This is a genomic window from Streptomyces sp. CRN 30 (genome assembly GCF_034105845.1).
Window position 1 is genome coordinate 1 of record NZ_JAVRHI010000557.1, and the last position, 53,230, is coordinate 53,230.

A 53,230-nucleotide genomic window follows, 5' to 3' on the forward strand; every position below is an offset into this window, starting at 1 on the left:
GAGGGCATCGGCGGGGCCGGTGCGGGTGCGGCGGGCGGATAGCCGTAGCCGCCGGGGCCGCCGGCGCCGGCTCCGGGCGGGCCGGCCGGGGCGGAGGTGGGCGCCTGCTGGCTGCTGGAGGAGGCGAGCGTACGGCTGCGCACCCGGTACAGACCGGTGTCGAGGTCGTCCGCCTTCTCCAGGTGCACCTTGATGGGGCCCATGAAGGTGTAGCGCTGCTGCTTGGCGTAGTCGCGCACCATGCCGGCGAGCTCGTCGCCGAGCTGGCCGGAGTAAGGGCTGAGGCGCTCGTAGTCCGGCGTGCTCAGCTCCACGATGAAGTCGTTGGGCACGACGGTCCGGTCGCGGTTCCAGATGGTCGCGTTGTTGTCGCACTCCCGCTGGAGCGCTCCGGCGATCTCCACCGGCTGCACCTCGGACTTGAACACCTTGGCGAAGGTGCCGTTGACCAGACCTTCGAGACGCTGCTCGAAACGCTTCAGGACTCCCATGGGGCACCTCCTCCGTCGTTGTCGTCCTGCGTACCGCGTACGTACTGCTTACTGATCGTATCCACGCGCCGGGAAATCGGCTGGTTCCCCCTGTCGGCCCGGTCGACGGGTGTCGACGCCCACTGAAGTCCCCTCCCGAATTCCCGTCGGAGCCCGTGTTCGAACTCCTCGGTGCCTCGTCCCGCAGCCGTTCTGCGGTAGGTCCCGCGGTGCTTCTGCCAAGGATCGTAGAGGTGACGCGAGACCAGTGTCCCGCACCCGGCTGTGGACCCTGCCCTCCGCAGGGGAGATGGCCGGGACCGGTACGAGGTTGATACGTGAACCAGCAGGTGCCGGTACATGGCGGGGGAGCCGCGCGAGGGGCGTGCCGGAGCGAGCGGGAGGTCGGGCGGTTGCGGGAGGGGTGGTGAGCGGGGAGCGCGCGGGCGGTGGTGGGTGGCGTGTGGGGGCTGAGCTGCCGGGACGGGAGCCCCGGGCGGGCGGGGGGAAACAAGGGATGTGAATCCACCCGCTCCAGCGTGCTAATCTTCTGCATGTCAGAAGGCGCCGCGCCGAAAGGGGCGGGAGCCGGAAGACACACCCAATGCGCGGGTGGCGGAATAGGCAGACGCGCTGGATTCAGGTTCCAGTGCCCGCAAGGGCGTGGGGGTTCAACTCCCCCCTCGCGCACAGCGGGAAGGGTCTCCACCAGGACGAAAGTCCGGTGGGGGCCCTTTCTCGTTGCCCGGGTGCGGTCAGGGGGCGGATCGGTGTCGCAGGTCGGGGCCGATGGTGAGGTATCTCACGGTCGGGGCCCGAGGGGCGGGTGTGTCAACCGGTGCTCGTTCAACGTGTGTTCATCCTCAGCGCTCGCTCGTGTTCGTGTTCGTGCCCGTGTCCAGAGCGCGTTCCATGAGCAGCGTGTCGATCCACCGGCCGTGTTTGTGGCCGACGGCCGTGAGGCGGCCGGCCTCGGTGAAACCGAGACGGCGGTGCAGGGCGACCGAGCCGCCGTCCCCGGTGTCGGCGATCACCGCGATCATCCGGCGGATCCCGGTCGCGGCGGACTCCCTCAGCAACGCGTCCAGCAGGGCCGTGCCCAGCCCGCGGCCGGTGTGCCCCGGCGCGAGGTAGACGGTGTCCTCGGCCGTGTGCCGGTAGGCGGGCTTGGGACGCCAGGGAGCGGCGTACGCGTAGCCGGCAACCGGAGGACCGGCGAGATCGGCGAGATCGGCGACGAGGAAGGGGAGGCCGCGGTCGTTCCGGTCCTTCAGCAGCCGCAGCCAGTCGTCCGTGCTCCGCGGTGTCTCGTCGAACGTGACCAGCGTCTTGGTGGCGTAGTGGGCGTAGATGTCGGCGACGGCCTCGATGTCACCGGGAGCCGCCGGGCGGACGAGCACGGGGCGCACCTCTCTCTGCAGCAACCGGCTGATGCGGACGACATCGCCGGGAGCATGCTGTCCTCGGTCGAACGTCGTCGCAAGACGCCCGCAACCGTCGTGCGGGGCGCGGCCCACGCTGCCCCGAGGTGCACCCGCTCCCACCGGATCGCACGAGTTTGCCGTCGTGGAGTCCGGTCGGCCCCGGTTGACCGCCGGTGGACGGCCCGTGCGGCTCGGCCGTTGTCCACAGGGTCTGACGCGTCCCGTCGAGCGGCTGTACGGTCGTCACGCATCGGTGTGCATGCGCGGGGGGAGGCGGTCGCGGTGACCGGGACCGGTACGGCGGAGGCGGTGGCGCAGGGGCCGGAGGGGCCGGGCGGGGCGCGGGTGCCCTGGATACGCGGTTTCGCGCGCCGGCCCTCGCGGGACTCGCCCAAGGCGGAGGGGAAGGCGCTGCGCGAGCGGGTGCGGCGCGCGGCCCACGCCGAACTGGTGCTCGACGCCGGGCGCCCGGACGTGGTGGCCGCCGTGGCGGAGTCCAACCGGGGCCGGATCCCCGAGCTGACGCCGATACGGGTCGGCAGGATGGCCAGGACACCGTTCTCGTTCCTCCGGGGTGCGGCCGGGCTCATGGCGTACGACCTCGCCCGGACGCCCATGACGGGCATCGGCGCCCAGATATGCGGTGACGCGCACGCGGGGAACTTCGGGCTGTACGGGGACGCGCGCGGCGGGCTCGTCATCGATCTGAACGACTTCGACGAGACCGTCCACGGGCCCTGGGAGTGGGACCTCAAGCGGCTCGCCACCTCGCTCGTGCTGGCCGGGCGCGAGGCGGGGGCGAACGAGGGCCGGTGCCTGGAGGCGGCGCTGGACGCGGTGGGCGCGTACCGCCGCACGGTGCGGCTGCTCGCCAGGATGCCGGCGCTCGACGCGTGGAACGCCATCGCGGACGAGGAGCTGGTCTCCTACACCGACGCCCGTGACCTGCTCGGCACGCTGGAGCGGGTGCAGGAGAAGGCGCGGGCGAACACCAGCGGGCGGTTCGCGGCGAAGTCGACGGAGGTGCTGGAGGACGGCACCCGCCGTTTCGTGCAGGCGCCGCCGGTGCTGCACCGGGTGCCCGGCGCGGAGGCCGCCGCGGTGGCCGCCTCCCTGGAGGGGTACCTGGACACCCTGCCGGAGGACCGGCTGCCGCTGCTCGCCCGGTACGCGGTGCAGGACGTCGCGTTCCGCATCGTCGGCACGGGCAGCGTGGGCGCGCGCTCGTACGTGGTCCTGCTCCAGGACCACCGGGGGGAGCCGCTCGTCCTCCAGGTCAAGGAGGCGCGCCCCTCGGCGTTGGTCCCGCACCTGGTGGAGGCCGGTTTCGAGGCGCCGGAGGTGGCGCACGAGGGGCGGCGGGTGGTCCTCGGCCAGAAGCGCATGCAGGTCGTCAGCGACAACCTGCTCGGCTGGACCACGGCCGACGGGCGTCCCTTCCAGGTGCGCCAGTTCCGCAACCGCAAGGGCAGCGTCGACCCGGCCGCGCTGGCCGCCGACCAGATCGACGACTACGCCCGGATGACCGGCGCCCTCCTGGCCCGTGCCCATACGCACAGCGCCGATCCCCGCCTCCTGGCCGGCTACTGCGGCAAGAACGAGGAACTGGACGAGGCCGTGGCGGCGTTCGCCGTCGCCTACGCGGACCGTACGGAGGCGGATCACACCGCTCTCGTGACCGCGGTCAAGGAGGGGCGGGTGGCGGCGGAGTCGGGAGTGTGAGGCGGCGGCCGGGCCGGCCGGGCGTGGCCTACGCTGGTCGGGTGACGAGCCCGGAAGCCGATCAGTCCCCGCCCCAGCCCGTGGTCGATGCCGACGCCGGTGCCGAAGCCCATGACGAGGGCCGGCGGCCCGAGATGCGGCTGGAGCGGGCCGTGCGGGCGGCCGAACAGGCGTTGATCGAGTTCGAGATCGCGGTGGAGACCTTCCGCGTCGAGGTGGAGAACTTCTCGCGGCTGCACCACCAGAAGCTCGGGCCGATGTACGCACGGCTCGACGAGCTGGACGCGCGGATCGCCGAGGCGAAGGCCGCGCGCACCGGGGCCCCGGAGGACGTCCGCGCGGCTCAGGAGGCCCGGGCACGGGTCATGCCCATGCCGGGCGTGGAGGAGCTGTTCCACGGCTGGATGGACTCGGACGGCCTGTTCCCCGAGGCCGCTGCCATGCTCACCGAACAGCCCGTACGGCCCCCGGAGCGGGTGCGGCCGAGCGAGGAGGCCCGCAGGCTCTACCGGGAGCTCGTCCGCAGGGCCCACCCGGACCTGGCGCAGGACGAGGGCGAGCGCAGGCGGCGTGACGAGTTCATCGCCCGGGTCAACGCCGCCTACGGCCGGGGGGACGAGGCGCTGCTGCGGGAGCTGTCCGCGGAGTGGGACGCCGGTCCCGTGCCCGCGGAGCGCACGCCCAGCCCCAGTGAGGAGCTGTACGCCCGCCTCGAGTGGCTCGCCCGGCGCAAGGAGCTGCTCGCCCTGGTCGCCCGTGAGCTGGAGGAGGGAGCGATCGGCGCGATGCTCCGCCTGGCGCCGGACGACCCCGACCGTCTCCTCGACGAGATCGCCGAGCAGCTGCTCGCCCAGGTGGCCGAGCGGGAGGCGGAGCTGACGCGGATCCTGGCGCAGGAGTAGCCGCGCCGCGGGCCATGGGCTGTGCGCCGCGGACTTCCGGCGGTCGGGTAGCGTCGTCCGCATGCATTTCGGAGCTGGTGTGCCCACGGTCCAGGTCGCGGACCTGAAGGACGGCGACTTCCTGCTGGACGTCCGCGAGGACGACGAGTGGCGGGCGGGTCACGCCGAGGGGGCGCTGCACATCCCCATCAGCGAGTTCGTGGCGCGGTACGGCGAGCTCACCGAGGCGGCGCCGGCGGACGGCCGGGTCGCTGTGATCTGCCGCAGCGGTGGACGGTCGGCGCAGGTCACGATGTACCTGGCGCAGCAGGGTGTCGACGCCGTGAACGTCGACGGTGGCATGCAGGCCTGGGCGGCCGGCGGGCGCCCGGTCCTGGACGACCAGGGGCAGCCGGGCTTCGTCCTCTGACGCGGCGTACGGCCGGCTCCGGGTCTTTCGGCCCTCACCGGTCGAAGTCCAGCTCCACCTGCTCCGTGACCGGATGCGACTGGCAGGCCAGCACGTAGCCGGCCGCGGTCTCCTCGGGTTCCAGCGCGAAGTTCCGGTCCATACGGACGTCGCCCGAGACCAGGAAGGCCCGGCAGGTTCCGCACACCCCGCCCTTGCAGGCGTAGGGCGCGTCGGAGCGGTTGCGCAGCACCGTGTCCAGGAGGGACTCGTGCTCGCGCACGGGCCAGGTGCCGCCGCGGCCGTCGAGACGTGCGGTGACCGTGCTGTGCACCGGGGCGGCCGTGGTCGCGGACGCCGTGACGGCCGGTGCGGTGGCCTCCACGTGGAAGATCTCCTGATGGATACGGGTCCGGGGGATGGCGAGGCCGCGCAGCGCCCGCTCCGCTTCCCGCACCAGTCCGAACGGCCCGCACAGGAACCACCCCGCGACCCGCTGGACGGGCAGCAGCGCCGGCAGCAGCCCGGCCAGCCGCTCCCGGTCGAGCCGCCCGGACGGCGGGCCGGCCTGCTGTTCCTCCCGGGAGAGCACCGTGACCAGCTGGAACCGGTCCGGGAAGCGGTCCTTGAGGTCGGCGACGTCCTCCAGGAACATCGTCGACGCCGCCGTCCGGTCGCTGCGGACCAGACAGAACCGGGCCTCCGGCGCCCGCTCCAGCAGGGTCGTCGCGATCGACAGCACGGGCGTGATGCCGCTCCCGCCCACCACCGCGGCGTACAGCCCGGGCGCGGGCTCCAGGGTGAAACGCCCGGCGGGGGTCATCACCTGCAGCTCGTCGCCGACGGCGATCTCCTTCAGCGCGTACGTGGAGAACTCGCCGCCCTCGACCAGCCGCACGCCGACCCGTAGCGTGCGGGGGCCGTCGGTGCCGGGCGCCGGCGCAGGGGAGCAGATCGAGTACGTACGGCGGATCTCGGTGCCGTCGACGGTGCGGCGCAGGGCCAGGTGCTGGCCGGGCAGGTGCCGGTACTCCTCGCGCAGTGCGGGCGGTACCGCGAGGGTGAGCGCCACGGAGTCGTCCGTCAGCCGGTCGACCGCGGCCACCGGGAGCGTGTGGAAGCGGGCCATCACACCTCCTTGAAGTGGTCGAACGGTTCGCGGCAGGCCAGGCACCGGCGCAGCGCCTTGCACGCGGTGGACGAGAAACGGCTGAGCAGCTCGGTGTCGGCCGACCCGCAGTGCGGGCAGCGCACCGGGTCCGGATGCGTGTCCGCGGCCCCGTACGCGCCCGCGTGCCGGGCCTGGGGCGGTGCGCCGGCGCGGGTGGGGCCGATGGTCAGCGGGACGGGCCCCGGGGCCCGGCTCGTACGGGGTGGCGCTATGCCGAACTCGTGGAGCTTTCGCCGCCCTTCGGGTGTGATGTCGTCCGTCGACCAGGGCGGTGCGAAGACGGTGCGGACGGCCACCTCCCGCATCCCGTACGCGTGCAGCGCCCGCTGGATGTCGGTGGACATGGCCTCGACGGCGGGGCACCCCGTGTACGTCGGCGTCAGCTCCACCTCCACCGAGTCCGCCGAGCGGACGTGGACCGCGCGGACGACTCCCAGCTCGTGCAGGGTGAGGACGGGCAGCTCGGGATCGGGCACGGATCCGGCCAGCCGGAGCAGCTCCGCCTCCAGCGGGGTCGAGGTGGTCACCATGACGCTCCCGGGTGGCTGCGGTGCAGGTGCTGCATCTCGGCGAGCATCCGGCCGAAGGGCTCGGTGTGCAGGCCCTGGCGCCCGGCACCCGCCGTCCAGGCCCCCGACCGGGGTCCTTCGGGGACCGTGAGGGTGGCTCGTCGGAGTACCTCCCCGACGGAATCCTCCCAGGCGGCCCGCAGCCCTTCCCGGTCCACCCCGTCCAGGCCGTCCACCGGCTGGAACATCTCCCCGGTGAAGCGCCACAGCGCCGTGCACGCCCGCTGCATCCGCCGGTGGCTGTCGTCCGTGCCGTCGCCGAGGCGCAGCGTCCACTGCTCGGCGTGGTCCTGGTGGTAAGCGACCTCCTTCACGGCCTTGGCCGCCAGTCCGGCGAACGCGGTGCCCCCGGCGGCCAGTTGCCCGTACAGCAGCCGCTGGTAGGTGGAGAAGTAGAGCTGGCGGGCGATGGTGTGGGCGAAGTCGCCGTTCGGCTGCTCGACGAGCTGGAGGTTGCGGAAGGCGCGCTCCTCGCGCAGGTACGCCAGTTCGTCCTCCTCGCCGGCCATCGACAGCAGCGCCCGCGCCTGGCCCAGCAGGTCCAGGGCGATGTTGGCGAGGGCGACCTCCTCCTCCAGGACGGGGGCGTGACCCGCCCACTCGCCCAGACGGTGGGAGAGCACCAGGGCGTCGTCGCCGAGGGCGAGCGCGGCGGGCGCAGCGGTGGTGGCCGTCACAGGTGCCGCACCCCCTCCGGGATCTCGTAGAACGTGGGGTGCCGGTACGGCTTGTCGGCGGCCGGTTCGAAGAACGGGTCCTTCTCGTCGGGCGAGGACGCCGTGATGGCGGCGGACGGCACGACCCAGAGGGAGACGCCCTCGCCGCGGCGGGTGTAGAGGTCGCGCGCGTTGCGCAGGGCCAGCGCGGCGTCCGGGGCGTGCAGGCTGCCGGCGTGGGTGTGCGCGAGGCCGCGCCGCGCACGTACGAAGACCTCCCACAGGGGCCAGTCGGTGTCCGTCATGCCTGCCTCACTCCTGCCTCACCGGTGTGCTTGGCCGCGTACGCCGCGGCCGCCTCCCGTACCCAGGCGCCCTCCTCGTGGGCGCGCCTGCGCTGGTCGATCCGCTGGTCGTTGCACGGGCCGTTGCCCTTCAGGACCTGCCGGAACTCCGTCCAGTCGATCGGGCCGAAGTCGTGGTGGCCACGCTCCTCGTTCCACCTCAGCTCCGGATCGGGGAGCGTGAGGCCGAGTGACTCGGCCTGGGGGACGCAGATGTCCACGAAGCGCTGGCGCAGTTCGTCGTTCGAGTGGCGTTTTATCTTCCAGGCCATCGACTGAGCGGAGTGCTGTGACTCGTCGTCGGGCGGGCCGAACATCATCAGGGACGGCCACCACCAGCGGTCCACCGCGTCCTGCGCCATGGCGTGCTGCTCGGGGGTGCCCCGGCTCAGGGCGAGCAGCAGCTCGTACCCCTGGCGCTGGTGGAAGGACTCCTCCTTGCAGATGCGGACCATCGCGCGTGCGTACGGGCCGTACGAGCAGCGGCACAGCGGGACCTGGTTGGTGATCGCGGCGCCGTCCACCAGCCAGCCGATCGCGCCGACGTCCGCCCAGGTCAGCGTGGGGTAGTTGAAGATCGAGGAGTACTTCTGGCGGCCGCTGTGCAGCTTGTCGAGGAGCTCGTCGCGGCTGGTGCCGAGGGTTTCGGCCGCGCTGTACAGGTACAGGCCGTGGCCCGCCTCGTCCTGGACCTTCGCCATGAGGATCGCCTTGCGGCGCAGGGAGGGTGCTCGCGTGATCCAGTTGGCCTCCGGCTGCATGCCGATGATCTCGGAGTGCGCGTGCTGGGCGATCTGGCGGACGAGCGTGGAGCGGTAGGCGTCGGGCATCCAGTCGCGGGGCTCGATGCGCTCGTCGGCCGCGACGGCGGCGTCGAAGGCGGCCTCGTACGCGGTCGTGGGCGAGGCCGTGTCCGCTGTCGCGAGCGCGGACCCGTCCGTCCGGTCGTCCGGATGCGTCCGGGCCGTCCGGTGCGCTGCTGTCGCCATCGGTCCACCTCGACCTCTCATTCGCTCCCGACCGATCGTTCGGTTCGCTCAGGATCCATGGTGGGTCGAGTCGCCGTAAGGTGTCAACCGCTGTGGACAACTCATGTCCAGCCGTGTGAGCGGTGTGTTGATAGGACCGCTGTGCCCGCAGCGGCTGCGCCGGGCGGGCGGGTCTGAGTACCGTGCCGGTGCGAACACGGTGGCGCGGTGCCCGGCGGCCGGCAGGAACGGTGCCGGGCGAGGTTCGGTCGCCACACAGCCGAGCGGGCCGGACAGTGGGGATCGGGGCGGAATGAACGCGCACGACGAGGGCTCGGACGCCTCGCACGGACGGGGCGCCCCGCGCGGGCCCGATGCCTCGCACGGTCCGGACGCGCCGGGCGGTTCCCCCTCCACGAGGTCCGGCGACGGCCCGGAACCGGACGTCCCCGGCATACGCCCGCCCGCTCCCCGCTCCCCGGACGACCGGTCCCCGACGCCGGCCGGCCCACCGGCCGGCCCGCGGCGGGCGGTCGATCCGCCGGTCGCGGACGCCGGGAGACCCGCCGGCGTCGCCGCGCTCTCCCTGCCCTCCCAGATCCTCGTCGTGCTCGCGCTGGCGGTCGTCGCAGTGGTCGCCTGTGTGCACATCGGGATGGTGTTCCTGCACGTCGCGCCCGAGAACACGGTGACCAAGCAGCACGGCCGGACGATCGACGCATGGGTCTACCCGGAGTTCGAACAGAACTGGAAACTGTTCGCGCCGAACCCGCTGCAGCAGAACGTCGCGGTGCAGGTGCGTGCCGAGGTGGACACCGCGGGGGGCGGCGTCCGGACGACCGGCTGGTACGACCTCTCCGCGCTGGACGGCGAGGCCATCGACGGCAACCCGCTGCCGAGCCACACCCAGCAGAACGAGCTGCGCCGGGCCTTCGACTTCTACCTGGCCTCGCACGACGACGAAGGCCGTCCCTCGGGCCGGCGCGGCGAGCTGTCCGAGCGGTACCTGCGTCGCGTCGTCGTCATGCGCCTGGAGCGGGAGGACGCCGCGGGACGGGGCGGGACCCTCGAACGCGTCCAGGTCCGTTCCCGTACCACCAGTGTGCAGCCGCCTCAGTGGAGCGAGGAGCAGGTGTCCGACAAGCCCGTCGTACGTGAGCTGCCCTGGTGGCCGGTGACCGAGCAGGACCGGACGGGAGCGGGCAGGTGAGGGGCCGGTTCGCCGCGGCGGCCGGCCGGGGCGTCGCCCGGGTCACGGACCGCGCGCTCGGGCCGTACCAGACGGCCGTCGTCCGCATCGGCTTCGCCGGTACCTGGCTGCTGTTCCTGCTGCGCGAGATCCCGCACCGGCACGAGATGTACGGGCCCGACGGTCCCTGGAGCTGGGACCTCGCCCAGCAGCTCATCGCGGGCAACGAGGCCTTCAGCGTCCTGATGTGGTCCGACAGCCGCATCTGGTTCGAGGCCGTCTACGCACTGGCCGTCCTGTCCAGCGCCCTGTTGCTGCTGGGCTGGCGCACCCGCACCATGAGCGTGCTGTTCATGGTCGGCGTGCTCTCGCTGCAGAACCGCAGCGTCTTCATGGGGGACGGCGGCGACAACGTCATCCACCTCATGGCGATCTACCTGGTGCTCACGCGCTGCGGCCTGGTCTGGTCCCTGGACGCACGCCGGTCGGGGCGTGACAGTGCCGCACGCGCGCGTGGGGAGCGGGTCGCGCCGGACAGGGCGGGGCCCGTCCTGTGGGGCGTGCTCGGCGTCTCCCTGCTCCTCGTCTCGCTCCTCGGCCGGCTGAGCGCCGGCTGGCTGGTCGTCTTCTGGGGCCTGTGGGCCGTGCAGGGGCTGTGGTGGTTCGCCGGGCACCGTGCGCGCGGGGCCGAGCCACGCGCGGTGCTCGACCTGGTCGCCAATGCCGTCCACAACGCGGCCCTGCTCGTGATCATGGCGGAGACGTGCCTGATCTACGCCACGGCCGGCTGGTACAAGGTCCAGGGGTCGCGCTGGCAGGACGGCACCGCGGTGCACTACCCCCTGCACCTGGACTACTTCTCGCCCTGGCCGGCCCTGTCGGACCTGCTGACGTCGAACGGCACGCTGGTGATGCTGGTGACGTACGGGACGGTCGTCGCGCAGGTCGCGTTCCCGTTCACGCTCTTCAACCGGCGCGTCAAGAACGTGCTCCTGACCGTCATGATCACCGAGCACGCCGCCATCGCCGTCGTCCTGGGCCTGCCGTTCTTCTCGCTCGCGATGATCGCCGCCGACGCGGTGTTCCTGCCGACGTCCTTCCTCAGGAGGCTGGGCGCGGGGGTGGCACGCGCGCGGGGGAGGCTCTTCGGGCGCCTTGCCCGTAAGGACACCGGGGACACCGGGGTCACCGGGGACACCGGGGACATGCAGGCAGGCGGAGGTGCCGGGGACGGTGAGGGCGCCGCGGACGGCGGGCTCCCCCTGCCGGGCGCGCGCCGGCCGAGCGCCCACGGGGCGGCCGGGCACGCGCCCGTAGGCTGCGCACATGAACGATCCGGTACGTGACTGGCGGCGGCTCGCCGAGACAGCCGTCCTGCTCGACGGCTTCCACGCCCTCAAGCACGCGGTGCGCTTCGGGGCCGAGGTGCCGCTGGCCGTCGCGACTGACCGGCGGGCGGCGCTCGGCCTCGCCGACGAGCTGGGCCCGGACGTGCGGGACACGCTCGACGGGCTGCTGACGGAGGTTCCGGAGACCGTGTACGCGGCACTGGTGCCGCGCCCGCACCCCACCGCCGTGGCCGCCCTGGCGATCCGGCCCTCGCGGGAGGCGGGCCTGCGGGCCCTGGCCCGCACGCCGCGCACCGCGCCCGTGGTCGTCCTCGACAACCCGCGCAACCTCGGCAACGCCGGAGCCGTGATCCGCCTCGCGGCCGGCTTCGGGGCGACCGGTGTGGTCACCACCGGCACGCTCGACCCCTGGCACCCCACGGTCGTCCGCGGCGGGGCGGGCCTGCACTTCGCGACCACCGTGGAGCGGCTGGGCCCGGACGAACTGCCACCGGGACCGGTGTTCGCCCTCGACCCGGAGGGCGACGACATCCGCGGGGTGAAGCTCCCGGACGACGCCGTGCTCGCCTTCGGCTCCGAACGCAGCGGGCTCTCCGCGGAGGTCCGGGACCGCACCGACCACCTGGTGTCCCTGCCGATGCGCCCCCAGGTCTCCAGCTACAACCTCGCGACCAGTGTGGCCATGACGCTGTTCCACTGGAGCGCCGGCGGGGGCGCACCGGTCGCCCCCTAGCCCGGCCTGCGCACCTCCACCACGCGGAAGCGGTTCGCCACGAACGCCGCGTCGCACAGCGCGGCGTTGGCCGCGGGGTTGCCGCCCGAGCCGTGGAAGTCGGAGAACGCGGCCGTCTGGTTGACGTAGACCCCGCCCGTGAGGTTGAGGGAGAGCTGGGCGGCCTCTTCCAGGCAGACCTCCTCGACGTCCCGCTCGACGTCCTGCGAGGTCGTGTACGCGGCGACCGTCATCGCGCCCTTCTCGCGGACCGTCCGGCGCAGCAGGTCCACCGCGTCGGCCGCCGAGTCCACCGCGACCGCGAAGGAGACCGGTCCGAAGCACTCGCTCATGAAGGCCGCCTCGTCGTCCGGCTTGGCGTCGTCGAGCTTCACGATCAGCGGGGTGCGGACGACGGCGTCCGGGAACTCCGGGTGGGTGATCGCGCGCGAGGCGAGGGCCACCTCGCCGAGCCCCGCGGCGGCCTCCAGGCGGGCCTTCACGTCCGGGTTGACGATCGCGCCGAGCAGGGCGTTCGCGCGCGCGTCGTCCCCGAGCAGGCCGTCCACCGCCCTCGCGAGGTCGGCGACGACCTCGTCGTACGACTTGGCGCCCTCGTTCGTGGTGATGCCGTCGCGGGGGACGAGCAGGTTCTGCGGGGTGGTGCACATCTGGCCGCTGTAGAGGGAGAGCGAGAAGGCCAGGTTGGCCAGCATGCCCTGGTAGTCGTCCGTGGACTCCACGAGGACCGTGTTGACGCCGGCCTTCTCGGTGTACACCTGCGCCTGGCGGGCGTTCGCCTCCAGCCAGTCGCCGAAGGCGGTCGAGCCCGTGTAGTCGACGATGCGGATCTCCGGGCGCACGGCCAGCTCCCTGGCGATGCCCTCGTCCGGCCGCTCGGCGGCCAGCGTCACCAGGTTGGCATCGAAGCCCGCCCGGGCGAGCACCTCGCGGGCGATGCGCACGGTGAGCGCGAGCGGCAGCACCGCGCGCGGATGGGGCTTCACCAGGACCGCGTTCCCGGTGGCCAGGGACGCGAACAGGCCCGGGTAGCCGTTCCACGTCGGGAAGGTGTTGCAGCCGATGAGCAGGGCGATGCCGCGCGGGACGGCCCGGAACGCCTTGGTCAGCACCAGCGGGTCCCGCTTGCCCTGGGGCTTGGTCCACTCGGCGGTGTCGGGGGTGCGCGTCTGCTCGGCGTAGGCGTACGCGACCGCCTCCAGACCGCGGTCCTGCGCATGGGGACCGCCCGCCTGGAAGGCCATCAGGTACGCCTGGCCGCTGGTGTGCATCACCGCGTGCGCGATCTCGTGCGTGCGGTCGCCGATGAGCCGGAGGATCTCCAGACAGACCGCGGCGCGCAGCTCCGGGCCCGCGTCGCGCCAGGCGCCCTGTCCCGCGCGCATGGCGGGCAGCAGCACCTCCACGTCCGCGTGCGGGTACGTGACGCCCAGCTCGACGCCGTACGGCGAGACCTCGCCGCCGACCCAGTCGTCCGTGCCCGGCTGGCCCAGGTCGAGGCGGGTGCCGAGGAGGGCGTCGAAGGCCGCCCTGCCGTCCGCGGGGCTCAGGCTGCCCCGCTCGCCGTACGCCTTGGGGTGTTCGGGGTGCGGGGACCAGTACGCGCGCGTGCGGATCGCTTCCAGCGCCTGGTCGAGGGTGGGCCGGTGCGTGGCGATCACTTCGTGGGCGGTGAGTTCGGCGGCCATGGGGGACCAACTCCTCGTCTCATGAGCTCCTCGTCGAACTCATGACCTGGGCGGAAACAGGGACGGGAACGGACGACAGGGTTAGAGTAACCGAACGATCGGTCGGGACAAGGGGGTCCGCCGCATCTGTGGACGACGGCGTGCGGGAGGATCGCGCACATGACAGCACTCGACCCCAGCAGCCCCGTGGCCGTGGTCGGCACGGGCACCATGGGCCAGGGCATCGCCCAGGTCGCGCTGGTCGCGGGCCACCCCGTACGGCTGTACGACGCCGTCCCCGGCCGCGCCCGGGAAGCGGCCGACGCGATCGGCGCCCGCCTCGACCGGCTCGTCGAGAAGGAGCGGCTCGGCGCCGCCGACCGGGACGCGGCACGGGCCGGGCTGCACCCCGCCGACAGCCTCGCCGAGCTCGCGGACTGCGGCCTCGTCGTCGAGGCGGTGCTCGAACGCCTCGACGTGAAGCAGGAGCTCTTCCGCGCGCTGGAGGACGTCGTCGCCGAGGACTGCCTGCTCGCCACCAACACCTCCTCCCTCTCCGTCACGGCCGTCGGCGGTGCCCTGCGCCACCCGGGTCGGCTCGTCGGGCTGCACTTCTTCAACCCGGCGCCGCTGCTGCCCCTCGTCGAAGTGGTCTCCGGGTCCGCGACCGACGTCACGTCGGCCACGCGCGCGTACGAGACGGCCCGGGCCTGGGGCAAGACCCCGGTCGCCTGCGCGGACACCCCCGGGTTCATCGTCAACCGCATCGCACGGCCCTTCTACGCCGAGGCGTTCGCGGTGTACGAGGCCCAGGGCGCCGATCCGGCGACCATCGACGCGGTACTGCGCGAGTGCGGCGGCTTCCGGATGGGCGCCTTCGAACTGACCGACCTGATCGGGCAGGACGTCAACGAGTCGGTCACCCACTCCGTGTGGCGGGCCTTCTTCCGGGACGTGCGCTTCACGCCCTCGCTCGCCCAGCGGCGGCTCGTCGAGTCCGGCCGCCACGGCCGCAAGACCGGGCGGGGCTGGTACGACTACGCGGACGGCGCCGAGCGGCCCGAACCGCACACCGCGGAGCGGGCCCAGGCGCCCGCGTACGTCGTCGTCGAGGGCGACCTGGGCCCCGCGGCCGAGCTTCTCGCGCTGATCCGCGAGGCGGGCGTCCCCGTCCGCGAGGAGGACGAGGACCACGGCACCCGCCTCGTGCTGCCGAGCGGCGGCCAGCTGGTCCTCGCCGACGGCCAGACGTCCGTGGAGTTCCGTGACGTCGTCTACTTCGACCTCGCGTACGACTACCGCACGGCGACCCGCATCGCCCTGTCCGCCTCCCAGGAGACCTCGCCGCGGACCCTCTCCGAGGCGACCGGCCTGTTCCAGGCCCTCGGCAAGGACGTCAGCGTGATCGGTGACGTGCCCGGCATGATCGTGGCCCGCACGGTGGCACGGATCGTCGACCTCGCGTACGACGCCGTCGCCAAGGGCGTCGCCACCGCGGAGGACGTCGACACCGCGATGCGGCTGGGGGTCAGCTACCCGGCGGGACCGTTCCAGTGGAGCCGGCGGCTGGGCCGGACCTGGGCGCACGACCTCCTCGAGGAACTGCACCTGCGCGAGCCCGGCGGCCGCTACGCGCCCTCGCTCGCGCTGTACCGCCACGGCCACGCCTCCGACCAGCGGGAGGACACCGCATGACCACCGCCAAGCGCGACACGTACACCCCCGAGACGCTGCTCTCCGTCGCCGTCCAGGTCTTCAACGAACGCGGTTACGACGGCACCTCCATGGAGCACCTCTCCAAGGCGGCCGGCATCTCCAAGTCCTCGATCTACCACCATGTCGCGGGCAAGGAGGAGCTGCTGCGCCGCGCCGTCAGCAGGGCGCTCGACGGGCTCTTCGGCATCCTCGACGAGGAGCACGCGCGCGCGGGGCGTGCCGTGGAACGCCTCGAGTACGTGGTGCGGCGCATGGTCGAGGTGCTCACCGCCGAACTGCCGTACGTGACCCTGCTGCTGCGGGTGCGCGGCAACACCGACACCGAGCGATGGGCGCTGGAGCGGCGCCGGGAGTTCGACCACCGCGTCGCCGAACTGCTGCGGGCCGCGGCCGCCGACGGGGACGTGCGCGCCGACGTGGAGGTGCGCCTCGCGACCCGGCTGGTCTTCGGGATGATCAACTCGATCGTCGAGTGGTACCGGCCGGACAGCCGGGGCGTGGGCGAGCGCGAGGTCGCCGACGCCGTCGTCCTGTTGGTGTTCGGGGGGCTGCGCGCGGAGGGCTGAGGCGGGAGGCGGGCGGGAGGACCCGTCAGGTCAGCCGTCGGGCTCCAGGTCCTCCTCCTCGAACACCAGCAGCGTGCGCGTGCTGAGAACTTCGGGGATGGCCTGGAGCCGGGTGAGCACCAGCTCGCGCAGGGCTCTGTTGTCCGGGGTGTGCACCAGCAGCAGGACGTCGAAGTCGCCGCCCACCAGGGCGATGTGGGACGCGCCCGGCAGCGCTCTGAGCCGCTCGCGGACCGTGCGCCAGGAATTCTGGACAATCTTGAGGGTGATGTACGCGGACGTGCCTTGACCCGCGCGTTCGTGGTCGACGCGGGCGCCGAACCCGCGGATCACGCCGTCCTCCACGAGACGGTTGATGCGGGCGTAGGCGTTGGCGCGGGAGACGTGCACGCGCTCGGCCACGGAGCGTATCGAGGAGCGGCCGTCCGCCTGCAGGATCTGCAGGATGTCGCGGTCGATCGCGTCCAGCGGACGGGGAGGCGGCAGGGGCGGGCCGGGCTCGGGCGGCTCGGCCATTTGTTCAGGTGCCATGTCCCCCCACCTCCCTGCCATGGACGTACTGCGTCCATCACAGGCTGTGGAGAACCGTTTGTCCACAGCCTGGCGGTGCCTGTAGCCAAAATGTGCCGACGACCGAACAATCGGTAGGTGAGGCGGGTCACATCCGGCGCGCCTCGTGAAGCCGCTCCCACGAGGAGGTGCCGTCATGACGGTCACGGAGCAGCGGGGCGCCCACCGGCCCACGCCCCCGCCCGCCTGGCAGCCCCGAACGGATCCCGCGCCGCTGCTGCCCGACGCCCTCCCGTACCGCGTCCTGGGCACCGGGGCGGCCGCCGGGGCGGACCCCGCACTGCTGCGCCGGCTCTACGCGGGCCTGGTGCGCGGCCGCCGGTACAACACGCAGGCGACCGCCCTGACCAAGCAGGGCCGACTCGCCGTCTACCCCTCCAGCACCGGGCAGGAGGCCTGCGAGGTGGCCGCCGCGCTCGCCCTGACGGAGCGCGACTGGCTCTTCCCGAGTTACCGCGACACCCTCGCCGTCGTGGCCCGGGGCGTCGACCCGGTCGAGGCCCTCACCCTCCTGCGCGGCGACTGGCACACCGGCTACGACCCCCGCGAGCACCGGGTCGCGCCGCTGAGCACGCCCCTGGCGACCCAGCTCCCGCACGCCGTCGGCCTCGCGCACGCCGCGCGCCTGAAGGGCGACGACGTGGTCGCGCTGGCGCTGGTCGGCGACGGCGGCACCAGTGAGGGCGACTTCCACGAGGCGCTGAACTTCGCGGCCGTCTGGCAGGCCCCGGTCGTCTTCCTGGTGCAGAACAACGGCTTCGCGATCTCCGTCCCGCTGGACAAGCAGACCGCCGCCCCCTCCCTGGCCCACAAGGCCGTCGGGTACGGCATGCCCGGCCGCCTGGTGGACGGCAACGACGCGGCCGCCGTGCACCAGGTCCTGACCGAGGCGCTGGCCCACGCGCGCGCGGGCGGCGGCCCGACGCTCGTCGAGGCCGTGACCTACCGCGTCGACGCTCACACCAACGCCGACGACGCGACGCGCTACCGGGACGACGCGGAGGTGGCGGCCTGGCGCGCGCACGATCCCGTAGCGCTCCTGGAGCGGGAGCTCACCGCGCGAGGGCTCCTCGACGAGGACGGGATACGCGCCGCGCGCGAGGACGCCGAGGTGATGGCCGCGGACCTGCGCGAGCGCATGAACCAGGACCCGGTGCTCGACCCCATGGACCTGTTCGCGCACGTGTACGCGGAGCCGACGCCGCAACTGCGCGAACAGCGCGAGCAGTTGCGGGCCGAGCTGGAGGCCGGCGCCGAGGCGCAGGGGGCGGACCGATGACCACCGTCGCCGTCAAGCCCGCCACCATGGCCCAGGCGCTCACGCGCGCGCTGCGCGACGCCATGGCCGCGGACCCCGCGGTGCACGTCCTGGGCGAGGACGTCGGCACGCTCGGCGGCGTCTTCCGGGTCACCGACGGACTCGCCGCGGAGTTCGGCGACGACCGCTGCACGGACACGCCGCTCGCCGAGGCGGGCATCCTCGGCACGGCGGTCGGCATGGCCATGTACGGACTGCGGCCCGTGGTGGAGATGCAGTTCGACGCCTTCGCCTACCCGGCGTTCGAGCAGCTCGTCTCGCACGTGGCCCGCATGCGCAACCGCACGCGCGGTGCGCTGCCCCTGCCGATCACCGTCCGCGTCCCGTACGGCGGCGGCATCGGCGGTGTGGAGCACCACAGCGACTCCTCCGAGGCGTACTACATGGCCACCCCGGGGCTCCACGTCGTCACGCCCGCGACCGTCGCCGACGCGTACGGGCTGCTGCGCGCCGCCATCGCCTCCGACGACCCGGTCGTCCTCCTGGAGCCCAAGCGGCTGTACTGGTCGAAGGACACGTGGAACCCGGAGGAGCCGGAGGCGGTCGAGCCGATCGGCCGGGCGGTGGTGCGGCGGCGGGGGCGCAGCGCCACGCTGATCACGTACGGGCCGTCCGTGCCCGTGTGCCTGGAGGCGGCCGAGGCGGCCCGCGCCGAGGGCTGGGACCTGGAGGTCGTCGACCTGCGCTCCCTGGTGCCGTTCGACGACGAGACGGTCGCCGCGTCCGTTCGGCGCACCGGGCGCGCGGTGGTCGTGCACGAGTCGGGCGGGTTCGGCGGACCCGGCGGCGAACTGGCGGCCCGGGTGACCGAACGGTGCTTCCACCACCTGGAGGCGCCCGTCCTGCGCGTCGCCGGCCTCGACGTGCCGTACCCGCCGCCCATGCTGGAGCGGCACCACCTTCCCGGAGTGGACCGCGTCCTGGACGCCGTGGGACGCCTGCAGTGGGAGGCGGAGGGCCGATGACCCAGGTGCTGGAGTTCCGGCTGCCGGACCTCGGCGAGGGGCTGACCGAGGCGGAGATCGTGCGCTGGCTGGTCCGGGTCGGGGACGTGGTCGCCGTCGACCAGCCGGTGGTGGAGGTCGAGACGGCCAAGGCCATGGTCGAGGTGCCGTGCCCGTACGGGGGCGTGGTCACCGCGCGCTTCGGCGAGGAGGGCGCCGAACTCCCGGTCGGCGCCCCGCTGCTGACGGTCGCCGTCGGCGACCCCGCGGACGAGGACCGGGGCGGTTCCGGGAACGTCCTGGTGGGCTACGGCACCGGGGCGCCCCCCGCACGGCGCCGACGGGTGCGGCCGGGGCGGACGGAGCGTCAGGAACAGCCCCTCATCCGTCCGGCCGACGGGCCCGTGCCGGTCATCTCTCCCCTCGTCCGCAGGCTGGCCCGGCGTAACGGCCTCGATCTGCGGAGCGTGCCGGGCTCCGGTCCCGAAGGACTGGTCCTGCGCGCCGACGTGGAGGGCGCGCTCCGGGCCGTCGCGACGCCCGCCCCGACGGCGACACCGTCGGCCGCCGCACCCGCCGCACCCGCCGCACCCGCCGCACCGGGCATCCGTGTCCCGCTCCGCGGTGTGCGGGGCGCCGTCGCCGACAAGCTCTCCCGCAGCCGTCGGGAGATCCCGGAGGCCACCTGCTGGGTGGACGCCGACGCCACGGAGCTCCTGAACGCGCGTACGGCCATGAACGCGGCCGGCGGACCGAAGGTCTCCCTCCTGGCCGTCCTGGCGCGCGTGTGCACCGCCGCGCTCGCCCGCTTCCCCGAGCTCAACTCCACGGTGGACACCGGTGCCCGCGAGGTGGTCCTGCTCGACGAGGTGCACCTGGGCTTCGCCGCGCAGACCGAGCGCGGTCTCGTCGTCCCCGTGGTGCGGGACGCCCAGGCGCGCGACACGGAATCGCTGAGCGCCGAGTTCGCGCGGCTGACGGAGGCGGCTCGGGCCGGGACGCTGACACCCGCGCAGCTCACCGGCGGGACCTTCACGCTGAACAACTACGGGGTGTTCGGCGTCGACGGGTCCACCCCGATCATCAACCACCCCGAGGCGGCCATGCTCGGCGTCGGCCGGATCGTCGCCAAACCGTGGGTGCACCGGGGCGAACTGGCCGTGCGGCAGGTCGTCCAGCTCTCGCTCACGTTCGACCACCGGGTGTGCGACGGCGGCACGGCGGGCGGCTTCCTGCGGTACGTGGCGGACTGCGTCGAACAGCCGGCGGTGCTCCTGCGTTCTCTGTGATTCCCACAGCGCGCATACTCGGGGGGTGACCGCGAACGCCCCCCCGGACGAACCGGACGAACCACAGCCCGGCGCCACCGATGCGGACGACGGCGCCGGGCCCGTCTTCGACGCCGTGGTCCTCGCCGGAGGCGCCGCCCGGCGGCTCGGCGGCACCGACAAGCCCGGTGTGCGCGTGGGCGGCCGCGCGCTGCTCGACCGGGTGCTGGCCGCCTGCTCCGACGCCCGGACCACGGTGGTGGTGGCCGCTCCGCGGACCACCGCGCGACCGGTGGTGTGGGCCCGAGAGGAGCCCCCCGGCGGCGGTCCGCTCGCCGCGCTGGCGGCGGGACTCGGGCACACCACCGCTCCTTACGTCGTCGTGCTCTCCGCCGATCTGCCGTTCCTCGACCGGCCGACGGTACGGCGGCTGCTGGGCGCCCTCCACGCCGGGGCCACCCGGAGCCCCCGCCCCGAGGGCGTGCTGCTCAGCGATTCCGGCGGCCGCGACCAACCCCTCGTCGCCGCCTACCGGTCCGACGCCCTGCGCCGCGAACTCGCCGCGCTGACGGCCGAGTACGGCAGCCCGGCCGGACTGCCCCTGCGGCGGCTCACCGGCGCGCTGGACCTCACCCGCATTTCCGACCCCGTCGCGTCGTTCGACTGCGACACCTGGGAGGACATCACCGTCGCCCGGGCACGTATCAGGGAGCATGGGCACGTGTTGGATGAATGGATTTCCGCAGTCAAGGACGAGCTGGGCATCGACCTCGACGTCGACACCGGCCTCCTGCTCGATCTGGCCCGCGACGCCGCGCACTCGGTGGCCCGCCCCGCGGCCCCGCTGACCACGTTCCTCGTGGGGTACGCCGCCGCCCGGGCCCAGGGAGGACCGGAGGAGGTCGCCGAGGCCGCGCGCAAGGCCGCCGCGCTCGCCCTCCGCTGGGCCGACGAGGAGGCCGCCGGCGCCGCCCGCAGCACGGGACCCGGGACCGGAGGGGCCTCCGCCCCCGACGCCGGCCCGGGCGCGGACGCCTGATGACCGCCCAGGACGCCGAGGAACTGTACGTGGAGGAGGCGCTCGCCTTGGTCAACGACAGGCCAGGGCGCGCTCCCTCCGTCACGGCGCCGAGCTCCTCGCCCGCCTCCGGGGCGCCGCACGCGACCGAGGAGGCGCACGCGGCGACCGCCTGGCCGCGGGCCCGGTCCCGCGCCGAGCGCGCCGCCCGGTCCGTCGGGCGCCGTCCCCCGGTCACCGTCGCCCTCGACGACGCCCTCGGCCTGGTGCTCGCGGCACCCCTCACCGCCCTCACCGACCTGCCGTCGTTCGACACCTCCGCCATGGACGGCTGGGCGGTGGCGGGCCCCGGCCCCTGGGCCGTGCGCGACGAGGGCGTCCTGGCCGGGCACGCACAGCTGGATCCGCTCAGCGACGGCGAGGCCGTCCGTATCGCCACCGGCGCCCGCATCCCCCCGGACACCACCGCGATCCTGCGCAGCGAGCACGGCCGCACCGACGCGGGAGGCCGGCTGCACGCGACCCGGGAGGTGAACCACGGGCAGGACATCCGGTCCCGTGGCCAGGAGTGCCACAACGGCGACCAGCTCCTGCCGCTCGGCACCCGGATCACACCGGCCGTGCTCGGGCTCGCCGCGGCCGCCGGCTACGACACGCTCACCACCCTCCCCCGGCCCCGGGTGGACGTGCTCGTCCTGGGCGACGAGTTGCTCACCGAGGGCCGTCCGCACGAGGGGCTGATCCGGGACGCGCTCGGCCCGATGCTGCCGTCCTGGCTGCGGGCGCTCGGTGCCGAGGTGACAGCGGTGCGCCGGCTCGGGGACGACGCCGACGCCCTGTACGAGGCCCTGCGGGACTCCTCCGCCGACCTGATCGTCACCACCGGGGGCACCGCGGCGGGGCCCGTCGACCACGTGCACCCGATCCTCGCCCGGATCGGCGCCGAACTCCTCGTGGACGGCGTCAAGGTCCGGCCGGGCCACCCCATGCTCCTGGCGCGGACCAAGGAGGAACAGCACCTGGTGGGGCTCCCCGGGAACCCCCTGGCGGCCGTCTCCGGTCTGTTCACCCTCGCCGAGCCCCTGCTCCGCGTCCTCGCGGGACGCACGGCCCCGGAGCCGTACGTGCTGCCCGTGCGGGAGGCGGTGCAGGGGCACCCGTACGACACCCGGCTCGTCCCCGTCACCGTGCGTGCCGACCGGGCGGTACCGCTGCACTACAACGGCCCCGCCATGCTGCGCGGCATCGCCGCCGCGACGGCCCTCGCCGTCGTGCCACCGGGTGGCGCACGCCAAGGGGAGAATCTGGAGATGCTCGACCTGCCGTGGGCCACTACGGGGATCCAGGTGTGTTTCACGTGAAACAAAGCAGGTGCATCAGCGCGCGGTACAGAAGCGTGGACTCGACCGGGGGGCGTTTCACGTGAAACTACCCGGCCATGACGTGATCGCCCGGCAGGCGGACGAGCATCTCGTCACCCACCAGGTGAAACTCCCGCGGCAGACGGTCGAGCGGCCGATCCGCCAGGTGGCCAAGCGGCTCGCGATGGCCCTGCTCGTGCTGGTCGCGACCGCCTTCATCGTCTATGCGGACCGTGAGGGCTACAACGACAACTCGGACGGCCCCGTCGACCTGCTCGACGCCTTCTACTACGCGACCGTCACCCTCTCCACCACCGGTTACGGCGACATCACCCCGGTCAGTGATGCCGCCCGGTTCACCAACATCTTCGTCATCACGCCGCTGCGCGTGATGTTCCTGATCATCCTGGTCGGCACCACGCTGGAGGTCCTCACGGAACGCACCCGCGAGGAGTGGCGACTGAACCGCTGGAGGACGGCTTTGAGGGACCACACCGTTGTCATCGGCTTCGGGACGAAGGGCAAGTCGGCGCTGCAGACCGTCCTGGCCTCGGGCCTGAGCAAGGAGCAGGTGGTCGTCGTGGACCCGAGCTCCAAGGCGATCGAGTCGGCGACGGCGCACGGGTACGCGGGCGTGATAGGGGACGCGACCCGCAGCGACGTGCTGTTGCGGGCGGAGGTGCAGAAGGCCCGGCAGATCATCATCGCCACCCAGCGGGACGACACCGCCGTCCTGGTCACGCTCACCGCCCGGCAGCTCAACCGCAAGGCGAAGATCGTGGCCGCCGTACGGGAGGAGGAGAACGCGCCCCTGCTCAAGCAGTCGGGCGCCGACATGGTCATCACCAGCGCCAGCGCGGCCGGCCGGCTGCTCGGGCTCTCCGTGCTCAGCCCCGCCGCGGGCATGGTCATGGAGGACCTCATCCAGCAGGGCAGTGGACTCGACATCGTCGAGCGGCCGGTCATAAAGGCCGAGGCGGGGCGCGGCGTGCGGGAGATCGACGACCTCGTCGTGAGTGTCGTACGAGGTCACCGGGTGCTCGGGTTCGACGACCCGGCCGTCGGCACACTGCACCTGACGGACCGGCTCATCACCATCGTCCGGGCCACCCCGAGCACCAAGGTCGCCCCCGACATCCGGCCGCTGCCCCAGGATTGAGCAGCACGCGCCGGTCCACCGGCACACACGGCTGAGGGCGCCCACCGTCAGGGGGCGCCCTCAGAGCCGTACGGCGCTTCTCACTTGCGGTTGTACAGCCGCATCGTCACCGGGCCGAAGACCAGGACGAAGAACGCCGTCCACCCCAGGGTCCAGGCGATCTCCGCGGTCGGCCGGTCACCGGCCATCAGCCCCCGCACGGCGGAGGCCAGGTGCGTGACCGGGCTGTTGTCGACGAAGGCCTGGAGCCAGCCCGGCATCGTCCTCGGGTCGACGAAGACGTTGGAGAGGAACGTCAGCGGGAAGAGCACCATCATGCTGACGCCCATCACGGACTTCTCGCTGCGCAGCAGCAGACCGAACATCGTCCAGACCCAGGAGAAGGCGAACGAGAAGGCGATCAGCAGGGCGATGCCGGCGAGCACCCCCGCGACCCCGCCGTGCGGCCGGTAGCCCAGGACCAGCCCGACCGTCAGCATCACCACCGACGCGATCGTGTAGCGCAGGGCATCACCCAGCAGGTACCCGACCATCGTCGACGGCCGCCAGATCGGCAGCGTACGGAAGCGGTCGAAGACACCCTTCTCGATGTCCGTGTTGACCGAGACGCCCGTGTACATCGTGATCATGACGACCGACATCACCAGGATGCCCGGCAGCAGGAACTGGATGTACTCCTGCGGCGAGCCGGCCAGCGCCCCGCCGAAGAGGTACGTGTACATCAGCACCATCATGATCGGGAAAGCCGTGACGTCGAAGAGCTGCTCCGGCACGTGCTTGATCTTGAGGATCGCCCGCCACCCGAAGGTCAGCGACGCCGACAGGGCACTGGGTCGCGGCGGCCGGTCCCCGGAGACCAGCAGGGCGGCCAGCGACTCCGCGCTGACGGGGGCGAGTTCCTTGCTCTCGGTGGGGATCGCGGTCGTCATGCCGCCTCGTCCTTCGTGTCGGGCCCGGTGGGGGCGTTCGTGTCGCGCCCGGTGAGGGCGAGGAAGACCTCGTCGAGGCTGGGCTGCCCCAGGGAGAAGTTGTCGACGGTGATGCCGCCACGGGCCAGTTCGGCGAGCGCGCGGGCCGCCTGCTCGGCCGCTCCCCGCCCGCCCGCGGCTCCCGCGCCGACGCGCGCCGTCAGCGCCACCGGATCGGGCTCCGGCTGCACCTCCGCGCCCAGGGCCAGCCGCAGCACCTCCTCGGCCAGCGGGCGCTGCGCCGCGTCGCGCAGCCGGACGTGCACCGACCCCGCGCCGACGGACGCCTTCAACTCGCCCTTGGTGCCCTCGGCGATCACCCGGCCGCGGTCGATGACGGCGATCCGGGACGCCAGCTGGTCCGCCTCGTCCAGGTACTGCGTGGTCAGCAGGACGGTGGTGCCCTGGGCGACCACCGCGCGCACGATGTCCCAGACCTGGTTGCGGCTGCGCGGGTCGAGGCCGGTCGTCGGCTCGTCCAGGAAGAGCAGGTCGGGCGTGTTCAGGATGGACGCGGCGATGTCGATACGGCGCCGCATGCCACCGGAGTAGTGCTTGACCTGCTTCATGGCGGCGTCGCCGAGCCCGAAGGCCGCCAGCAGCTGGTCGCCGCGCTCCCGCGCGGCCTTCTTGCCGTGCCCGAGGAGCCGGCCGAGCAGCACCAGGTTCTCGGCGCCGGTCAGGTCCTCGTCGACGGACGCGTACTGACCGGTGAGGCTCACCCGGCCGCGTACCGCGTCGGCCTCCCGTACGACGTCGTGGCCGAAGACGTGCGCCCGGCCGGCGTCCGGGCGCAGCAGGGTGGCGAGTATCCGCACGGTGGTCGTCTTGCCCGCGCCGTTGGGGCCGAGCACGCCGTACACCGTGCCGGCCGGCACGGAGAGGTCGACGCCGTCCACGGCCCGGGTCTCGCCGAACTTCTTGACCAGACCCGCGGTCTCGATCGCGAGGCCGGACGCATATCCGCTCATACAGGGATCCTTCCGCGTACGGGGCCCCGGTACGCGGGGCTGCGCAGGGAAGACCGGCACGGTGCGCGGAACTCATCGGCCGTCGTACGGAAGGGGACCGGTCGCGCACCTCCGCGCGGGCCGCGCACCCGAGGAGTAGCGTCCCTTTCATGTACGCGATCACGATTCCTGAACCCGGCGGGCCCGAGCAGCTGGTGTGGGCCGACGTCCCGGATCCCGAACCCGGCGAGGGCGAAGTGCTCGTCGAGGTGGCGGTGAGCGCGGTGAACCGCGCCGACATCATGCAGCGCCAGGGCCACTACGACCCACCTCCGGGCGCCTCCCCGTACCCCGGCCTGGAGTGCTCGGGGCGCATCGTCGCGCTGGGCCCCGGTGTCTCCGGCTGGAAGGTCGGGGACGAGGTGTGCGCCCTCCTCGCGGGCGGCGGCTACGCGGAGAAGGTCGCCGTCCCGGCGGGGCAGCTGCTGCCCGTCCCCGCAGGCTTCGACCTCCGGCAGGCGGCCGCGCTGCCGGAGGTGACCTGCACCGTCTGGTCGAACGTCTTCATGGTCTCCCACCTGCGGCCCGGTGAGACCTTCCTCGTGCACGGCGGCTCCAGCGGCATCGGCACGATGGCGATCCAGCTGGCCAAGGCGGTCGGCGCGCGGGTCGCCGTGACGGCGGGCACCCGGGAGAAGCTCGACACCTGTGCCGGCCTGGGCGCGGACATCCTGATCAACTACCGCGAGCAGGACTTCGTCGAGGAGATCGAGCGGGCCACCGACGGAGCGGGCGCGGACGTCATCCTCGACAACATGGGCGCCAAGTACCTGGACCGCAACGTGCGGGCCCTCGCCGCCAACGGGCGCCTCGCCGTCATCGGCCTACAGGGCGGCGTGAAGGGCGAGCTGAACCTCGGCATGCTGCTCGGCAAGCGCGGCGCGATCAGCGCGACCTCGTTGCGCGCCCGCCCGCTGGAGGAGAAGGCGGCCATCGTGGCGGCGGTGCGGGAGCACGTGTGGCCGCTGATCGAGGGCGGTCACGTACGCCCCGTCGTCGACCGGGAGCTCCCGATGAGCCGGGCGGCGGAGGCCCACCGGGTGCTGGAGGAGAGCGGTCACGTCGGGAAGGTGCTGCTGGTGCGGGAGTAGCGCCCCGCGCCCACCCGGCCTGATCGCACCCGGTCCGAAAAGACGCGGTGCGGACGTCTCACGGCCGGCGCATGCGCAGGCCGACGAAGGCGAGACCGAGGCCGAGGCCGATGAGGATCAGACCGCTGCCGAGGGGCAGCACCGGCCCCGCGGACTCCCCCGGGGACTTCCCGGCGGCGTCCTCGGAGGTGCTTCCCCCGGTCTCCTCGTCGGGCAGCGCGGCGTTCCGGGAGGGCGGGGGCGGGTGCGTCGGCCGCGGGGCCGCGGACCGCGGGTGCCGCCCTTCCGGGAGGGGCCGCTCGCCGGTCCCGGCCTCGCCGGTGCCCTCCCTGTCCGGCCCCGGCTCCGTCTCCGCCCCTGTCTCCGTCTGCGTCTCCGGTCCGGTCTCCGCCGCGTCGGTCCCGGTGGCGTCGTCGCCCCGGCCGGGCCGTTCCCGTCCCTCGCCTGCGCGGCTCCCCGCGCGGGACGTCTCCGCGGACGGTGTCCGTTCGGCGGCCACCGCGGAGGAGGGCTGCACGGCGCCCACCGCCAGGAACAGCGCCGACGAGACGAGCGCCGGGGCCATCCGGGCCGCGCACGGCCGCCGGGCCCGCCACGGCACACAGAACGATGCATCCACGCCGGTGCCCCTCTCCGGGACTGCGTACGCAAGCGCGCTTCGAGCGCCGGGGCACTCCCCGGCGCGGTCACTCCACGCTCACACGCCCCTCCTGCCGCCGCACGTCCGGACGCTGCGGATGTGGGCCGAACGACCTATGCGAACAAAACGCGCGTACGCGGTGGATCACCCTTTCCCGGGGGCACCAGGGTGTTGAGGTCCACGCGTGCGAGAGAATGGCGGCATGGAGATGCCGAGGAACGAACGGTCGTCCGAGAACCCCCAGATCCTGGTCGTCGGCCAGGACGGCATGGCACTCGGCGGTGGTGGCGGAGACGACGAACTCCGTGAGATCCCGGTGACGGAGCAGGTGGAGCAGCCGGCGAAGGTCATGCGCATCGGAAGCATGATCAAGCAGCTCCTCGAGGAGGTGCGGGTGGCCCCCCTCGACGAGGCGAGCCGCGCCCGGCTGAAGGAGATACACGCCAGCTCGGTCAAGGAACTCGAGGACGGACTCGCCCCCGAGCTGGTCGAGGAACTGGAGCGGCTGTCGCTGCCCTTCACGGACGAGGCGGTGCCCAGCGACGCGGAACTGCGGATCGCGCAGGCCCAGCTGGTCGGCTGGCTCGAAGGCCTGTTCCACGGCATCCAGACCACGCTGTTCGCCCAGCAGATGGCCGCCCGGGCCCAGCTGGAGCAGATGCGCCGTGCCCTTCCGCCGGGCGTCGGCGGCGAGGGCCCGGAGGACCCGCGCGCCGCGGGCGGCCGCTCGGGCGGGCCGTACCTGTAGCACCGGCCGCGACGGCACCGGGGGTGGAGCGGGAGGGACCCGTCCTCAGGAGGGCGGGTTCCCCGTGGACACCCGGAGCAGGATCTCCGGCAGGTCCTCCGGGTCGGCGTCCGTGTCGGACCGGGGGGACTGCTCCATGACCGTGCCGTCGCCCCAGGTGTTCTCGTCGGTGTCCACGACCTTGTACGTCCAGCCGGCGGCCCGCAGGCACTTCTTCACCGAGTCGATGTTCTTGAACGCGAAGCTCGGGACCTTGATCTTGTCGGGGTCCAGGTAGGACTCCCGGGGTTCGGTGCACTCGGTCGTCTCGATGGTCCGCGTCGGGTCCGGGCCCTTGTAGCCGGCCACCGCGGACGGGGAGGCGTCGCCGCCCACGCCGTCCGTACCGCCGGGCCCGTCGCCCCTGTTCAGCGCCAGGGCGGTGATCAGGCTCCCGACCGCGACGAGTGAGACGACGACCGCGCCGATCACGACGCCCCTGTTGACCTTGCCACCGCCCAGGGAACCCCCGGCCGGCCCGGCGGAGCGCGGGTCGAGGGTGTACGGCGGCGGTGTCGGCGCGCCGTGCCCGTGCGCGTACGCGGCGGCCCGCGGGAGCTGCTGGTGGCTGCCGGGCTGCGGATAGCCGTACGGGGCCGGGCCGGGGCCCGGGGCGGGGAAGGGCGTGGGGGTGGGCGCGGCGGCCGGGGCCGGGTTCGCGAGGGGCGCCGGAGTCGACGGGCCGTACGGAGCCGGCTGGTACGGGGTCTGCATGTGTCCCGCCGACGGACCGGGGGCCGACCGGTCGACGGGCGGGAAGACGGCGGAGCCCACGCCCGTGCCGCTCTGCGGCGCCGCGCCCGGGACGATGTTCGGCGCGGCGACGTGCAGGGAGGACGCCACCCGCAGGCACTCGTCGCGCATCGCCTGGGCGCTCGGGAAGCGTTCGTTCGGGTTCTTCCTCAGCGCGCGGGCGACCAGCGCGTCCACCGCCGGGGGCAGGGCCCGGTTGATGGTGGAGGGAGCCGGGGGCTGCTCCTGGACGTGCGCGTACGCGATGGCCAGCGGCGAGTCCGCGTCGAACGGGAGCCGCCCGGTGACCAGCTGGAACAGCATGATGCCGACCGAGTACAGGTCGGAGCGCGCGTCCACGCCGCGGCCCAGTGCCTGCTCCGGTGACAGGTACTGCGGGGTGCCGACGACCATGCCGGTCTGCGTCATGGATGTGACGCCGGACTGCATGGCGCGGGCGATGCCGAAGTCCATGACCTTGACCACGCCGCGCTTGGTCACCATCACGTTGCCCGGCTTGATGTCGCGGTGGACCAGCCCCGTCTCGTGGCTGATCTCCAGCGCGGCCAGCACGTCCGCGGTGACCTGCAGCGCCTTGTCGGCCGGCATCGCACCGTGCTCGCGGACGTCCGCGGTGAGCACCGCGCCGAGCGGCCGCCCCTCGACGTACTCCATCACGATGTACGGCGTCGGCACCGAACCGCCGTCGGACGGCGCGTCCTCACCGGTGTCGAAGACCGAGACGATGTTCGCGTGGGTGAGCTTCGCCACTGCCTGCGCCTCACGGCGGAAGCGCTCGCGGAATGCCTGCTCGCGCCCGAGCTCGGTGTGCAGCGTCTTGACGGCGACCTGCCGGTCGAGGACCGAGTCGTACGCCAGGTGCACCGAGGCCATGCCGCCCTCGCCGAGCAGGTCGCGCAGCTGGTAGCGGCCGCCGGCGAGGGCACGCCCCGCGTACCGGCCCTGTGCGCCGTCCTGGCTCATGATCTTGCTGTCCCCCATCGGCGCGGGCGAAGAGCGCCGGTGTGGCTCCCGCGGTCGGCGATCCTCGTGACTTCCGGAGTGATTCCCGGCCAAGTCTGCCCGAGGGCACGGACACGTCAAGCGTGGTGCCCGTTCCGTGACCGTACGCGAAGGAAGCGTCGCGCAAGCGTTACAGCGGGTGTACGACCCGTGGACGGAATTTGCACGCGGGGGGCCGCTGCGGGTTGGATGGCCGGTCCCTTCCCGATTCCGTCTCGCATCCAAGTCGGGCCGGTGCGTCGTGTGGAGGCTGTAGCGTGGCCCGACGGAGACCGTGACAACCACCGCGCGGATCGCGGGCAGAAACGACGGCGAGGACTGATGGCACAGCAGCAGCGCGCTCAGGGCCCGTCCGACCCCGAGGCGGCTGGCGGCGGTATGTCGGACGCGCCGGAGCTGTGGGGTAACGGCGGACTTGTCGGAGACGGCCGGTACCGGCTGACCGGCAGACTCGGCCGGGGCGGTATGGCCGAGGTGTTCGCGGCCGAGGACGTACGTCTCGGCCGCACGGTCGCGGTCAAGCTGCTGCGGTCCGATCTCGCCGAGGACCCCGTCTCGAAGGCGCGTTTCACGCGCGAGGCCCAGTCGGTGGCCGGGCTCAACCACCACTCGATCGTCGCGGTGTACGACTCCGGCGAGGACATGGTGAACGGCACCCCCGTGCCGTACATCGTGATGGAGCTCGTCGAGGGCCGCACCATCCGCGACCTGCTGCTCAACGCCGAGGCGCCCGGTCCCGAGCAGGCGCTGATCATCGTCTCGGGCGTCCTGGAGGCGCTCGCCTACTCGCACCAGCACGGCATCGTGCACCGCGACATCAAGCCGGCGAACGTCATCATCACCACCACGGGCGCCGTGAAGGTGATGGACTTCGGCATCGCGCGCGCCCTGCACGGGGCGTCCACGACGATGACCCAGACCGGCATGGTCATGGGCACGCCCCAGTACCTCTCCCCGGAACAGGCGCTCGGCAAGGCCGTCGACCACCGTTCCGACCTGTACGCCACCGGCTGCATGCTCTACGAACTGCTCGCACTGCGGCCGCCGTTCGTCGGCGAGACCCCGCTTTCGGTGGTCTACCAGCACGTGCAGGACATCCCGGTGCCCCCCTCCGAGGTCTCGGACGGCGCCCCGCCGGAGCTGGACGGGCTCGCCATGCGCGCGCTCGCCAAGGAGCCGGACGACCGGTTCCAGACGGCCGAGGAGATGCGCGGACTGGTCCAGTACGGCCTGCAGATGCTGTACGACCAGGGCGGCCACACCGGCACCTGGAACACCGGGCCCGTGGGCACGCACGACGGCCGGCACACCCCGGCGCAGGGCTTCGCCGGCACGACCGCGATGCCGCACCCCGGTGAGGCGGGGACGACGCAGATCCCGCAGCCGATCCTGCCGCACGGCGGCGGCCGGGACGACGGCGGTTTCGAGGGGCACGGCAATCAGGGCGGCGGCCGCGGCAGGCTGTGGATCCTGGCGGTGCTCGCGGTCATCGCCATCGCCGCGGGTGTCGCGCTGGCGATGAACCGGGACACGGGCGACGGGGGCGGCACCCCGGACACGACGAAGTCGCCGTCCGCCACCCAGTCGACCGGGGAGCCGACCCCGAGCGAGTCGCCCAGCGACGAGGAGACCGAGGAGAGCTCGGGAAGCGGCGACACCGACACGGGGACCGGCAGCGGCGGCGGTGGTTACCAGCCCCCGTACAACCCGGAGCCGAGTTACGAGTCCTCGCCCACGCAGAGCCAGGAGGAGCCGGAGGGCCCGACGGACTCGGCGCCGGTGACTGAGGATCCGCCGGTGAGCGAGGATCCGCCGGTGAGCGAGGAGCCGCCGCCTCCGAGCGGTGAGACGGGTGGCGGCGTCGGCGGCGGCGACACGTCGGACGGCGGCATCACCCTGGGCCAGAACGGCGGCGGCGACGGTACCTGACCCGGCCTGATCGGCCTGATCACCTCCACGCGCGCGTGGGGCCCCGAGGACGGGCCCCACGCGCGCGCGGCGTAGGGTCCCGCACCGCCTCAGCCCGAGAACGCCTCGCACACCGCCTCGTACTCGCGTGTCCACCACACCACCAGCGCGGACGACGCGGGGAACTGGCAGTCGGCGCGGGTGTCCCCGCGTTCGTAGTGCCAGCGCAGCATCCAGAAGTCGTTGAGCCGCTCCCACCACACGCGGTGCACGGCGGCGGCGAGTTCGGAGGGCGTGGCCCGGGCGGTGCAGCGGTACGCGCGCGCGTAGGCCCGCACCTTGGACAGGTGGAGGGTGCCGAGCGGCCGCAGGAAGAAGATCACGGCGGCCCGTACCGCCTCCTCCGCGCGGGGCTGCACCCCGAGGCGGTCCCAGTCCACGATGGCCGCCGGGGCGGCGCCCCGGTAGAGCACGTTGAAGGGGTGGAAGTCGCCGTGCACCCAGCCCACGGAACCGCCCCGCGGGGGCCTGCGGTCCGCGTGCCGCTCCAGGAGCCTGCGTCGTTCCAGCAGGCGGTACCGGGCGAGCTCGTCGAAGGTGTCGGCCGGCCGGTGGCGGCGCACCCGGCCGAGCAGGTCGTCGACGAGGGCGAGGGTGTCGTCCGGGTCGGCGCTGGGGGCGGGCGCGGCGGCGGCCCTCCCCTGCGGGGGCATCACCTGCTCCAGGCTCGCGTGCACCACCCCCAGGAGCGCTCCCAGCCGTCCGCACTGCTCGGTGGTGAGCTGCCCGCCGTGCCGGTGGCGTCCCTCGATCCACGGGTGCAGGGCGTACGCGTGGCCGCCGACGACGGCGACCGTGCGCCCGTCGCGGCCGGCCAGCGGCGGGGCCACCGGCACGCCCAGGTCCGCCAGCCGCTGGGTCGCCCGGTGCTGCCGGGCGATGGCGGCCGGGTCGGCGGTCTCCGGGTCGAAGTGGTGCTTGAGGAAGTACCGGCCGTGCGTGGTGGCGAGCCGGTACCCGCGGTTGAGCAGCCCCTGGTCGACGGGGACACAGGTCAGCGCGGACCCGGCGGCGTACCGGCGCAGCAGGTCGCGCAGAGGGGGCGTGTGAAGCTCGGGGGGTGGTACAGACGAGCGCAGCACGCGCCAGATGGTAGGGCACACATCGAGGCCGCTGAGCTCGCGCTTGTCACAGACAGTCGTCTTCGGTCACTTCATGTGCGGGAGCTGGCGCTCCCCGCCGCATGCCACCCGTCCGAGTCATACGGGGTGACGAACTACGGCTCGACCTGCAGGTACACAGGCTCGAAGGAGCCGCCCCGGCACCGTGCGCCGGCGTCCCCGTCCCCGGCGGACCGCGTCACCACCGCCCGGCCTGTCTGCGGGCCACGTACACCGCGGCCTGGGAACGCCGCTGCATACCGAGCTTGGCCAGCAGGCCCGACACGTAGTTCTTCACGGTCTTCTCGGCGAGGTGCAGCCGCTCGCCGATCGCCCGGTTCGTGAGCCCCTCGCCGATCAGGTCCAGGATCCTGCGCTCCTGCTCGGTGAGGACCGCCAGCCGGTCGCCGCCGTGCTCGGGGTGCCCCTCCCGCGTCTCCTCGGGCCCGTGGGCGGCGACCGCCGGGGCGGGCAGCACCCGGCCCGCGGCGACCTCCCGCACGGCGGCCAGCAGTTCGTCGCCACGGGTCTCTTTCAGGACGTATCCGGACGCGCCCGCCGCGGCCGCGGCGACGCGGGCCCCGTCGTCGGCGTACGAGGTCAGCATCAGGCACCTGGTGTCCGCGGCCCGTGCGCGGACCTCCCGGCACACCGCGATGCCGCTGCCGCCCGGGACCCGTACGTCCAGGATCGCGACGTCCGGACGAGCGGCCAGGATCCGCTCCACCGCGCCGGTCGCCGTGCCCGCCTCACCGACCACCTCGATGTCGCCCTCGCCCGAGAACAGCTGATGGAGCCCACGACGGACGATCTCGTGATCATCGAGGAGGAACACGGTGATTCTTCCGTTACCGGGCACGATCTCAGTGTCACACAGGGGGCCCGTCGGCGCGTGCCCTCCCCGACCCACGGGAACAGGCCATACACACCCTTCCCGTGCTCCGTGTGGCCGGGATAACGTGCCGGTGTTCCGGCCCCCTGCGAGGCTGTGACCAGTGCTGTGACCAGCGACTGTTCCCGACCGGTGCCAGGTACTTGGAAATCCGAGCATGCAACTACTTGGAAATCCAAGGAAATGCGCAGGTCAGGAGGGGTTTCACAGACGTGTCGAGCACTGGGTAACGTGCTTGTTGCAGGGCGCTCGCCGGGGCACCTGTCACGCCTGTTCCCGGCCGAGGGCACCCACCCCGTGCCCGGGTACGGGACCAGGCGAGCCGCTCCCCCACGCTCCACATGAGCAGGGGGACTCCCAGCCCACCCGGCAACCCCGGGGGCCGGACCGACGGAGGAGCACACGTGACCGTGGAGAGCACTGCCGCGCGCAAGCCGCGACGCAGCGCGGGAGGCAAGGCCGGCGCCACCGGCACCAAGCGCAGCACCACCGGCACCAAGGGCACCCCCCGCACCACTGCCGGGAAACCGGGGGGCGGCGAGCCGGAGCTCGTCCAGCTGCTGACCCCCGAGGGCGAGCGGGTCCCGAACGCCGAGTTCGACCCGTACGTCGCCGCCGTCACCGACGAGGAGCTGCGCGGGCTGTACCGCGACATGGTGCTGACCCGTCGGTTCGACGCCGAGGCGACCGCGCTGCAGCGCCAGGGCGAGCTGGGCCTGTGGGCCTCGCTGCTCGGCCAGGAGGCCGCCCAGATCGGCTCCGGGCGGGCCACCCGGGCGGACGACTACGTCTTCCCGACCTACCGCGAGCACGGCGTGGCCTGGTGCCGCGGGGTCGACCCGACGAACCTGCTCGGCATGTTCCGCGGCGTGAACAACGGCGGCTGGGACCCCAACAGCAACAACTTCCACCTCTACACCATCGTCATCGGCTCGCAGGCCCTGCACGCGACGGGCTACGCGATGGGCGTGGCCAAGGACGGCGCGGACGCGGCGGTCCTCGCCTACTTCGGCGACGGCGCCTCCAGCCAGGGCGACGTCGCCGAGGCGTTCACCTTCGCCGCGGTCTACAACGCGCCGGTGGTGTTCTTCTGCCAGAACAACCAGTGGGCGATCTCCGAGCCCACCGAGAAGCAGACCCGGGTGCCGCTCTACCAGCGCGCGCAGGGCTACGGTTTCCCCGGCGTCCGCGTCGACGGCAACGACGTCCTGGCCAGCCTCGCGGTCACCAAGTGGGCCCTGGAGCGGGCCCGCCGGGGCGAGGGGCCGACGCTCGTCGAGGCGTACACGTACCGGATGGGCGCCCACACCACCTCGGACGACCCCAGCCGCTACCGCCTGGACGACGAGCGGGTGGCCTGGGAGGCCAAGGACCCGATCGCCCGCCTGCGCGCGTACCTGGAGTCCGCGACCGACACGGGCGAGGGGTTCTTCACGGAACTCGAGGAGGAGAGCGAGGCGTTGGGCAGGCGAGTGCGGGAAGTGGTGCGTGCCATGCCGGATCCGGACCGCTTGGCGATCTTCGAGCACGCGTACGCGGACGGCCACGCGCTCGTCGACGAGGAGCGCGCCCGGTTCGCCGCGTACCAGGCGTCGTTCGCCGACGCGGAGGAGGGCAACCAGCGATGACCGCGGAGAAGATGGCACTGGCCAAGGCGATCAACGAATCGCTGCGCACGGCCCTGGAGAACGACCCCAAGGTCCTCGTCATGGGCGAGGACGTCGGCAAGCTCGGCGGCGTGTTCCGGGTGACGGACGGCTTGCAGAAGGACTTCGGTGAGGACCGGGTGATAGACACCCCGCTCGCGGAGTCCGGCATCGTCGGCACCGCCATCGGCCTGGCCCTGCGCGGGTACCGGCCGGTGGTGGAGATCCAGTTCGACGGGTTCGTCTTCCCGGCCTACGACCAGATCGTCACCCAGCTGGCGAAGATGCACGCCCGCTCGCTGGGCAAGGTCAAGATGCCGGTCGTGGTCCGCATCCCCTACGGCGGCGGCATCGGCGCGGTGGAGCACCACTCCGAGTCCCCGGAGGCGCTCTTCGCGCACGTGGCGGGCCTGAAGGTGGTCTCGCCCTCGAACGCGGAGGACGCCTACTGGATGATGCAGCAGGCCATCCAGAGCGACGACCCGGTGATCTTCTTCGAGCCGAAGCGGCGCTACTGGGACAAGGCCGAGGTCAACCGTGAGGCGATCCCGGACCCGCTGCACAGGGCGCGCGTCGCACGGGAGGGCACCGACCTCACGCTCGTCGCCTACGGGCCGATGGTGAAGCTGTGCCTGGAGGTCGCCGCGGCCGCGGCCGAGGAGGGCAGGTCCCTGGAGGTCCTGGACCTGCGCTCGGTCTCCCCGCTCGACTTCGACGCGATCCAGAGGTCGGTGGAGAAGACCCGCCGGCTGGTCGTGGTGCACGAGGCGCCGGTGTTCTTCGGCTCGGGCGCGGAGATCGCCGCCCGTATCAGCGAGCGGTGCTTCTACCACCTCGAGGCGCCCGTCCTGCGGGTCGGCGGTTACCACACGCCGTACCCGCCGGCCCGGCTGGAGGAGGACTACCTGCCGGACCTGGACCGGGTGCTCGACGCCGTCGACCGCTCGCTGGCGTACTGAGGAGAGGGTCGTGACGACGATGACCGAAGCGTCCGTCCGCGAGTTCAAGATGCCGGACGTGGGCGAGGGGCTCACCGAGGCCGAGATCCTCAAGTGGTACGTCCAGCCGGGGGACACGGTCACCGACGGGCAGGTCGTCTGCGAGGTGGAGACCGCCAAGGCGGCCGTGGAGCTGCCGATCCCCTTCGACGGGGTCGTACGGGAGCTGCACTTCCCCGAGGGCACCACGGTCGACGTGGGCACGGTGATCATCGCGATCGGCGTGGGCGGGGGAGCGCCCGCCGAGGAGGCGCCCGCCGCCCCGGCCGCCCCCGCGCCCGAGGAGGCGGCCCCGGACGAGCCGGCCGCGCCCCAGGGCCGCAAGCCGGTCCTCGTCGGGTACGGGGTGGCCGAGTCCTCGACCAAGCGCCGTCCCCGCAAGGGCGGCCGGCCCGCGGGGGGCGCCGAGCGGGCCGAGCTGAACGGGCACGGGGACAGGCGGCAGCGCCCCCTGGCCAAGCCCCCGGTGCGCAAGCTGGCCAAGGACCTCGGGGTCGACCTGGCGGTGATCACCCCGACCGGCCCGGACGGCGTCATCACGCGCGAGGACGTGCACGCGGCGGTGGCCCCGACGGCCCCCGCGCCTGTGACTCCGCAGTCCACGGCCCCGCAGCCCGTCGCACTGCAGACCGCCCCCGCGCAGCCCGCACCCACCGCGGGCACCACCGCCGCGACGGCGCCGGTGGTGTCGTACGACGCCGTCCGCGAGACCCGGGTCCCCGTCAAGGGCGTCCGCAAGGCGACGGCGGCGGCGATGGTCGGCTCGGCGTTCACGGCGCCGCACGTCACGGAGTTCGTGACGGTGGACGTGACGCGCACCATGAAGCTGGTCGAGGAGCTCAAGCGGGACGAGGACATGGCGGGGCTGCGGGTGAACCCGCTGCTGCTCATCGCCCGCGCCCTGCTCGTCGCGATCAAGCGCAACCCGGAGATCAACTCCTCCTGGGACGAGTCCAACCAGGAGATCGTGCGCAAGCACTACGTGAACCTGGGCATCGCGGCGGCGACCCCGCGCGGCCTGATCGTGCCGAACATCAAGGACGCGCACGACAAGACCCTGCCGCAGCTGGCCGAGTCGCTCGGCGAACTGGTGTCCACGGCCCGTGAGGGCAGGACGTCCCCGGCGGCGATGCAGGGCGGCACGGTCACCATCACGAACGTCGGCGTCTTCGGCGTCGACACGGGCACGCCGCTGCTCAACCCCGGTGAGTCCGCGATCCTGGCCGTCGGCGCGATCAAGCTCAAGCCCTGGGTCCACAAGGGCAGGGTCAAGCCCCGCCAGGTCACCACGCTGGCGCTGTCCTTCGACCACCGCCTGGTCGACGGCGAGCTGGGCTCCAAGGTGCTGGCGGACGTGGCGGCGGTCCTGGAGCGGCCGAAGCGGCTGATCACCTGGTCGTAGCCGTAACCCGCGACACCTGCGACGAGGGGCCCGCCGGACAGTCCGGCGGGCCCCTCGTCGCTCTGCTCCGTCGCAGTTCCTACTTCACGGCGAAGCCGTAGTTCATCAGCTTCTTCGCGTCCGCCGTCCGGTTGGCGGCCGACGACGAGGTGAGGACGGCGCCGACGACCGTCTTGCCGTTGCGGGTGGCCGCGAAGACGAGGCAGTACTTGGCCAGCGCGCCGGAGCCGGTCTTCACGCCGATGGTGCCCTTGTAGCCGGTGAGCAGGTTGTTGGTGTTCGACCAGTTCATGTAGCGGTAGCCGCCGCTCTTGGTCGTCACCTTCTGCTTGGTCGACTTGGTCCCCACGATCGAGCGGAACGTGGACGACTTCAGCGCGTTGCTCGCGAGCTTCGTCAGGTCGCGCGGCGTCGAGTAGTTGGTGCCGTTGCTGATGCCGTCGAACGAATCGAACTTGGTGTTCTTCATGCCGAGGCTCTTGGCGGTCGAGTTCATCTTGCCGATGAACGACTTCACCCGCGCCGCCCGCGTCGAGCCGGTGCCGAACTTGTCGGCGAGCGCGTACGCCGCGTCACAGCCCGAGGGGAGCATCAGCCCGTACAACAGCTGGCGGACGGTGACCTTGTCGCCGACGATCAGCCGGGCCGAGGAGGCGCCCTTGGAGACGATGTAGTCGCTGTACGCCTTCTGCACCGTGACCTTGGCGTCCAGGTTCAGGTTCTTCTGCGACAGCACGACCTTGGCGGTCATCATCTTCGTCGTGGAGCCGGTGGCGCGCCGGGTGTCCGCGGCCTTGGCGAACAGGCTCTTGCCGGTGGCGTTGTTCATCACGAACCCGCCCTTGGCATTGATGGTGGGCTTCGTGGCGGCCTGTGCGGGGGCGGTGCCGAGGGCGCCGCCGGCGAGCAGCGCGCCGGTGGTCACGACGACGGCGGCGGCTCTGCGCACCCGCACGCCCTGTATGCCGGTTATCAAGTTGGTTACCCCGTTCTGCATGAAAGGTCTGAGGAGTGCGGCCACTTGAGCGTGGCGGTGCGCCCCCGTGCAGGGCATGGGAGGGCCGCTCCTCATGTGACACACAAGGAGCACGGAAAGTTGTGCGATTTTGCTGTGCGAGTTCCAGGACGGGGTGCGGAGCGGGTGATCCCGGCATGCGGACGGGGGCCGACATGCGTACGTGTTGTATCTATCCTGTCGGCATGCCTTCAGCCCCGCCCGCGCCCGTGAAGCGACCACCCGCCGCCGACCGCGTCTACGCCCACGTCAAGCAAGGAGTACTGGAACGCCGGTACGAGGGCGGGACACTGCTCACCGAGGGGGAGCTCGCCGACGCGGTCGGTGTCTCCCGGACCCCGGTGCGCGAGGCGCTGCTGCGGCTGGAGGCCGAGGGGCTGATCAAGCTCTACCCGAAGAAGGGCGCCCTGGTCCTGCCGGTCTCCGCGCAGGAGATCGCGGACGTGGTGGAGACCCGCCAGCTGGTCGAGGAGCACGCGGTCCGCAAGGCGGTCCCGGTCCCGCCGCGGCTGATCGCCCGCCTGGAGGAGCTGCTGGAGCAGCAGCGGGCCCAGGCCGCGGCCGGGGACCTCGCCGGCGCGGCCGTGACCGACCGCTGCTTCCACGCCGAGATCGTCCGCAGCGGCGGCAACGACATCCTCTCCCGCCTCTACGACCAGCTCCGCGACCGCCAGCTGCGGATGGGCGTCGCCGTGATGCACGCCCACCCCGACCGGGTCACCAAGACGCTCACCGAGCACCGGGAGATCCTGGAGGCGCTGCGCGCCGGGGACGCCGAGGCCGCGGTGGACATCGTCCACCGGCACGTCAGCTGGTTCTCTCACCTCGCGCGGGGTGAGGTCCGTTGAGTACCGCCGAGGGCCCGTCCCGGTCCGTTCCGCTCCCCGGTGACCCGCCCGGCGGCCGCCGCGCGATCGCCGTCTGGTGCGTCGGCGTCTCCGTCTACTTCGTCGCCGTCATCTTCCGTACGTCGCTGGGGGTGGCCGGCCTCGACGCGGCCGACCGCTTCCACGTGAACGCCTCCGCGTTGTCCACCTTCTCGATCCTCCAGCTGCTGGTGTACGCGGGCATGCAGATACCCGTGGGGCTGCTGGTGGACCGGCTCGGCACCAAGAAGGTGCTGACCCTGGGCGTCGTGCTGTTCACGGTGGGACAGCTGGGCTTCGCGCTCTCCCCCTCCTACGGCATGGCGCTGGCCTCGCGCGCGCTGCTGGGCTGCGGTGACGCGATGACGTTCATCAGCGTGCTGCGGCTGGGCTCCCGCTGGTTCCCGGCCCGGCGCGGCCCGCTCGTCGGCCAGCTCGCGGGCCTCGCGGGCATGGCGGGCAACCTGGTCTCGACGCTGGTGATCGCGCGGCTGCTGCACGACGTGGGCTGGACCGCGGCGTTCGCGGGCAGCTCGGTCCTGGGCGTCGTGGTCCTCGTCCTCATGGTCCTCTTCCTGAAGGACCACCCCGAGGGGCACGAGCCGCCGCCGGTCCGGCACCACGGGGCGGCGTACGTGCGGCGGCAGATCGCGGCCTCCTGGCGGGAGCCGGGCACCCGGCTCGGGATGTGGGTGCACTTCACCACGCAGTTCCCGGCGATGGTGTTCCTGCTGCTGTGGGGCCTGCCGTTCCTCGTCGAGGCACAGGGGCTCAGCCGGGCGACCGCCGGTGACCTGCTCACCCTGATCGTGCTGTCCAACATGGTCGTCGGCCTGGTGTACGGGCAGGTCATCGCCCGGCACCACGCGGCGCGGCTGCCGCTGGCCCTCGGCACGGTGCTGACCACGGCGGTCGCCTGGGCGGCCACGCTGGCGTACCCCGGCGACCGCGCCCCGATGTGGCTGCTGGTGGTGCTGTGCGTGATCCTCGGGGCCTGCGGCCCGGCCTCGATGATCGGCTTCGACTTCGCCCGCCCCGCGAACCCGCCCGAGCGTCAGGGCACGGGCTCCGGCATCACCAACATGGGCGGCTTCGTCGCCTCCATGACGACGCTGCTGGCGGTCGGGGTGCTCCTCGACGCCACCGGTGAGAACTACCGCGTCGCGTTCTGCTCCGTCTTCGTGCTCCAGGCCCTGGGCCTCGTGCAGGTCCTCCGCCTGCGCGGCCGCGCGGCCCGCCGCGAGCGGGAGCGGCTGGTGGCGAGCCGGGTGGAGACGGTGCACGTCCCGGTGTGACGGGCGGCCGGCGCGCGCCGGTGGCGGCGCGCCGGCCGGCTACACCGTCACCGCGAACGACCGCAGGATCGCCGCGATGAGCTGGGCGTCGCCCTCGCCCTTGATCCGGTCGGCGACCGCGTCGGCGGACACCCGGCCGCAGGCGAGGCGCACGTACGTCTCCCAGTCCAGGGCCAGGGTGGCGGCGGGGCCGAGCGCGGGCGTCGCCTCCAGGGTGCCGCGGCCCTGGATGTCGACGCGGACGGTGCGCAGGAACTCGATCGGGCCGTTCACGTCGAAGACGATCGCCGAGCTGCGCGGTGCCTGCGCGTCCTCGGCGACGACCTTGGGCAGCACGGAGAGCAGCTCGTCGCGGACCACGTACGCGCCCGGCGAGTCCAGGTTGCCCGGCTGCCCGAGCGCCGCCCGCAGGTCCTGCTCGTGCACCCAGACGTCGAACGCCCGGTTCCGCATGGCCTGCTCCAGGGTCAGGTCCACGCCGAGCGGACCGCGCACCGTGGTCTCCGGGTCCCGCGACTCGTTGCGCAGCTGGCGGTTGCGGCGGATGATCGTGTACTCCAGCTCGGAGGTCATCTCCGGTCCGGTGTGGTGGCGCCGGGCGTCGACCTGCATCTCCATGTAGCGCTGGTGGTCGGTGCGCACGTGGTAGAGGTCGCGCGGCAGCGTGTGGATGGGGCGCGGGTCACCGAGCATCTCGCAGTCCATGCCGATCACATGGGACACGATGTCCCGCACCGACCAGCCGGGGCACGGCGTCCGACGGTTCCACTCGCCCTCCACGAGCGGTGCCACCAGCTCGGATATCGCGTCCACGGAGTGGGTCCAGGCGTCGGCGTAGGGCTGGAGAGTGGGATGCAGACTCACGGAACGGGACCCCTCGGGCGGTCGGTACACGGGCAGGTGCGGTCGGCTGACGGGAACGGCTGACGGCGGACGGCGGTGTCGGATGTCGGGCGATGGCGTCGGCGGTGACGGCGATGTGGCGGTGACGGCGCGGGCGGGTGTCGTGGTCGGGCGGACGGGCTGTCGGGGACCCCCAAGTTACGCTGCTGTGCGGCACCCCGGCAGTGCTTTCGTGTGACGATCGTAGGCCCGTGTGGACGGCTCGAATGCAGGGACGGTGGTAGTGTGCGCGCCTCGCTCATCCAGATCGGCGTAGACGAGGACGAATCGGTCGATGCGCGCCGACAGCGGGCAGCCGCCCTCGTACGGGAACAGGCCGGAGTCGACCTCGTCGTCCTCCCCGAGCTGTGGACCACCGGGGCCTTCGCCTACGAGGCGTTCGCCGACGCGGCGGAGCCGCTGGCGGGGCCCACCCACGCGGTGATGGCCGAGGCCGCGCGGGACGCGGGCGTATGGCTGCACGCGGGTTCGATCCCCGAGCGCGGACCGTCCTCGGACGGCTCCCGCGCGCAGGACGGCCCCCTCACGGACGACGGCCCCCTCTACAACACGTCCCTCGTCTTCTCCCCCTCCGGCGACCTCGCCGCCGCCTACCGCAAGATCCACCGCTTCGGCTTCGACAAGGGCGAGGCCGTGCTGATGGCGGCGGGCGACGAACTGGTGACGGTCCGGCTGCCCGGGACCACCCTCGGCGTCTCGACCTGCTACGACCTCCGTTTCCCCGAACTCTTCCGCGGACTCGTCGACGCCGGCGCCCAGACCCTGGTGGTCGCGGCGGGCTGGCCGGAACGCCGCCGCTCCCACTGGACGCTGCTGGCCAAGGCGCGGGCGGTGGAGAACCAGGCGTACGTCCTCGCCTGCGCAACGGCCGGGACGCACGCGGGAGTTCCACAGGCGGGTCACTCCATCGTGGTCGACCCCTGGGGCGAGGTACTGGCCGAGGCCGGCGCCGAGGAGACGGTGCTCACCGTGGACTTCGACCCGGCGAGGGTGGCTCAGACGCGCGAGCAGTTCCCGGCGCTGAAGGACCGGGTGCTGGGGCTGGAGCGGCCGCGCCGCTAATCACGGCGCCCACGGTCACGCCCGGCACCGTCGGTCACGGGTACCGGCCCGAAGCGCCGCCGGTACGCCGAGGGGCTGAGCCCGGTCTGCCGCCGCAGGCGGGCTCGCAGGTTCGCCGCCGTACCGAGGCCGCTGCGCGCCGCCACCACGTCCAGCCGGTCCTCCCCGCGCTCGATGAGCCGGCACGCCAGCGTCACCCGCTCCGTGGTGAGCCAGGCCAGTGGGGTCGTACCGAGCTGGGCACGGAAGCGGCGGTGGAGCGTGGCCGGGCTGACGGCCGCGCGGTCCGCGAGGTCCGCCACGGTGAGCGGTTCACCGAGTCGGGCCTGCGCCCACGCCAGCAGCGGGGCCAGCGACTCGTCGGGCACCTCGGGCACGGGCCGCTCCACGAACTGCCGTTGGCCGCCGCCCCGGTGCGCGGCGAAGACCAGCCTGCGCGAGACGGCGTTGGCGATCTCGGCGCCGTGGTCGGTGCGGACCAGGTGCAGCCCGAGGTCCAGGGCGGCCGCACTGCCCGCCGCGGTGAGCACGTCGCCCTCGTCCACGAAGAGCACGTCCGGCTCCAGGTGGACCCGCGGATGGAGCTCGCGGAAGGACCGCGCCCAGCGCCAGTGCGTGGTGGCGCGGCGCCCGTCGAGCAGTCCGGCCTCCGCGAGCGCGAAGGAACCGGTGCAGAAGCTCACGACGCGTGCCCCGCGCGCGTGGGTGCGGCGAACGGCGTCCCGTACGGCGGCGGTGCGCGGTACGACGTTGTCCGGTCGGCCCGGCACCAGGAGGGTGTCCGCCGCGTCCACGGCGTCCAGTCCCGCGACCCCGGTGAGGGTGAAGAAGCCGCGGTTCATCCGGACGTCCGGCGCGGGCGCGCACAGCGTGAGCTCGTACAGCGGTTCGGGCAGTCCGAGTTCGGGGCGCGGCAGCCCGAACAGCTCGGTGGCGACGGCCGTCTCGAAGGGATTGGTGCCCTCGTCGACGATCACGACGACCCGGTGCGACGATCCTTGCGGCATGTGCGATTTCTAGCACTCGTACGGGGAGGCCCGGGCACCCCACGATGAAGGCATGGAACCGAACCCGCCCGTCTCCCTGCACCAGGCCCTGGCCTCCTTCGACGCCCTGTGGAGCCCCCGCATCGTCACCACCGTCAACGACTACGACGTCCGCGTCGCCAGGGTGGCCGGTGAGCACGTGTGGCACGCGCACGACCACACCGACGAGTTCTTCCTGGTACTGGACGGCGAACTGCGCATCGCCCTGCGCGAGCCGGCCGGCGAGCGGACCGTCGTGCTGCCCAAGGGGTCGGTGTTCACCGTCCCGCGGGGTACGGAGCACCGGCCGAGCGCACCGGACGGCGCCTCCATCCTGATGTTCGAGCCGTCCGGCACCCTCACCGTCGGCGACCGCCACGACGAGCTCCCGGACCACGTGGACGCGACGACGGGCCGCGCGCTGGGCTGAGGAGGCGCCGCACCGGGACGGACGGCGGCAGTCCGCCACCCGCCCCGTCACCGTGGGCGGACCGACGGCGGTCTACCGGTAGCCCTCCCGTATGTCGGCGTCCCGGTCGTCGTCGGACGGGCGGCGCGGGGCGCTCCGGGTCCCCGGACGCCGGGGCACGTCCCCGGGGTCGCGCTCGGGCTTCCCGTACGGGTCGTCGTCGTGGGGGTCGTACGGGTCACGCCCGCGGGCGCCGCCCTCGTACGCGGCGCGGTCACGCGAGCCGGAGCCACCGGTCTGGTCTGCCATGGAACCACTCCTCGGAAGGTGTCCCCCCGCGTGCGTCGAGCATCCCTCCATCGGGGCGCGTACGCATCCGGTGCGCGGGTGGCTACCGAGCGTGTCCGGAGTTGTCCACAGGCCCGACGGCAGGTCCCGCTCCGGTGGCACCCTGGAGCCATGAACGACTCCGCACCCCGTCGTGCGCGTGTCCGCGCCCCCGAGCTGATCGGCAAGGGCGGCTGGCTGAACACGGGCGGCGAGCAATACACCCTGGCTGACCTGCGAGGACGTGTAGTTCTCCTCGACTTTTGGACATCCTGCTGCATCAACTGCCTGCACGTCCTCGACGAGCTGCGGGAGCTGGAGGAGAAGCACCGGGACACCGTGGTGATCATCGGGGTGCACTCGCCGAAGTTCGTGCACGAGGCCGAGCACCGGGCGGTCGTGGACGCGGTGGAGCGGTACCACGTCGAGCACCCGGTGCTGGACGACCCCGAGCTCGCCACCTGGAAGCAGTACGCGGTGCGGGCCTGGCCCACGCTCGTCGTGATCGACCCCGAGGGGTACGTGGTGGCGCAGCACGCGGGCGAGGGCCACGCGCACGCCATCGAGCGGCTGGTCGAGGAGCTGGAGGCCGAGCACGGGGCGAAGGGGACGCTGCGGCGCGGCTGGGGGCACCTCCCATGCCCTTCAGGCAATGGGGGAGGCCCGTACGTGGCGCCGGAGCCCGAGCCCACCGTGCTGCGCTTCCCCGGCAAGGCGCTCGTGCTGCCGGGCGGGAGCCTCCTGGTCAGCGACACCACCCGGCACCAGCTGGTGGAGCTGGACGGGGACGGTGAGACGGTGCTGCGGCGCATCGGCTCGGGCGCGCGCGGCTTCGCGGACGGTACGGCCGCGTCGGCGACCTTCAACGAGCCGCAGGGCCTCGCACTCCTGGACGACGGCGCGGTCGTGGTCGCCGACACCGTCAACCACGCGCTGCGCCGGCTCGACCTGGAGACCGGGTTCGTCTCCACCCTCGCCGGGACGGGCCGCCAGTGGTGGCAGGGTTCGCCGACGTCGGGTGCCGCGCGCGAGGTGGACCTGTCGTCGCCGTGGGACGTCGCGGTCTTCGGCGGGCGCGTCTGGATCGCCATGGCGGGCATCCACCAGCTGTGGACGTACGACCCGGCGGGCGGCGACGCGGGCGGCACGGTCGCCGTGGCGGCGGGGACGACGAACGAGGGGCTCGTCGACGGACCGGGCGAGGAGGCGTGGTTCGCGCAGCCGTCCGGCCTCGCGGTCTCCGCCGACGGGGAGCGGTTGTGGCTGGCCGACTCCGAGACGAGCGCCCTGCGCTGGGTGGACCGGGAAGGGGCCGTGCACACGGCCGTGGGCACCGGCCTGTTCGACTTCGGGCACCGGGACGGCGCGGCGGAACAGGCGTTGCTCCAGCACCCGTTGGGGGTCACGGCCCTGCCGGACGGCTCGGTCGCCGTCAGCGACACCTACAACCACGCACTGCGCCGCTACGACCCGGCGACGGGCGAGGTGACCACGCTCGCCGCGGACCTGCGGGAACCGTCGGACGCGGTGCTCGTCGGGGACGACATCGTGGTCGTGGAGTCCGCCCGGCACCGGCTGACCCGGCTGCGCCTGCCCGAGGAGGCCGTGCGGGTCGCCCCGGTGGCGCACCGCACGCAGCGGGCGGCCACGGAGGTCACCCCGGGGGCGCTCCGCCTTGACGTGATCTTCCAGGCTCCCGCGGGCCAGAAGCTCGACACCCGCTACGGGCCCTCGACCCGCCTGCTCGTGTCGGCGACCCCGCCCGGGCTGCTGCTGGAGGGCGACGGCGCGGACACCGACCTGTCACGCACCCTGGAGCTCGACCCCGCCGTCCCGGAGGGCGTGCTGCACGTCTCGGCGATGGCGGCGTCCTGCGACGACGACCCGGCGAACTTGTATCCGGCGTGCCACGTGCACCAGCAGGACTGGGGCGTGCCGGTACGGGTCACGGAGGGCGGCGCGGACCGGCTGCCGCTGGTACTGGCCGGTATGGACGCCTGACGCGCGTATCACCCTGGCGGCACGCGACGGCGCGCCCGGTCCCCTCGGCCGGGCGCGCCGTCGCAGTCGCTGGTGCCGTCACTGTTGTCGTCGTCGGTCGGTCAGATGCCGGTGTACCCGTCTCGGTGGTGGTGCTCCTCGCTCACCACGGGAGCCGCGGGCGGTACCACCACACGCCTCCGCCTGGCGATGCTGCTGAACGTCGCGACTCCGATCAGTCCGACGATCATGAAGATGACGCCGACCAGGTCGAGGTTGACCCCCTGCATGTCCCAGTCGGTGGCGAACGTGAGGATGGCCCCCACGGCTATCAGAATGATGCACCCGCCCAGGCCCATGAGTGCTTCCTCCCTGTCCGGTCCGGTGTTCCGGAGCGATCCGGTCAACTCCGTGTACCCGGAGGGGGTTCAGCCATGCGGCACGTCCCGCGGAGAGTGCGCGCTCAGCCCTCCAGGAACGCGACCAAGGCGCCTGCCAGCAGGAACGGGTCGTCGGCGCCGCAGAGTTCGCGGGCGCTGTGCATGGACAGGATGGCCACGCCGATGTCGACCGTCTTGATCCCGTGCCGGGCGGCGGTGATGGGGCCGATGGTGGTGCCGCAGGGCATGGAGTTGTTGGAGACGAAGGACTGGAAGGGGACGCCGGCCCGGTCGCAGGCGGCGGCGAAGACCGCACGGCCCGAACCGTCGGTGGCGTACCGGTTGTTGACGTTGACCTTGAGGATCGGTCCGCCGTTCACCCGCGGGTGGTGCGTCGGGTCGTGCCGCTCCGCGTAGTTGGGGTGGACGGCGTGGCCGGTGTCGGAGGACAGGCAGACGGTGCCGGCGAAGGATCTCGCCCGGTCCTCGTAGGAGCCCCCGCGGGCGAAGACCGACCGCTCCAGGACCGAGCCGAGCAGCGGGCCGTCGGCGCCGGTGTCCGACTGCGAGCCGTTCTCCTCGTGGTCGAAGGCGGCGAGGACGGGGATGTACGGCAGCGCGGTGTCCCCGCCGCTCGCGGCGCCGGCGAGCGCGGCCAGGGCCGCCGTGCCCGCGTGCACGGAGAGCAGGTTGTCCATGCGGGGCGCGGCGACGAGCTCCTTGTCGCGGCCCAGGTAGGCGGGTGGCTCGACGGAGTGGACCATCAGGTCCCAGCCGGTGACCTCACCGTGCTCCAGGCCCGCCTCCTGCTCCAGGAAGGCGATGAGGTCGCCGTCGTGGACGTCGTCCCCGAGGCCCCAGACGGGCTGCAGGTGGCGCTGCTTGTCGAGCTTGAGCCCGTCGTTGACCGCGCGGTCCAGGTGGATGGCGAGCTGCGGGACACGCAGCAGCGGACGGTCGACGTTGACCAGGCGGGTCGTGCCGTCGCGCAGCGAGAGCCGGCCGGCGAGGCCCAGGTCGCGGTCGAGCCAGGAGTTGAGCAGCGGTCCGCCGTACACCTCGACGGCGACCTGGCGCCAGCCGTGGGCGCCGCTGTCGGGCCGCGGCTTGACCCGGAGGTTGGGGGAGTCGGTGTGGGCGCCCACGACGCGGAACGGGGTGTGCGGCTCGGCGCCCTCGGGGACGTACCAGGCGATGATCGCGCCGCCGCGCAGCACGTACTTGCCGCCGGTCGTCCCGTCCCACGCCTCGGTCTCCTCGACCTGGCGGAAGCCGGCCTTCTCCAGTCGTTCGGCGGCGTTCGCCACGGCGTGGTAGGGGGTGGGGCTCGCCGCGAGGAAGGCCATGAGGTCGTCGGTGTGCCCGCGGTCGAAGCGGAGCGGGGCGCGCGAAGCGTTCGTCGTGGGGGCGGTGCCCGGAGCCGGGCGGGCGCTTGTGCTCATGTGTTCACCTTAACGACGGATGAGGGCCCGCTCCCTGGGATGGGAGCGGGCCCTCGTGAGGGGGATGTGGAGAGTCCGGCGGACGGACCGACTCCGTTTGTCAGAAAGCCGCCTCGTCCAGGTCCATCAGTTCCAGGTCCACGCCCTCGGCCACCTTGCGGGCCAGGGTGACGCCCGGCAGGACGTCGGCCGCGAAGAACTTCGCCGCGGCGATCTTGCCCGTGTAGAAGGCGCGGTCCTTCGCCGGGGCGCCCGCGGCCAGCTTCTCGGCGGCGACCGCGGCCCCCTTCAGCAGCAGGTAGCCGACGACCACGTCACCGGAGGCGAGCAGCAGGCGGGTGGTGTTGAGCCCCACCTTGTAGATGTTCCGGACGTCCTGCTCGGTGGCCGCGAGGTCGGTGAGCATCAGGCCGACGACGGCCTCCAGCTCGACGGCGGCCTTGGCGAGGTGGTCGCGGGCGGCGGCCAGCTCCTCGCCGCCGCTGCCGATCGCCAGGAACTTCTTGATCTCCTCGGCGAGCTGGTTCAGCGCGGCGCCCTGGTTGCGGACGATCTTCCGGAAGAAGAAGTCCTGGCCCTGGATCGCGGTGGTGCCCTCGTACAGGGTGTCGATCTTGGCGTCGCGGATGTACTGCTCGATCGGGTACTCCTGCAGGAAGCCGGAGCCGCCGAAGATCTGCAGCGACTGGGCGAGCTGCTCGTAGCCCTTCTCGGAGCCGTACCCCTTGACGATCGGCAGGAGCAGGTCGTTCAGGGCCTCCAGCGCGGCGGTGTCCTCGCCGGCGGCCTCCTTGACGGCTATGTCGTCCTGCACGGAGGCGGTGTACAGCACCAGGGCGCGCATGCCCTCCGCGTACGCCTTCTGCGTCATCAGCGAGCGGCGCACGTCCGGGTGGTGCGTGATGGTGACCTTGGGCGCCGTCTTGTCCATGAAGTTGGCGAGGTCGGGGCCCTGGACGCGCTCCTTGGCGTACTCCAGCGCGTTGAGGTAGCCGGTCGACAGGGTGGAGATCGCCTTCGTGCCGACCATCATCCGGGCGAACTCGATGATGCGGAACATCTGGCGGATGCCGTCGTGCTTGTCGCCGATCAGCCAGCCCTTGGCGGGGTGGCGGTCGCCGAAGGTCATCTCGCAGGTGTTGGAGGCCTTCAGGCCCATCTTGTGCTCGACGTTGGTGGCGTAGACGCCGTTGCGCGTCCCCAGCTCGCCGGTCTCGAAGTCGAAGAGGTACTTCGGGACGAGGAAGAGGGAGAGGCCCTTGGTGCCGGGCTTCGCGCCCTCGGGGCGGGCGAGGACGTAGTGGAGGATGTTCTCCTCCATGTCGTGCTCGCCGGAGGTGATGAAGCGCTTCACGCCCTCGATGTGCCAGGAGCCGTCCTCCTGCTGGACGGCCTTGGTGCGGCCGGCGCCGACGTCCGAACCGGCGTCCGGCTCGGTGAGCACCATGGTGGAGCCCCAGGTCCGCTCGACAGCGATCTCGGCGATCTTCTTCTGCTGCTCGGTGCCCTCGTCGAAGAGGATGCGGGCGAAGGCCGGGCCGGAGGAGTACATCCAGACCGCCGGGTTGGCGCCGAGGATCAGCTCCGCGTACGCCCAGATGAGCGACGGGGGCGCGGTGGTGCCGCCGATCTCCTCGGGCAGTCCGAGCCGCCAGTACTCGGAGTCCATGAACGCCTTGTAGCTCTTCTTGAACGACGCCGGGACCGGCGCGGTGTTCGTCTCGGGGTCGAAGACCGGCGGGTTGCGGTCGGCGTCCGTGAAGGACTCGGCCAGCTCGTTCTCCGAGAGGCGGGTCAGCTCTTCCAGGACGCTCTTCGCGGTGTCCGTGTCCATCTCCGCGAACGGTCCCGAGCCGTACAGCTCGTCGCGGCCGAGCACCTCGAAGAGGTTGAACTCGATGTCGCGGAGATTCGGCTTGTAGTGCCCCATGGCGACGCCTCCGTGGAGAGATCGGCGAGGCACTGGATCCTCGCTCTAGTTCACGTACCAACAAGTAGCTTCGATGATGCTACCCGTCGGTAATAAGATGCAACCCCGAGCGGCACAGGTGTGACGAGGCCCGCGTCGGGGCGCCCGGAGGCGGGTGGGGCGCATACGAGGGGATTGTTGCCGGAGGAACGATGCTGCGGCACCCAGGAGATGACTAGTCTTTGCGGCATGTACGGCTACGACCAGACCGCGGGCGCCCAGCAGCAGTACACCCCGCCGCCGCAGCAGCAGATGGCCGGCGGGTACGGCCAGCAGCCCCCGCTGTACCCCGAGCCGTCCCCGCCCTCGCTCGCGGACGCGGTGCGGGCCTTCACCACGGGGCAGATGTCCGCCGAGGACTTCCAGCAGGTCTTCGCCACCTCGAAGGTCTACTGCCCGCGCGGTGACAACCCCGGCTTCCTCGCGCTGCACAACACCCAGCAGCCCGTGATCCCGATGTTCAGCTCGCTCAAGGAACTGCGCCGCTACGCCGGCAAGGAGTCCAAGTACTTCGTGATCACCGGGGCGGAGGTCATCGACCTGCTGCCCACCGGCTACGGCTTCGTGCTCGACATGGAGGGCGAGCACCGCATGGTCTTCGACGCCAAGGCGGTGGAGCAGATGGTGGAGTTCGCGATGCGCAGGATGTACGGCTGACCGCCCACGTGTACCGACACGCGTACGGAGCCCGGAGGGAATGCCCTCCGGGCTCCCGCTGTTCCGGGTAGCAGAAAGTTCAACTCTCAACTAAACTCGGAGCACAAGGAGGTGCCGACATGCCTGCGGTGACCGTGGAGAACCCGTTGACCCTGCCCCGCGTGGCCGCCCCGGCCGACGCCGTGGCCCGCCCCGTGCTGACCGTCACGACCGCGCCCAGCGGCTTCGAGGGCGAGGGCTTCCCGGTGCGCCGGGCGTTCGCGGGGATCAACTACCGGCATCTGGACCCGTTCATCATGATGGACCAGATGGGTGAGGTGGAGTATCAGCCTGGGGAGCCGAAGGGCACCCCGTGGCACCCGCACCGCGGCTTCGAGACCGTCACCTACATCATCGACGGCACCTTCGACCACCAGGACAGCCACGGCGGTGGCGGCACCATCACCAACGGTGACACCCAGTGGATGACCGCGGGCGCGGGCCTGCTGCACATCGAGGCCCCGCCGGAGCAGCTCGTCATGTCCGGCGGCCTCTTCCACGGGGTCCAGCTGTGGGTGAACCTGCCGGCCAAGGACAAGATGATGGCCCCGCGCTACCAGGACATCCGCAGCCGCAGCGTCCAGCTGCTCACCTCGCCCGACGGCGGCGCGCTGCTCCGCGTCATCGCCGGTGAGCTGGACGGCCACGAGGGCCCCGGCATCACCCACACGCCGATCACGATGGTCCACGCCACCGTCGCGCCGGGCGCGGAGGTCACCCTGCCGTGGCGGGAGGACTTCAACGGCCTCGCGTACGTGCTGGCGGGCAAGGGCTCGGTGGGCGCGGAGCGCCGCCCGGTCCACCTGGGCCAGACGGCGGTCTTCGGCGCCGGCTCCTCGCTCACCGTCCGCGCGGACGAGCAGCAGGACTCCCACACCCCGGAGCTGGAGGTCGTCCTGCTCGGCGGCCGGCCCATCCGGGAGCCCATGGCCCAGTACGGCCCGTTCGTGATGAACACCCGCGACGAGCTGCAGCAGGCCTTCGAGGACTTCCAGAAGGGCCGCTTCGGGTCCGTCCCGGCGGTGCACGGGATGACCGAGGACGGGATCTGACGCCGCCGGCTCCGCGGTGACCGCGGCTCACCCGGGCGGGCCGTCCGAACAGGACGGCCCGCCCGGGGCGTGGTCGGCTGGGCAGTGTGCAGCTGCTTCCCGAGCCCGTGCGCCGTCTGGCGGCCTGGTGCGCCGTCGCCCTGCTGGTGTCCGGAGTGGTGTACGTCGCCATCCGGCTGTGCGTCGCGTTCTCGACCGCCGTCATCCCGGTGCTGCTCGCGCTGCTGGGCACCGCGCTGCTGAAGCCGCTGTACCGGCAGCTCGTCCGGGCGAAGGTCAACCGCTCGATCGCGGCCGGGATCACCTGTGCCGCCGTCGTGGCCGTGGCCGGCGGTGCCGTCTACATCGTGGTCGCCGCCCTCGTCGACAGTGGTGACCAGATCGTCTCCTCGCTCCGCCAGGCCGCCGATTCGATCACCGAGCACTTCGGGGCGGCGGGCACCTCCCTGGACGACCTGGCCGCGAACTCCCGCGACCTGCTCTCCCGGTTCGGCGGCACTGCCGCGTCCAACGTCATCCACGGGGTCAGCGTCGTCGGCGAGGCCATCGCCATGGCCGTCCTCGCGCTGCTGCTCGTCTTCTTCTTCCTGCGGGACTCGCGGCGGGCCGCCGAGGCGCTGCGCGCCCTGACCCCGGGCGGTGCCGGCGACACCGTCGAGGCCATGGCCGGGCGCGCCTTCGAGGCCGTCGAGGGGTTCATGCGCGGGACCACCCTGATCGCCCTCATCGACGCCGTCTGCATCACGGTCGGCCTGCTGGTCCTCGGCGTCCCCGGCGCCGTGGGGCTCGGCGCGCTGGTCTTCGTGGGCGCCTACATCCCCTACCTCGGCGCCTTCATCTCCGGGGCCGTCGCCGTGCTCGTCGCCCTCGCCGACCGCGGGTTCGCCATCGCCGTGTGGGCGCTCGCCGTCGTCCTCGCCGTGCAGCTGCTGGAGGGGCACGTCCTGCAGCCGGTGATCCAGAGCCGTACGGTCCAGATGCACCCGGCGGTCGTCATGGTGACCCTCACCGGCGGCGCGGCCGTCGCCGGGATCCTCGGCATGCTGCTGGCCGTGCCGCTGACCGCCGCCGTCTTCGGGG

General features: G+C 72.7%; 50 protein-coding genes and 1 tRNA gene. 29 read left to right on the forward strand and 22 right to left on the reverse strand.

Annotation, left to right across the window (positions count from 1 at the left end; genetic code table 11):
* Positions 1-491 (reverse strand): DUF3662 domain-containing protein (locus UW392_RS64710; RefSeq protein WP_320784839.1); only part of this gene is annotated, 491 nt, incomplete at its 3' end.
* 585 nt (positions 492-1,076) lie between these two features.
* Here UW392_RS64710 and UW392_RS64715 point away from each other — a divergent pair.
* Positions 1,077-1,160, forward strand: a tRNA-Leu gene (locus UW392_RS64715).
* Positions 1,161-1,333: 173 nt separating this feature from the next.
* Here the strand turns inward: UW392_RS64715 and UW392_RS64720 are convergent.
* Positions 1,334-1,870, reverse strand: a complete 537-nt coding sequence (locus tag UW392_RS64720) for an N-acetyltransferase family protein (protein ID WP_320784840.1) — start codon at positions 1,868-1,870, stop codon at positions 1,334-1,336.
* 306 nt (positions 1,871-2,176) lie between these two features.
* Here UW392_RS64720 and UW392_RS64725 point away from each other — a divergent pair, with 306 nt between their 5' ends.
* The 3 genes from UW392_RS64725 to UW392_RS64735 all read left to right on the forward strand — a co-directional run bounded on the left by UW392_RS64725 (position 2,177) and on the right by UW392_RS64735 (position 4,927).
* Positions 2,177-3,616, forward strand: coding sequence for a DUF2252 domain-containing protein (locus tag UW392_RS64725; protein ID WP_320784841.1), 1,440 nt, complete (start codon positions 2,177-2,179; stop codon positions 3,614-3,616).
* A gap of 41 nt (positions 3,617-3,657) precedes the next feature.
* Complete coding sequence (locus UW392_RS64730; protein ID WP_414497804.1) at positions 3,658-4,518, forward strand: hypothetical protein; 861 nt, start codon at positions 3,658-3,660, stop codon at positions 4,516-4,518.
* Positions 4,519-4,597: 79 nt separating this feature from the next.
* Positions 4,598-4,927, forward strand: coding sequence for a rhodanese-like domain-containing protein (locus UW392_RS64735; RefSeq protein ID WP_320784885.1), 330 nt, complete (start codon positions 4,598-4,600; stop codon positions 4,925-4,927).
* 34 nt (positions 4,928-4,961) lie between these two features.
* Here UW392_RS64735 and UW392_RS64740 read toward each other — a convergent pair whose 3' ends face one another.
* Genes UW392_RS64740 through paaA form a run of 5 tightly spaced genes read right to left on the reverse strand, consistent with a single transcriptional unit; the run spans position 4,962 to position 8,635 of the window.
* A complete protein-coding gene (locus UW392_RS64740) occupies positions 4,962-6,035 on the reverse strand; it encodes a 2Fe-2S iron-sulfur cluster-binding protein (protein ID WP_320784842.1) in 1,074 nt (357 codons plus the stop codon).
* Positions 6,035-6,604 (reverse strand): 1,2-phenylacetyl-CoA epoxidase subunit PaaD, encoded by a 570-nt coding sequence (gene paaD, locus UW392_RS64745; protein ID WP_414497821.1) that lies wholly within the window; start codon positions 6,602-6,604, stop codon positions 6,035-6,037. The genes UW392_RS64740 and paaD overlap by 1 nt, the downstream gene beginning before the upstream one ends.
* On the reverse strand, positions 6,601-7,323 hold the full coding sequence (gene paaC, locus UW392_RS64750) for a 1,2-phenylacetyl-CoA epoxidase subunit PaaC (RefSeq protein WP_320784844.1): 723 nt from the start codon (positions 7,321-7,323) through the stop codon (positions 6,601-6,603). The genes paaD and paaC overlap by 4 nt, the downstream gene beginning before the upstream one ends.
* Positions 7,320-7,607 (reverse strand): 1,2-phenylacetyl-CoA epoxidase subunit PaaB, encoded by a 288-nt coding sequence (paaB, locus tag UW392_RS64755; protein WP_320784845.1) that lies wholly within the window; start codon positions 7,605-7,607, stop codon positions 7,320-7,322. Before paaB ends, paaC begins: the two co-directional genes overlap by 4 nt.
* Positions 7,604-8,635 (reverse strand): 1,2-phenylacetyl-CoA epoxidase subunit PaaA, encoded by a 1,032-nt coding sequence (gene paaA, locus UW392_RS64760; protein ID WP_320784846.1) that lies wholly within the window; start codon positions 8,633-8,635, stop codon positions 7,604-7,606. Before paaA ends, paaB begins: the two co-directional genes overlap by 4 nt.
* A gap of 292 nt (positions 8,636-8,927) precedes the next feature.
* Here paaA and UW392_RS64765 point away from each other — a divergent pair, with 292 nt between their 5' ends.
* From UW392_RS64765 to UW392_RS64775, 3 genes are read left to right on the forward strand one after another with little or no spacing between them, the layout of a single operon-like run.
* Positions 8,928-9,824 carry a DUF5819 family protein gene (locus UW392_RS64765; protein ID WP_320784847.1) on the forward strand — a complete coding sequence of 299 codons (897 nt, stop codon included), beginning with the start codon at positions 8,928-8,930 and terminating at the stop codon, positions 9,822-9,824.
* On the forward strand, positions 9,821-11,149 hold the full coding sequence (locus tag UW392_RS64770; protein WP_320784848.1) for an HTTM domain-containing protein: 1,329 nt from the start codon (positions 9,821-9,823) through the stop codon (positions 11,147-11,149). The genes UW392_RS64765 and UW392_RS64770 overlap by 4 nt, the downstream gene beginning before the upstream one ends.
* Positions 11,130-11,885 (forward strand): TrmH family RNA methyltransferase, encoded by a 756-nt coding sequence (locus UW392_RS64775; protein WP_320784849.1) that lies wholly within the window; start codon positions 11,130-11,132, stop codon positions 11,883-11,885. The genes UW392_RS64770 and UW392_RS64775 overlap by 20 nt, the downstream gene beginning before the upstream one ends.
* Here UW392_RS64775 and paaN read toward each other — a convergent pair.
* Positions 11,882-13,573 (reverse strand): phenylacetic acid degradation protein PaaN, encoded by a 1,692-nt coding sequence (gene paaN, locus UW392_RS64780; RefSeq protein ID WP_320784850.1) that lies wholly within the window; start codon positions 13,571-13,573, stop codon positions 11,882-11,884. The two genes, UW392_RS64775 and paaN, sit on opposite strands and share 4 nt — an antisense overlap.
* A gap of 159 nt (positions 13,574-13,732) precedes the next feature.
* Between paaN and UW392_RS64785 the strand changes: the two genes are divergently transcribed.
* Together UW392_RS64785 and UW392_RS64790 are read left to right on the forward strand one after the other, a co-directional pair.
* The gene (locus UW392_RS64785) at positions 13,733-15,247 is read left to right on the forward strand and encodes a 3-hydroxyacyl-CoA dehydrogenase (RefSeq protein ID WP_320784851.1); all 1,515 of its coding nucleotides are present in this window, start codon (positions 13,733-13,735) and stop codon (positions 15,245-15,247) included.
* Positions 15,244-15,834, forward strand: coding sequence for a TetR/AcrR family transcriptional regulator (locus tag UW392_RS64790; RefSeq protein ID WP_320784852.1), 591 nt, complete (start codon positions 15,244-15,246; stop codon positions 15,832-15,834). The genes UW392_RS64785 and UW392_RS64790 overlap by 4 nt, the downstream gene beginning before the upstream one ends.
* Before the next feature lie 30 nt (positions 15,835-15,864).
* Here UW392_RS64790 and UW392_RS64795 read toward each other — a convergent pair whose 3' ends face one another.
* Positions 15,865-16,350, reverse strand: a complete 486-nt coding sequence (locus UW392_RS64795; RefSeq protein WP_320784886.1) for an Lrp/AsnC family transcriptional regulator — start codon at positions 16,348-16,350, stop codon at positions 15,865-15,867.
* Positions 16,351-16,540: 190 nt separating this feature from the next.
* On the opposite strand from UW392_RS64795, the gene pdhA (UW392_RS64800) reads away from it, so the two are divergent.
* The 6 genes from pdhA (UW392_RS64800) (at position 16,541) to UW392_RS64825 (ending at position 23,472) form a co-directional block, all read left to right on the forward strand.
* A complete protein-coding gene (gene pdhA / locus UW392_RS64800; protein ID WP_320784853.1) occupies positions 16,541-17,683 on the forward strand; it encodes a pyruvate dehydrogenase (acetyl-transferring) E1 component subunit alpha in 1,143 nt (380 codons plus the stop codon).
* Entirely contained in the window at positions 17,680-18,687 is a 1,008-nt protein-coding gene (locus tag UW392_RS64805; RefSeq protein WP_320784854.1) for an alpha-ketoacid dehydrogenase subunit beta, read from the forward strand. Before pdhA (UW392_RS64800) ends, UW392_RS64805 begins: the two co-directional genes overlap by 4 nt.
* Complete coding sequence (locus UW392_RS64810; protein ID WP_320784855.1) at positions 18,684-19,955, forward strand: dihydrolipoamide acetyltransferase family protein; 1,272 nt, start codon at positions 18,684-18,686, stop codon at positions 19,953-19,955. The genes UW392_RS64805 and UW392_RS64810 overlap by 4 nt, the downstream gene beginning before the upstream one ends.
* Before the next feature lie 25 nt (positions 19,956-19,980).
* Positions 19,981-20,973, forward strand: a complete 993-nt coding sequence (locus UW392_RS64815) for an NTP transferase domain-containing protein (protein WP_414497810.1) — start codon at positions 19,981-19,983, stop codon at positions 20,971-20,973.
* Positions 20,973-22,313, forward strand: coding sequence for a molybdopterin molybdotransferase MoeA (locus UW392_RS64820; protein WP_320784856.1), 1,341 nt, complete (start codon positions 20,973-20,975; stop codon positions 22,311-22,313). The genes UW392_RS64815 and UW392_RS64820 overlap by 1 nt, the downstream gene beginning before the upstream one ends.
* A gap of 61 nt (positions 22,314-22,374) precedes the next feature.
* Positions 22,375-23,472 carry a potassium channel family protein gene (locus UW392_RS64825; RefSeq protein WP_320784857.1) on the forward strand — a complete coding sequence of 366 codons (1,098 nt, stop codon included), beginning with the start codon at positions 22,375-22,377 and terminating at the stop codon, positions 23,470-23,472.
* A gap of 80 nt (positions 23,473-23,552) precedes the next feature.
* On the opposite strand, the gene UW392_RS64830 is transcribed toward UW392_RS64825, so the two are convergent.
* Positions 23,553-24,401, reverse strand: a complete 849-nt coding sequence (locus UW392_RS64830) for an ABC transporter permease (RefSeq protein ID WP_320784858.1) — start codon at positions 24,399-24,401, stop codon at positions 23,553-23,555.
* The gene (locus tag UW392_RS64835) at positions 24,398-25,411 is read right to left on the reverse strand and encodes an ATP-binding cassette domain-containing protein (protein ID WP_320784859.1); all 1,014 of its coding nucleotides are present in this window, start codon (positions 25,409-25,411) and stop codon (positions 24,398-24,400) included. Before UW392_RS64835 ends, UW392_RS64830 begins: the two co-directional genes overlap by 4 nt.
* Positions 25,412-25,560: 149 nt before the next feature.
* Here UW392_RS64835 and UW392_RS64840 point away from each other — a divergent pair, with 149 nt between their 5' ends.
* Entirely contained in the window at positions 25,561-26,541 is a 981-nt protein-coding gene (locus UW392_RS64840) for an NAD(P)H-quinone oxidoreductase (protein ID WP_320784860.1), read from the forward strand.
* A gap of 58 nt (positions 26,542-26,599) precedes the next feature.
* Here the strand turns inward: UW392_RS64840 and UW392_RS64845 are convergent, their stop codons facing one another.
* On the reverse strand, positions 26,600-27,160 hold the full coding sequence (locus tag UW392_RS64845; protein WP_320784861.1) for a hypothetical protein: 561 nt from the start codon (positions 27,158-27,160) through the stop codon (positions 26,600-26,602).
* Between the two features lie 223 nt (positions 27,161-27,383).
* Here UW392_RS64845 and UW392_RS64850 point away from each other — a divergent pair, with 223 nt between their 5' ends.
* Positions 27,384-27,929 carry a bacterial proteasome activator family protein gene (locus UW392_RS64850; protein ID WP_320784862.1) on the forward strand — a complete coding sequence of 182 codons (546 nt, stop codon included), beginning with the start codon at positions 27,384-27,386 and terminating at the stop codon, positions 27,927-27,929.
* Positions 27,930-27,974: 45 nt separating this feature from the next.
* On the opposite strand, the gene UW392_RS64855 is transcribed toward UW392_RS64850, so the two are convergent.
* On the reverse strand, positions 27,975-29,684 hold the full coding sequence (locus UW392_RS64855) for a Stk1 family PASTA domain-containing Ser/Thr kinase (RefSeq protein WP_320784888.1): 1,710 nt from the start codon (positions 29,682-29,684) through the stop codon (positions 27,975-27,977).
* 360 nt (positions 29,685-30,044) lie between these two features.
* Between UW392_RS64855 and UW392_RS64860 the strand changes: the two genes are divergently transcribed.
* Positions 30,045-31,652, forward strand: coding sequence for a protein kinase domain-containing protein (locus tag UW392_RS64860; protein WP_320784863.1), 1,608 nt, complete (start codon positions 30,045-30,047; stop codon positions 31,650-31,652).
* 89 nt (positions 31,653-31,741) lie between these two features.
* On the opposite strand, the gene UW392_RS64865 is transcribed toward UW392_RS64860, so the two are convergent.
* Both UW392_RS64865 and UW392_RS64870 read right to left on the reverse strand, forming a co-directional pair.
* Positions 31,742-32,773, reverse strand: coding sequence for a phosphotransferase (locus tag UW392_RS64865; protein WP_320784864.1), 1,032 nt, complete (start codon positions 32,771-32,773; stop codon positions 31,742-31,744).
* Between the two features lie 217 nt (positions 32,774-32,990).
* Entirely contained in the window at positions 32,991-33,650 is a 660-nt protein-coding gene (locus UW392_RS64870; RefSeq protein ID WP_320784865.1) for a response regulator transcription factor, read from the reverse strand.
* A gap of 437 nt (positions 33,651-34,087) precedes the next feature.
* Here UW392_RS64870 and pdhA (UW392_RS64875) point away from each other — a divergent pair, with 437 nt between their 5' ends.
* Genes pdhA (UW392_RS64875) through UW392_RS64885 form a run of 3 tightly spaced genes read left to right on the forward strand, consistent with a single transcriptional unit; the run spans position 34,088 to position 37,729 of the window.
* A complete protein-coding gene (gene pdhA, locus UW392_RS64875) occupies positions 34,088-35,311 on the forward strand; it encodes a pyruvate dehydrogenase (acetyl-transferring) E1 component subunit alpha (protein ID WP_320784866.1) in 1,224 nt (407 codons plus the stop codon).
* A complete protein-coding gene (locus UW392_RS64880) occupies positions 35,308-36,288 on the forward strand; it encodes an alpha-ketoacid dehydrogenase subunit beta (protein ID WP_320784867.1) in 981 nt (326 codons plus the stop codon). The genes pdhA (UW392_RS64875) and UW392_RS64880 overlap by 4 nt, the downstream gene beginning before the upstream one ends.
* A 10-nt stretch (positions 36,289-36,298) precedes the next feature.
* Positions 36,299-37,729 carry a dihydrolipoamide acetyltransferase family protein gene (locus UW392_RS64885; protein WP_320784868.1) on the forward strand — a complete coding sequence of 477 codons (1,431 nt, stop codon included), beginning with the start codon at positions 36,299-36,301 and terminating at the stop codon, positions 37,727-37,729.
* Positions 37,730-37,808: 79 nt separating this feature from the next.
* Here UW392_RS64885 and UW392_RS64890 read toward each other — a convergent pair whose 3' ends face one another.
* Positions 37,809-38,726: a D-alanyl-D-alanine carboxypeptidase family protein gene (locus UW392_RS64890; RefSeq protein ID WP_414497816.1), complete on the reverse strand. Its 918-nt coding sequence runs from the start codon at positions 38,724-38,726 to the stop codon at positions 37,809-37,811.
* 203 nt (positions 38,727-38,929) lie between these two features.
* Here UW392_RS64890 and UW392_RS64895 point away from each other — a divergent pair, with 203 nt between their 5' ends.
* Positions 38,930-39,592: a GntR family transcriptional regulator gene (locus tag UW392_RS64895; RefSeq protein WP_320784870.1), complete on the forward strand. Its 663-nt coding sequence runs from the start codon at positions 38,930-38,932 to the stop codon at positions 39,590-39,592.
* Positions 39,589-40,905: an MFS transporter gene (locus UW392_RS64900; protein ID WP_320784871.1), complete on the forward strand. Its 1,317-nt coding sequence runs from the start codon at positions 39,589-39,591 to the stop codon at positions 40,903-40,905. The genes UW392_RS64895 and UW392_RS64900 overlap by 4 nt, the downstream gene beginning before the upstream one ends.
* A gap of 39 nt (positions 40,906-40,944) precedes the next feature.
* Here UW392_RS64900 and UW392_RS64905 read toward each other — a convergent pair whose 3' ends face one another.
* A complete protein-coding gene (locus tag UW392_RS64905) occupies positions 40,945-41,769 on the reverse strand; it encodes a maleylpyruvate isomerase family mycothiol-dependent enzyme (RefSeq protein WP_320784872.1) in 825 nt (274 codons plus the stop codon).
* 264 nt (positions 41,770-42,033) lie between these two features.
* Between UW392_RS64905 and UW392_RS64910 the strand changes: the two genes are divergently transcribed.
* Positions 42,034-42,870 (forward strand): carbon-nitrogen family hydrolase, encoded by an 837-nt coding sequence (locus tag UW392_RS64910; protein WP_320784873.1) that lies wholly within the window; start codon positions 42,034-42,036, stop codon positions 42,868-42,870.
* Here UW392_RS64910 and UW392_RS64915 read toward each other — a convergent pair.
* Entirely contained in the window at positions 42,867-43,877 is a 1,011-nt protein-coding gene (locus UW392_RS64915; RefSeq protein WP_320784874.1) for a helix-turn-helix domain-containing protein, read from the reverse strand. The genes UW392_RS64910 and UW392_RS64915 overlap by 4 nt on opposite strands.
* Before the next feature lie 52 nt (positions 43,878-43,929).
* Here UW392_RS64915 and UW392_RS64920 point away from each other — a divergent pair, with 52 nt between their 5' ends.
* Positions 43,930-44,325 carry a cupin domain-containing protein gene (locus UW392_RS64920; RefSeq protein WP_320784875.1) on the forward strand — a complete coding sequence of 132 codons (396 nt, stop codon included), beginning with the start codon at positions 43,930-43,932 and terminating at the stop codon, positions 44,323-44,325.
* Positions 44,326-44,397: 72 nt separating this feature from the next.
* Here the strand turns inward: UW392_RS64920 and UW392_RS64925 are convergent, their stop codons facing one another.
* Positions 44,398-44,613: a hypothetical protein gene (locus UW392_RS64925; protein WP_320784876.1), complete on the reverse strand. Its 216-nt coding sequence runs from the start codon at positions 44,611-44,613 to the stop codon at positions 44,398-44,400.
* Between the two features lie 150 nt (positions 44,614-44,763).
* Between UW392_RS64925 and UW392_RS64930 the strand changes: the two genes are divergently transcribed.
* Positions 44,764-46,632 carry an NHL domain-containing thioredoxin family protein gene (locus UW392_RS64930; RefSeq protein ID WP_320784877.1) on the forward strand — a complete coding sequence of 623 codons (1,869 nt, stop codon included), beginning with the start codon at positions 44,764-44,766 and terminating at the stop codon, positions 46,630-46,632.
* A gap of 101 nt (positions 46,633-46,733) precedes the next feature.
* On the opposite strand, the gene UW392_RS64935 is transcribed toward UW392_RS64930, so the two are convergent.
* The 3 genes from UW392_RS64935 to UW392_RS64945 form a co-directional block, all read right to left on the reverse strand.
* The gene (locus UW392_RS64935) at positions 46,734-46,970 is read right to left on the reverse strand and encodes a DUF6458 family protein (protein ID WP_320784878.1); all 237 of its coding nucleotides are present in this window, start codon (positions 46,968-46,970) and stop codon (positions 46,734-46,736) included.
* A gap of 104 nt (positions 46,971-47,074) precedes the next feature.
* Entirely contained in the window at positions 47,075-48,433 is a 1,359-nt protein-coding gene (locus UW392_RS64940) for a M18 family aminopeptidase (RefSeq protein ID WP_320784879.1), read from the reverse strand.
* 100 nt (positions 48,434-48,533) lie between these two features.
* Positions 48,534-50,363, reverse strand: a complete 1,830-nt coding sequence (locus UW392_RS64945; RefSeq protein ID WP_320784880.1) for an acyl-CoA dehydrogenase — start codon at positions 50,361-50,363, stop codon at positions 48,534-48,536.
* A 228-nt stretch (positions 50,364-50,591) separates the two neighbouring features.
* Between UW392_RS64945 and UW392_RS64950 the strand changes: the two genes are divergently transcribed.
* The 3 genes from UW392_RS64950 to UW392_RS64960 all read left to right on the forward strand — a co-directional run.
* Positions 50,592-51,059: an SseB family protein gene (locus tag UW392_RS64950; protein ID WP_320784881.1), complete on the forward strand. Its 468-nt coding sequence runs from the start codon at positions 50,592-50,594 to the stop codon at positions 51,057-51,059.
* A gap of 119 nt (positions 51,060-51,178) precedes the next feature.
* A complete protein-coding gene (locus UW392_RS64955; RefSeq protein WP_320784882.1) occupies positions 51,179-52,150 on the forward strand; it encodes a pirin family protein in 972 nt (323 codons plus the stop codon).
* Positions 52,151-52,236: 86 nt separating this feature from the next.
* Positions 52,237-53,230 (forward strand): AI-2E family transporter (locus UW392_RS64960; protein ID WP_320784883.1); only part of this gene is annotated, 994 nt, incomplete at its 3' end.

Excerpts from the sequence above, each read along its gene's own strand:
- UW392_RS64740 (WP_320784842.1), bottom strand. The coding sequence starts at position 6,035 with ATGGCCCGCTTCCACACGCTCCCGGTGGCCGCGGTCGACCGGCTGACG.
- paaB (WP_320784845.1), bottom strand. The coding sequence starts at position 7,607 with ATGACGGACACCGACTGGCCCCTGTGGGAGGTCTTCGTACGTGCGCGG.
- paaA (WP_320784846.1), bottom strand. The coding sequence starts at position 8,635 with ATGGCGACAGCAGCGCACCGGACGGCCCGGACGCATCCGGACGACCGG.
- UW392_RS64765 (WP_320784847.1), top strand. The coding sequence starts at position 8,928 with ATGAACGCGCACGACGAGGGCTCGGACGCCTCGCACGGACGGGGCGCC.
- UW392_RS64775 (WP_320784849.1), top strand. The coding sequence starts at position 11,130 with ATGAACGATCCGGTACGTGACTGGCGGCGGCTCGCCGAGACAGCCGTC.
- paaN (WP_320784850.1), bottom strand. The coding sequence starts at position 13,573 with ATGGCCGCCGAACTCACCGCCCACGAAGTGATCGCCACGCACCGGCCC.
- UW392_RS64785 (WP_320784851.1), top strand. The coding sequence starts at position 13,733 with ATGACAGCACTCGACCCCAGCAGCCCCGTGGCCGTGGTCGGCACGGGC.
- UW392_RS64790 (WP_320784852.1), top strand. The coding sequence starts at position 15,244 with ATGACCACCGCCAAGCGCGACACGTACACCCCCGAGACGCTGCTCTCC.
- UW392_RS64795 (WP_320784886.1), bottom strand. The coding sequence starts at position 16,350 with ATGGCCGAGCCGCCCGAGCCCGGCCCGCCCCTGCCGCCTCCCCGTCCG.
- pdhA (WP_320784853.1), top strand. The coding sequence starts at position 16,541 with ATGACGGTCACGGAGCAGCGGGGCGCCCACCGGCCCACGCCCCCGCCC.
- UW392_RS64805 (WP_320784854.1), top strand. The coding sequence starts at position 17,680 with ATGACCACCGTCGCCGTCAAGCCCGCCACCATGGCCCAGGCGCTCACG.
- UW392_RS64810 (WP_320784855.1), top strand. The coding sequence starts at position 18,684 with ATGACCCAGGTGCTGGAGTTCCGGCTGCCGGACCTCGGCGAGGGGCTG.
- UW392_RS64820 (WP_320784856.1), top strand. The coding sequence starts at position 20,973 with ATGACCGCCCAGGACGCCGAGGAACTGTACGTGGAGGAGGCGCTCGCC.
- UW392_RS64830 (WP_320784858.1), bottom strand. The coding sequence starts at position 24,401 with ATGACGACCGCGATCCCCACCGAGAGCAAGGAACTCGCCCCCGTCAGC.
- UW392_RS64835 (WP_320784859.1), bottom strand. The coding sequence starts at position 25,411 with ATGAGCGGATATGCGTCCGGCCTCGCGATCGAGACCGCGGGTCTGGTC.
- UW392_RS64840 (WP_320784860.1), top strand. The coding sequence starts at position 25,561 with ATGTACGCGATCACGATTCCTGAACCCGGCGGGCCCGAGCAGCTGGTG.
- UW392_RS64850 (WP_320784862.1), top strand. The coding sequence starts at position 27,384 with ATGGAGATGCCGAGGAACGAACGGTCGTCCGAGAACCCCCAGATCCTG.
- UW392_RS64855 (WP_320784888.1), bottom strand. The coding sequence starts at position 29,684 with ATGAGCCAGGACGGCGCACAGGGCCGGTACGCGGGGCGTGCCCTCGCC.
- UW392_RS64860 (WP_320784863.1), top strand. The coding sequence starts at position 30,045 with ATGGCACAGCAGCAGCGCGCTCAGGGCCCGTCCGACCCCGAGGCGGCT.
- UW392_RS64880 (WP_320784867.1), top strand. The coding sequence starts at position 35,308 with ATGACCGCGGAGAAGATGGCACTGGCCAAGGCGATCAACGAATCGCTG.
- UW392_RS64890 (WP_414497816.1), bottom strand. The coding sequence starts at position 38,726 with ATGCAGAACGGGGTAACCAACTTGATAACCGGCATACAGGGCGTGCGG.
- UW392_RS64895 (WP_320784870.1), top strand. The coding sequence starts at position 38,930 with ATGCCTTCAGCCCCGCCCGCGCCCGTGAAGCGACCACCCGCCGCCGAC.
- UW392_RS64915 (WP_320784874.1), bottom strand. The coding sequence starts at position 43,877 with ATGCCGCAAGGATCGTCGCACCGGGTCGTCGTGATCGTCGACGAGGGC.
- UW392_RS64920 (WP_320784875.1), top strand. The coding sequence starts at position 43,930 with ATGGAACCGAACCCGCCCGTCTCCCTGCACCAGGCCCTGGCCTCCTTC.
- UW392_RS64925 (WP_320784876.1), bottom strand. The coding sequence starts at position 44,613 with ATGGCAGACCAGACCGGTGGCTCCGGCTCGCGTGACCGCGCCGCGTAC.
- UW392_RS64930 (WP_320784877.1), top strand. The coding sequence starts at position 44,764 with ATGAACGACTCCGCACCCCGTCGTGCGCGTGTCCGCGCCCCCGAGCTG.
- UW392_RS64935 (WP_320784878.1), bottom strand. The coding sequence starts at position 46,970 with ATGGGCCTGGGCGGGTGCATCATTCTGATAGCCGTGGGGGCCATCCTC.
- UW392_RS64940 (WP_320784879.1), bottom strand. The coding sequence starts at position 48,433 with ATGAGCACAAGCGCCCGCCCGGCTCCGGGCACCGCCCCCACGACGAAC.
- UW392_RS64945 (WP_320784880.1), bottom strand. The coding sequence starts at position 50,363 with ATGGGGCACTACAAGCCGAATCTCCGCGACATCGAGTTCAACCTCTTC.
- UW392_RS64950 (WP_320784881.1), top strand. The coding sequence starts at position 50,592 with ATGTACGGCTACGACCAGACCGCGGGCGCCCAGCAGCAGTACACCCCG.
- UW392_RS64955 (WP_320784882.1), top strand. The coding sequence starts at position 51,179 with ATGCCTGCGGTGACCGTGGAGAACCCGTTGACCCTGCCCCGCGTGGCC.